This window comes from Cohnella sp. LGH (assembly GCF_017671885.1).
Taxonomy (GTDB): Bacteria; Bacillota; Bacilli; order Paenibacillales; family Paenibacillaceae; genus Cohnella; species Cohnella phaseoli.
On record NZ_CP072117.1, the window covers coordinates 3,972,519 to 4,030,039 of the forward strand.

The 57,521-nt window shown below is 56.3% G+C and carries 56 protein-coding genes and 1 pseudogene (1 of these 57 only partly in view); 15 read left to right on the plus strand and 42 right to left on the minus strand.

Annotation, left to right across the window (positions count from 1 at the left end; translation table 11 throughout):
• The 10 genes from priA to J4772_RS17110 all read right to left on the minus strand — a co-directional run.
• Positions 1-208: the start of a primosomal protein N' gene (priA, locus tag J4772_RS17065; protein WP_209076324.1), read on the minus strand. It extends 2,288 nt beyond the left edge of the window; 208 of the gene's 2,496 nt are visible here — the first part of the coding sequence; its start codon is at positions 206-208; the stop codon falls past the left edge of the window.
• Entirely contained in the window at positions 205-1,434 is a 1,230-nt protein-coding gene (gene coaBC / locus J4772_RS17070) for a bifunctional phosphopantothenoylcysteine decarboxylase/phosphopantothenate--cysteine ligase CoaBC (RefSeq protein ID WP_209076326.1), read from the minus strand. The genes priA and coaBC overlap by 4 nt, the downstream gene beginning before the upstream one ends.
• A 270-nt stretch (positions 1,435-1,704) precedes the next feature.
• Positions 1,705-1,929: a DNA-directed RNA polymerase subunit omega gene (rpoZ, locus tag J4772_RS17075; RefSeq protein WP_116059433.1), complete on the minus strand. Its 225-nt coding sequence runs from the start codon at positions 1,927-1,929 to the stop codon at positions 1,705-1,707.
• 17 nt (positions 1,930-1,946) lie between these two features.
• Positions 1,947-2,573 carry a guanylate kinase gene (gene gmk, locus J4772_RS17080; protein ID WP_116059711.1) on the minus strand — a complete coding sequence of 209 codons (627 nt, stop codon included), beginning with the start codon at positions 2,571-2,573 and terminating at the stop codon, positions 1,947-1,949.
• A gap of 13 nt (positions 2,574-2,586) precedes the next feature.
• Positions 2,587-2,847 carry an extracellular matrix/biofilm regulator RemA gene (gene remA / locus J4772_RS17085; RefSeq protein ID WP_027084220.1) on the minus strand — a complete coding sequence of 87 codons (261 nt, stop codon included), beginning with the start codon at positions 2,845-2,847 and terminating at the stop codon, positions 2,587-2,589.
• A gap of 182 nt (positions 2,848-3,029) precedes the next feature.
• Positions 3,030-4,904 (minus strand): bifunctional homocysteine S-methyltransferase/methylenetetrahydrofolate reductase, encoded by a 1,875-nt coding sequence (locus J4772_RS17090; RefSeq protein ID WP_209076328.1) that lies wholly within the window; start codon positions 4,902-4,904, stop codon positions 3,030-3,032.
• Positions 4,905-5,202: 298 nt separating this feature from the next.
• Positions 5,203-6,420 carry an MFS transporter gene (locus tag J4772_RS17095; RefSeq protein WP_209076330.1) on the minus strand — a complete coding sequence of 406 codons (1,218 nt, stop codon included), beginning with the start codon at positions 6,418-6,420 and terminating at the stop codon, positions 5,203-5,205.
• Positions 6,421-6,487: 67 nt separating this feature from the next.
• Positions 6,488-6,772 (minus strand): ArsR/SmtB family transcription factor, encoded by a 285-nt coding sequence (locus J4772_RS17100; protein WP_209076332.1) that lies wholly within the window; start codon positions 6,770-6,772, stop codon positions 6,488-6,490.
• A 207-nt stretch (positions 6,773-6,979) separates the two neighbouring features.
• Positions 6,980-7,816, minus strand: a complete 837-nt coding sequence (dapF, locus tag J4772_RS17105; protein WP_209076334.1) for a diaminopimelate epimerase — start codon at positions 7,814-7,816, stop codon at positions 6,980-6,982.
• A 217-nt stretch (positions 7,817-8,033) separates the two neighbouring features.
• Positions 8,034-10,850, minus strand: coding sequence for a calcium-translocating P-type ATPase, SERCA-type (locus tag J4772_RS17110; protein ID WP_209076336.1), 2,817 nt, complete (start codon positions 10,848-10,850; stop codon positions 8,034-8,036).
• Between the two features lie 197 nt (positions 10,851-11,047).
• On the opposite strand from J4772_RS17110, the gene J4772_RS17115 reads away from it, so the two are divergent.
• Positions 11,048-12,802, plus strand: coding sequence for an Rqc2 family fibronectin-binding protein (locus tag J4772_RS17115; RefSeq protein ID WP_209076338.1), 1,755 nt, complete (start codon positions 11,048-11,050; stop codon positions 12,800-12,802).
• Between the two features lie 100 nt (positions 12,803-12,902).
• Here J4772_RS17115 and J4772_RS17120 read toward each other — a convergent pair whose 3' ends face one another.
• The 11 genes from J4772_RS17120 to J4772_RS17170 all read right to left on the minus strand — a co-directional run bounded on the left by J4772_RS17120 (position 12,903) and on the right by J4772_RS17170 (position 24,103).
• A complete protein-coding gene (locus J4772_RS17120) occupies positions 12,903-13,742 on the minus strand; it encodes a PHP domain-containing protein (RefSeq protein WP_116059426.1) in 840 nt (279 codons plus the stop codon).
• On the minus strand, positions 13,735-14,637 hold the full coding sequence (locus J4772_RS17125) for a LysR family transcriptional regulator (protein ID WP_116059425.1): 903 nt from the start codon (positions 14,635-14,637) through the stop codon (positions 13,735-13,737). The genes J4772_RS17120 and J4772_RS17125 overlap by 8 nt, the downstream gene beginning before the upstream one ends.
• An 89-nt stretch (positions 14,638-14,726) precedes the next feature.
• Entirely contained in the window at positions 14,727-15,164 is a 438-nt protein-coding gene (locus J4772_RS17130) for a hypothetical protein (protein ID WP_116059424.1), read from the minus strand.
• 191 nt (positions 15,165-15,355) lie between these two features.
• Positions 15,356-16,150 carry an ABC transporter ATP-binding protein gene (locus J4772_RS17135; protein ID WP_116059423.1) on the minus strand — a complete coding sequence of 265 codons (795 nt, stop codon included), beginning with the start codon at positions 16,148-16,150 and terminating at the stop codon, positions 15,356-15,358.
• Complete coding sequence (locus J4772_RS17140; protein ID WP_116059422.1) at positions 16,150-17,076, minus strand: ABC transporter permease; 927 nt, start codon at positions 17,074-17,076, stop codon at positions 16,150-16,152. The genes J4772_RS17135 and J4772_RS17140 overlap by 1 nt, the downstream gene beginning before the upstream one ends.
• Positions 17,077-17,139: 63 nt before the next feature.
• On the minus strand, positions 17,140-18,153 hold the full coding sequence (locus J4772_RS17145) for an ABC transporter substrate-binding protein (RefSeq protein WP_116059421.1): 1,014 nt from the start codon (positions 18,151-18,153) through the stop codon (positions 17,140-17,142).
• Positions 18,154-18,378: 225 nt separating this feature from the next.
• Positions 18,379-18,642 (minus strand): YlbG family protein, encoded by a 264-nt coding sequence (locus J4772_RS17150; protein WP_116059420.1) that lies wholly within the window; start codon positions 18,640-18,642, stop codon positions 18,379-18,381.
• A 39-nt stretch (positions 18,643-18,681) separates the two neighbouring features.
• Entirely contained in the window at positions 18,682-19,167 is a 486-nt protein-coding gene (locus tag J4772_RS17155) for a YlbF/YmcA family competence regulator (RefSeq protein WP_246016420.1), read from the minus strand.
• 66 nt (positions 19,168-19,233) lie between these two features.
• Positions 19,234-21,177: a helicase-associated domain-containing protein gene (locus J4772_RS17160; protein ID WP_209076340.1), complete on the minus strand. Its 1,944-nt coding sequence runs from the start codon at positions 21,175-21,177 to the stop codon at positions 19,234-19,236.
• Positions 21,174-22,871: a DNA repair helicase XPB gene (locus tag J4772_RS17165; RefSeq protein ID WP_209076342.1), complete on the minus strand. Its 1,698-nt coding sequence runs from the start codon at positions 22,869-22,871 to the stop codon at positions 21,174-21,176. Before J4772_RS17165 ends, J4772_RS17160 begins: the two co-directional genes overlap by 4 nt.
• Before the next feature lie 59 nt (positions 22,872-22,930).
• Entirely contained in the window at positions 22,931-24,103 is a 1,173-nt protein-coding gene (locus J4772_RS17170) for a M20 metallopeptidase family protein (RefSeq protein WP_116059417.1), read from the minus strand.
• A gap of 241 nt (positions 24,104-24,344) precedes the next feature.
• Between J4772_RS17170 and J4772_RS17175 the strand changes: the two genes are divergently transcribed.
• The gene (locus J4772_RS17175; RefSeq protein ID WP_116059416.1) at positions 24,345-24,689 is read left to right on the plus strand and encodes a YugN family protein; all 345 of its coding nucleotides are present in this window, start codon (positions 24,345-24,347) and stop codon (positions 24,687-24,689) included.
• A gap of 20 nt (positions 24,690-24,709) precedes the next feature.
• The gene (gene ftsW / locus J4772_RS17180) at positions 24,710-25,921 is read left to right on the plus strand and encodes a putative lipid II flippase FtsW (RefSeq protein WP_209076344.1); all 1,212 of its coding nucleotides are present in this window, start codon (positions 24,710-24,712) and stop codon (positions 25,919-25,921) included.
• 57 nt (positions 25,922-25,978) lie between these two features.
• Here ftsW and J4772_RS17185 read toward each other — a convergent pair whose 3' ends face one another.
• Entirely contained in the window at positions 25,979-26,359 is a 381-nt protein-coding gene (locus J4772_RS17185; RefSeq protein WP_116059414.1) for an Asp23/Gls24 family envelope stress response protein, read from the minus strand.
• Between the two features lie 186 nt (positions 26,360-26,545).
• Between J4772_RS17185 and cax the strand changes: the two genes are divergently transcribed.
• The gene (cax, locus tag J4772_RS17190) at positions 26,546-27,607 is read left to right on the plus strand and encodes a calcium/proton exchanger (RefSeq protein WP_247741124.1); all 1,062 of its coding nucleotides are present in this window, start codon (positions 26,546-26,548) and stop codon (positions 27,605-27,607) included.
• Between the two features lie 34 nt (positions 27,608-27,641).
• On the opposite strand, the gene J4772_RS17195 is transcribed toward cax, so the two are convergent.
• The 5 genes from J4772_RS17195 to J4772_RS17215 all read right to left on the minus strand — a co-directional run bounded on the left by J4772_RS17195 (position 27,642) and on the right by J4772_RS17215 (position 32,532).
• Entirely contained in the window at positions 27,642-27,932 is a 291-nt protein-coding gene (locus tag J4772_RS17195; protein WP_116059412.1) for an Fpa/YlaN family protein, read from the minus strand.
• 240 nt (positions 27,933-28,172) lie between these two features.
• Positions 28,173-28,412 carry an HPr family phosphocarrier protein gene (locus J4772_RS17200; protein WP_116059411.1) on the minus strand — a complete coding sequence of 80 codons (240 nt, stop codon included), beginning with the start codon at positions 28,410-28,412 and terminating at the stop codon, positions 28,173-28,175.
• Between the two features lie 83 nt (positions 28,413-28,495).
• Positions 28,496-29,611, minus strand: a complete 1,116-nt coding sequence (locus J4772_RS17205) for an aminopeptidase (protein WP_209076348.1) — start codon at positions 29,609-29,611, stop codon at positions 28,496-28,498.
• Positions 29,612-29,658: 47 nt separating this feature from the next.
• Positions 29,659-30,393: a hypothetical protein gene (locus tag J4772_RS17210; protein ID WP_209076349.1), complete on the minus strand. Its 735-nt coding sequence runs from the start codon at positions 30,391-30,393 to the stop codon at positions 29,659-29,661.
• A 150-nt stretch (positions 30,394-30,543) separates the two neighbouring features.
• The gene (locus tag J4772_RS17215; RefSeq protein ID WP_116059408.1) at positions 30,544-32,532 is read right to left on the minus strand and encodes a sensor domain-containing diguanylate cyclase; all 1,989 of its coding nucleotides are present in this window, start codon (positions 32,530-32,532) and stop codon (positions 30,544-30,546) included.
• Between the two features lie 368 nt (positions 32,533-32,900).
• Between J4772_RS17215 and rpsD the strand changes: the two genes are divergently transcribed.
• Positions 32,901-33,500 carry a 30S ribosomal protein S4 gene (rpsD, locus tag J4772_RS17220; RefSeq protein ID WP_116059407.1) on the plus strand — a complete coding sequence of 200 codons (600 nt, stop codon included), beginning with the start codon at positions 32,901-32,903 and terminating at the stop codon, positions 33,498-33,500.
• Between the two features lie 192 nt (positions 33,501-33,692).
• Here the strand turns inward: rpsD and J4772_RS37045 are convergent.
• A pseudogene (locus J4772_RS37045) lies at positions 33,693-33,955 on the minus strand (hypothetical protein); the annotation flags it as partial.
• A 207-nt stretch (positions 33,956-34,162) separates the two neighbouring features.
• On the opposite strand from J4772_RS37045, the gene J4772_RS37570 reads away from it, so the two are divergent.
• The 4 genes from J4772_RS37570 to J4772_RS17240 all read left to right on the plus strand — a co-directional run bounded on the left by J4772_RS37570 (position 34,163) and on the right by J4772_RS17240 (position 39,852).
• The gene (locus J4772_RS37570) at positions 34,163-34,687 is read left to right on the plus strand and encodes an Ltp family lipoprotein (protein ID WP_209076351.1); all 525 of its coding nucleotides are present in this window, start codon (positions 34,163-34,165) and stop codon (positions 34,685-34,687) included.
• A 996-nt stretch (positions 34,688-35,683) separates the two neighbouring features.
• The gene (locus J4772_RS17230) at positions 35,684-35,911 is read left to right on the plus strand and encodes a DUF1450 domain-containing protein (protein WP_116059402.1); all 228 of its coding nucleotides are present in this window, start codon (positions 35,684-35,686) and stop codon (positions 35,909-35,911) included.
• Between the two features lie 66 nt (positions 35,912-35,977).
• Complete coding sequence (locus J4772_RS17235; protein ID WP_116059708.1) at positions 35,978-36,481, plus strand: ferritin; 504 nt, start codon at positions 35,978-35,980, stop codon at positions 36,479-36,481.
• A gap of 230 nt (positions 36,482-36,711) precedes the next feature.
• Positions 36,712-39,852, plus strand: coding sequence for a transglycosylase domain-containing protein (locus J4772_RS17240; protein WP_209076352.1), 3,141 nt, complete (start codon positions 36,712-36,714; stop codon positions 39,850-39,852).
• Positions 39,853-39,987: 135 nt separating this feature from the next.
• Here J4772_RS17240 and acsA read toward each other — a convergent pair whose 3' ends face one another.
• Positions 39,988-41,712: an acetate--CoA ligase gene (gene acsA / locus J4772_RS17245; RefSeq protein ID WP_116059400.1), complete on the minus strand. Its 1,725-nt coding sequence runs from the start codon at positions 41,710-41,712 to the stop codon at positions 39,988-39,990.
• A 243-nt stretch (positions 41,713-41,955) separates the two neighbouring features.
• Between acsA and J4772_RS17250 the strand changes: the two genes are divergently transcribed.
• Together J4772_RS17250 and J4772_RS17255 are read left to right on the plus strand one after the other, a co-directional pair.
• Positions 41,956-42,588, plus strand: coding sequence for a GNAT family N-acetyltransferase (locus J4772_RS17250; protein ID WP_116059399.1), 633 nt, complete (start codon positions 41,956-41,958; stop codon positions 42,586-42,588).
• A gap of 39 nt (positions 42,589-42,627) precedes the next feature.
• Positions 42,628-43,800 (plus strand): acetoin utilization protein AcuC, encoded by a 1,173-nt coding sequence (locus tag J4772_RS17255; protein ID WP_371822904.1) that lies wholly within the window; start codon positions 42,628-42,630, stop codon positions 43,798-43,800.
• A 5-nt stretch (positions 43,801-43,805) separates the two neighbouring features.
• Here the strand turns inward: J4772_RS17255 and J4772_RS17260 are convergent, their stop codons facing one another.
• The 5 genes from J4772_RS17260 to J4772_RS17280 form a co-directional block, all read right to left on the minus strand.
• Positions 43,806-44,507, minus strand: a complete 702-nt coding sequence (locus J4772_RS17260) for a 5'-methylthioadenosine/adenosylhomocysteine nucleosidase (RefSeq protein ID WP_209076354.1) — start codon at positions 44,505-44,507, stop codon at positions 43,806-43,808.
• 86 nt (positions 44,508-44,593) lie between these two features.
• Positions 44,594-45,607 carry a catabolite control protein A gene (ccpA, locus tag J4772_RS17265; RefSeq protein WP_116059396.1) on the minus strand — a complete coding sequence of 338 codons (1,014 nt, stop codon included), beginning with the start codon at positions 45,605-45,607 and terminating at the stop codon, positions 44,594-44,596.
• A 133-nt stretch (positions 45,608-45,740) separates the two neighbouring features.
• Positions 45,741-45,917, minus strand: coding sequence for a hypothetical protein (locus J4772_RS17270; protein ID WP_209076356.1), 177 nt, complete (start codon positions 45,915-45,917; stop codon positions 45,741-45,743).
• Between the two features lie 132 nt (positions 45,918-46,049).
• Complete coding sequence (locus tag J4772_RS17275; RefSeq protein WP_181917490.1) at positions 46,050-46,460, minus strand: hypothetical protein; 411 nt, start codon at positions 46,458-46,460, stop codon at positions 46,050-46,052.
• 70 nt (positions 46,461-46,530) lie between these two features.
• Complete coding sequence (locus J4772_RS17280; RefSeq protein WP_247741125.1) at positions 46,531-46,944, minus strand: VanZ family protein; 414 nt, start codon at positions 46,942-46,944, stop codon at positions 46,531-46,533.
• A 97-nt stretch (positions 46,945-47,041) separates the two neighbouring features.
• On the opposite strand from J4772_RS17280, the gene J4772_RS17285 reads away from it, so the two are divergent.
• Positions 47,042-47,563: a type 1 glutamine amidotransferase domain-containing protein gene (locus J4772_RS17285; protein WP_209076360.1), complete on the plus strand. Its 522-nt coding sequence runs from the start codon at positions 47,042-47,044 to the stop codon at positions 47,561-47,563.
• Between the two features lie 30 nt (positions 47,564-47,593).
• Here the strand turns inward: J4772_RS17285 and ptsP are convergent, their stop codons facing one another.
• The 6 genes from ptsP to J4772_RS17315 all read right to left on the minus strand — a co-directional run bounded on the left by ptsP (position 47,594) and on the right by J4772_RS17315 (position 53,978).
• Positions 47,594-49,345, minus strand: coding sequence for a phosphoenolpyruvate--protein phosphotransferase (gene ptsP, locus J4772_RS17290; protein WP_209076362.1), 1,752 nt, complete (start codon positions 49,343-49,345; stop codon positions 47,594-47,596).
• The gene (locus J4772_RS17295; protein WP_116059391.1) at positions 49,342-51,228 is read right to left on the minus strand and encodes a glucose PTS transporter subunit IIA; all 1,887 of its coding nucleotides are present in this window, start codon (positions 51,226-51,228) and stop codon (positions 49,342-49,344) included. Before J4772_RS17295 ends, ptsP begins: the two co-directional genes overlap by 4 nt.
• An 82-nt stretch (positions 51,229-51,310) precedes the next feature.
• Complete coding sequence (locus J4772_RS17300; RefSeq protein ID WP_209076364.1) at positions 51,311-51,739, minus strand: CoA-binding protein; 429 nt, start codon at positions 51,737-51,739, stop codon at positions 51,311-51,313.
• A 136-nt stretch (positions 51,740-51,875) separates the two neighbouring features.
• Positions 51,876-53,168: a 3-phosphoshikimate 1-carboxyvinyltransferase gene (gene aroA, locus J4772_RS17305; RefSeq protein WP_209076366.1), complete on the minus strand. Its 1,293-nt coding sequence runs from the start codon at positions 53,166-53,168 to the stop codon at positions 51,876-51,878.
• Positions 53,169-53,193: 25 nt separating this feature from the next.
• Entirely contained in the window at positions 53,194-53,583 is a 390-nt protein-coding gene (locus J4772_RS17310) for a fluoride efflux transporter FluC (protein ID WP_209076367.1), read from the minus strand.
• A complete protein-coding gene (locus tag J4772_RS17315) occupies positions 53,580-53,978 on the minus strand; it encodes a fluoride efflux transporter FluC (RefSeq protein WP_116059387.1) in 399 nt (132 codons plus the stop codon). Before J4772_RS17315 ends, J4772_RS17310 begins: the two co-directional genes overlap by 4 nt.
• A gap of 67 nt (positions 53,979-54,045) precedes the next feature.
• Here J4772_RS17315 and J4772_RS17320 point away from each other — a divergent pair, with 67 nt between their 5' ends.
• Positions 54,046-54,384 (plus strand): rhodanese-like domain-containing protein, encoded by a 339-nt coding sequence (locus J4772_RS17320; protein ID WP_371822869.1) that lies wholly within the window; start codon positions 54,046-54,048, stop codon positions 54,382-54,384.
• Here J4772_RS17320 and J4772_RS17325 read toward each other — a convergent pair.
• A complete protein-coding gene (locus J4772_RS17325; RefSeq protein ID WP_247741126.1) occupies positions 54,381-54,914 on the minus strand; it encodes a shikimate kinase in 534 nt (177 codons plus the stop codon). The genes J4772_RS17320 and J4772_RS17325 overlap by 4 nt on opposite strands.
• A 170-nt stretch (positions 54,915-55,084) precedes the next feature.
• On the opposite strand from J4772_RS17325, the gene J4772_RS17330 reads away from it, so the two are divergent.
• Positions 55,085-55,378, plus strand: coding sequence for a hypothetical protein (locus tag J4772_RS17330; protein WP_116059386.1), 294 nt, complete (start codon positions 55,085-55,087; stop codon positions 55,376-55,378).
• On the opposite strand, the gene gndA is transcribed toward J4772_RS17330, so the two are convergent.
• Positions 55,375-56,790 carry an NADP-dependent phosphogluconate dehydrogenase gene (gene gndA, locus J4772_RS17335; protein WP_209076369.1) on the minus strand — a complete coding sequence of 472 codons (1,416 nt, stop codon included), beginning with the start codon at positions 56,788-56,790 and terminating at the stop codon, positions 55,375-55,377. The two genes, J4772_RS17330 and gndA, sit on opposite strands and share 4 nt — an antisense overlap.
• A gap of 183 nt (positions 56,791-56,973) precedes the next feature.
• Between gndA and J4772_RS17340 the strand changes: the two genes are divergently transcribed.
• Positions 56,974-57,504, plus strand: a complete 531-nt coding sequence (locus tag J4772_RS17340) for a YceI family protein (RefSeq protein WP_116059384.1) — start codon at positions 56,974-56,976, stop codon at positions 57,502-57,504.
• Positions 57,505-57,521: the final 17 nt, after the last annotated feature.

Below are 57,521 nucleotides of genomic sequence, written 5' to 3' on the forward strand. Positions count from 1 at the left end.
CCTCCTCGAGCGGCTTTAGCCTCCCACGGTCAACCTCGGCGTCGTCGGCCAGGGCGGTTACTATCCCTTGGAGCTTGCGCGGTCCGAACGGCACCGCCACCCGACTGCCTACCTCGACCCATTCGCGCAGTCGCTCCGGAATCGCGTAGTCGAACGTCCGATCGGTGTCCCGGCTGGGAACGTCCACAATCACTCTGGCCACCGTCATCGATTCGCCGATCCTTTCCTCGCGTCCTTAACGATGTCGAGCAGCCGCTCCGCGACGGCCCTCTTGGTCATTTGCGGCAAATGCTCAAAAAAGTCGCCGCGCCCGTACACGCTGACGATATTCGTCTCCGTGCCGAAGCCTGCCCCTGCCTCGGACACGTTGTTGGCGACAATGAGATCGCACTTTTTGCGGGCCAGCTTGTCCAAAGCATGCTTCTCCACGTCCGCAGTCTCCGCAGCAAAACCGACGATGAACGGTCCGCTGCCGCGAGCTTCCCTCCACTCCCCGACCTCCTGCAAAATATCGGGATTGCGCACGAGCTCCAGCGTCAACGAATCCGAAGATTTCTTGATTTTCTGATCTGCGCGGCTGGCGGGCCGGTAGTCGGCTACCGCCGCGGCCTTGATCACGATGTCCGTTCCGTCCAAACGTCTCATGACCTCGTCCCGCATCCGCAGCGCCGAGTCCGTATGAACGACATTCACCCCGTTAGGAGGGGCCGCCTCCGTTCTCCCGCATACGAGCGTAACCTCCGCGCCGCGGTCGCGAGCGGCCTCGGCAATGGCGAACCCCATTTTTCCGGAGGAGTCGTTCGTAATATAGCGCACGGGATCGATCCGTTCTACCGTCCCCCCGGCCGTAACGAGCACCCGCTGTCCGGACAGCGGCTTAGGGCCGATCAGCTTCGCCACGATGGCGTCCACGATCTCGTCCGGCTCGGCCAGCCTGCCTTTGCCGACATAGCCGCACGCCAATTGACCGGTTCCCGGTTCTACAAACACAACGCCTCGTGAAGCTAGCTTATTCACGTTGTCGATCACCGCCGGATGCTCCCACATATGTACGTTCATCGCCGGTGCAATCAGCAGCGGGGCCGTCGTCGCCAGCAGCGTCGTGCTCAACAAGTCGTCCGCCAGGCCGTTCGCAAGCTTGGACAGCATGTTGGCCGTCGCCGGAGCGACCACCGCAAGATCGGCGGAATCCGCCCAATCGATATGCTGCACGATCGCCGCATCCCGCTCGTCGAACACGTCCGTCGCCACCGGATGGCGAGTCAGCGTCTGCAGCGTCAGCGGCGTAATGAATTTGGTCGCTCCTTCGGTCATCATGACGCGAACGGATGCGCCCAGGCCGACCAATCGACTGCACAGTGTCGCCGCCTTGTACGCGGCAATGCCCCCTGTGACGCCTACCAGTATCGTTTTGCCCGCTAGCGGCTTATTCATCCTAACTCCCCCTACATTTCCGCCTAGAAAAGGAAGTTCAAAAAATCCGATTTTGGTCACGAAGCATCCCATGAAGCAAACTTGACATCGAATCTTGAATTCAGCCGGTTCTTCCGGTGCTCACGTAGCTTTCACTGCGCTCCGCTCCTCAGTCCCTGAGCTTCATCCAATCTTCTCGACTGAAAACCGAATTTTTTGAACTTACATTAGAAAAAAAACAACCGCGCGGGTTGTCCTTCCTCTCGATTCCTATACGATTTTGTGTCGCTCTTATTCCGCTTCTCCGCCCGCAACCGCCGGATGGATGTGCTCAACTTTGATCGCTTCGTGATAGATCTCCTCAAGCGCCACGCCAACTTGCTTGTGGGACTTCGGTGCGCCGAGATTGCACATTACGCCTTCGCGCAGGTTGCGCGCCCGCTTGGACGCGGCTACAACTAGCGTATATTTGCTGTCGACTTTCTTAACGAGTTCATCGATCGATGGATATAGCATGCTATTCACCTCTTCATTTAAACGTTATCCGCGGTTTTGAGCGTCTCGAGCTGCTCGAAAAGCTCGCCCAGAAAACGCTCCCGCTTGCAATGCTCCGCTGTAATGATCGAGCCGATCCGGCTGCAGGCCAAATCGATCTCATCGTTGACGACGGCATAATCGTAATGGTGCAGCAGGTTCATCTCTTCGACGGCCACCGCCAGCCGATGATCGATCGTCGCCTGCGACTCTGTGCCCCGGCCGACGATTCTCTGCTTCAACTCGTTAAGCGAAGGAGGCATGAGAAAAATAAAGACGCCCTCGGAAAACTTCTCCCTGACCTTGATGGCCCCCTGCACTTCAATCTCCAAAATGATGTCCTTACCCTCGGCCAACGTCTTCTCCACAAAGTCTCGCGGAGTGCCGTAGTAATTGCCTACGTATTCCGCATACTCGAGAAGCGCGTCCGACTCGATCATCCGCTTGAATTGCTCATGCGTCTTGAAGAAGTAGTTGACCCCGTCCCGCTCGCCTTCGCGGGGAGAACGAGTCGTTGCCGACACGGAGTACACGAGCTCGGACAGCTTGCCGCGCAGAGCGGAGCAAACGGTCCCTTTGCCGACGCCCGAAGGGCCGGACAGTACAAACAAAATTCCTCTGTTCATCGTGTTCCCCAATTCATTCATCGTGTTCGTCGTCTTTGGTAGACAACCGGTGCGCAACCGTCTCCGGCTGAACGGCCGACAAAATCACGTGATCGCTGTCCGTAATAATGACCGCGCGCGTGCGGCGGCCGTAGGTCGCGTCGATCAGCATGTGTCTGTCCCGCGCCTCCTGGATAATCCTCTTGATCGGAGCCGACTCAGGGCTCACGATAGAAATAATCCGATTCGCGGACACGATATTGCCGAATCCGATATTGATCAGCTTGATCGCCATGGTATGCACTTTCCCCCCGGTCATTCCTACCACACAGCTGCGGCCGGTGCCCGACTGTCGCTTCCAGTGTTGCCCGAAGCGGCCCGCCGCATACTGAAGGCTGATATGCCCTTTTTTGTACATCTATCGATTATTGCCTATTGTACTTCAAAACCACGGGGGGGACAAGAGGAACTAAAGCCTTAATTCGCTTGTTTCCGGTTCAAGCTCCCGCTCCTCGCGCGAACGTATTCCGTTAAGGAAACGGTCATCTCGTAAGCCATGAACGGAGTCATCAGGTAGATGCCGTTAAAATGCTCCATCGCCACGTCCAGCAGCTCTTCGGCGATTTTGACGCCGGCGGCGCGCCCTTCGGCTCCTTCCAGCCCGCTCATCCGCTGACGGACCGCATCCGAGAGCTGGATCCCCGGTACCTCGTTGTGCAAATATTCGGCGTTGCGCCCGCTGGCCAGCGGGAAAATGCCAAGGAATATCGGGACGCTCAAATGCTTGGTCGATTCCGCGATCCGCACGATTAGCTCCGGGTCGTATACCGGCTGGGTCATAATGTAATCCGCTCCCGCCGATATTTTGCGCTCCAGCCGCTGCACCGCTTTATCCAAATGCTTAACGTTCGGGTTAAACGCCGCTCCGACGACGAACTTCGCTTTCTGCTTCAGCGGCTTGCCCGAGAAGGCGATTCCTTCGTTAAGCTGTTTGATCATACGAATAATTTCGAATGAGGTCAGATCGTAAACCGAGCTTGAACCGGGCAAATCCCCGAACTTGGCCGGGTCGCCGGTCACCGCCAGCACATGGTCGATGTCGAGCGCGTCGAAGCCCATCATATGCGATTGCGTGCCGATCAGGTTGCGGTCGCGGCAGGCGATATGCGCAAGCGGCCGAATGCCGACGCGCTCCTTCAACAGCGCAGCCAGAGCCAGGTTGCTCATCCGGGTAACGGCCAGAGAATTGTCCGCCATCGTCAGAGCGTCGGCCTTCGCGTCTTTTAGCGCCTGGGCGCCCGCCATGAATTTCGTGATGTCGAGATCGCGCGGCGGGTCCAGCTCGACGATGATCGTGTGGCGTTCGCGCACGAGATCGACGATGCTCGGCTCCGCGTCCTGCGGCGGCTCGACCGGCGCCGGAGCCGCTTCGACGACGATCGCCGGACTCTCGACGAATGCAGGAGCGGTCGCCTGCGCGACCGGAGAATATCCTTGCAGCGCTTTCGCGATCTCCGCGATATGCTCCGGGGTCGTTCCGCAGCAGCCCCCGATCAGCTTCGCTCCCGCGTCCGCGAATCGGCGAGCCGACAATCCGAAGTATTCCGGAGTCGCCGAGTAGACGACTTTGCCGTCCACGTAGTCCGGGATGCCGGCATTCGGAAACACGCTTAGCGGCAGCCCCAAATCAGCCGGAATCGTCTCCACCGCGCGCAAAATGCCGGTCGGCCCGCTGCGGCAGTTAAAGCCGATGACGTCCGCGCCCTCGCCCTTCAGCCGACGGAACGCATCGGCAAGCGGAATGCCGTCGTGCGTTCTCTCAGGGTCCTCGACCGCGAATTGGCAGATGACGCTAATGTCGCTTTTTTTACGGATGATCCCTAGCGCCAGCGACAGTTCCTCAAGATCAAAGAACGTTTCCAGCAGCAACCCGTCAACGCCGGAAGCCAGCAGAACGCCGATCTGTTCTTCAAAATCGCGCTTGACGACCGCCGTTCGAATATTTTTGCCTGCTCCCCCCCGTACCGCGCCGATCGATCCGACAACGTACACGCCGTCTCCGACCGCTTTGCGGGCGAGCGCGACGCCGGCGGCGTTGATCTCCTCGACCTTCTTCTCCAAGCCGTAGCGGGCAAGCTTGTTCTGCTGCGCCGAATACGTATTCGTCTCGATAATCTCGGCTCCGGCCGCCGCATACTGTCGATGCACGTCCGCGATAACGTCGGGCTTAAGCAGATTGAACTCCTCGAACGACACGCCGACCGGCAGGCCGAGCTGATATAGGTAAGTCGCCATCGCGCCGTCGCCGACTAGCGGCTTGCGGGCGAGGGCCGTGCGCAAATCCGGTTTCATGAAGCTTCCCATCCATTCCTTATAAGAAGTTGTTCAAAAAAGTCCGCTTTTGATCACGAAGTATTCCAAGAAGTAGACTCGACATCGAATCTTGAATTCAGCCGGTTCTTCCGGTGCTCACGTAGCTTCCACTACGCTCCGCTCCTCATCTCCGGTCTTCATTCAACCTTCTCGGTGCTGAAAACCGAACTTTTTGAACTTGCACTATAATAAAGTAACCTTAATGTAGCATAATTTTCATCCTGGGAAAATGGCAAAACCCGACCAATTTCGATCGGGTTGAGCGGATTTTTTATTTTTAGCGAGAGGCGACGTCGGATTGCGGGGCCGCCAGGGCGGCGGCATGCGTCTCTCCCGCCTTCCACCGGGCTTCGCGACCGATGCGGAAGGAAGCGGCCGCCAGCACCGCCGCCGCAGCGACGGCAAGCGCCCCCAGCCAGCTGACCGACCACAACGACACACCGCTGACGATCGCGCCGCCGATGCCGGCTCCTCCGGCCATCGCCAGCTGCAGCATGGAGGAGTTCAGGCTCAGCATGATTCCCGAAGCGCCCGGCGCAAGCGTCAGCAGATAATATTGCTGCGTCGGTCCTGAAGACCATGCGGCGAACGCCCAAAGCATGAGCAGCGGGAACATCATTGCCGCGGAATGGGAGAAGGCCGAGAGCAGCAGTAAGACGGCGGCGTGCAGCAGCATTCCTCCGAGGAGCGTGCGGCGGATGCCCCATTTGTCCGAGCTGAAGCCGCCAAGCTTGGAGCCGATCAGGCTCGCGATCCCGAACGCGAACAAGCCGACGCTGACCGCCCGTTCGCTCATTCCCGTAATCGACAGCAGAAACGGGGAAATATACGTATACATGATCGAATAGCCGAAAATCCAGAAAAACGTTACCGACAAAGCGAGTGAGATTCGCGGACTCCGAAGCAGCGCCAGCTGCGACCGGAACGGAACCGGCGCTTCTCCTTCCGTCTCTGGAATCGCCCTGGCGATGGCGGCCACCCCCAGCAGACTGAGCAGCCCGATCCCCGCGAAGATCAGTTTCCAGTCGTAGGAGGCGGCGATAACCCGGCCGATCGGCACTCCCACAATCAGCGACGTGCTGAAACCCATCACCAGCGTGGCGATGGCGCTCCCCTGCTTACCCGCGGGCGCCAGCTTGGAGGCGACCGTCAGCGAGGCGACGACGAACACGCCGGTTCCAAGTGCCAATATCATGCGCGAAACCATCAATACGTTGTAGTTGGAAGACAAAACCGCGATCGCGTTGCCGACGATGAACAACCCGAGCGCGCCGAGCATCAGTTTTTTGCGTCCGACTTTGGCTGTGACCGCCATGACGATAGGCGTCCCGAACGCGAAGGCGAGCGAGAAAACGGTAATCAGCTGCCCGGCCGCGGCGATCGACACCCCCACGTCTCCGGCAACCTTGTCTAAAATACCCGCGATAATGTTTTCCGAAGTCCCAACCAGAAAACTGACGACGGCCAGTAAATAAATTTTCCATGAATTTTGCATGCTTCTGCAGCCCCTTTCTCCCCTTATTTCTATACTTCTAAAAATATAGAAATATTCTCAAAAAAAATTACGTCAGCAAATAGGGCGCGTACTTCTGCGCCATATCGCGGTTAACGCTATAGAAAATATAGGTGCCGTCCTTGCGCAGGTCCAGCAGGCCGCAGTCGGTGAGCTGCTTCAGATGGTGCGACAGCGTTGAGCCGGCCACGGATTCCAGCTTGCCGCTAATGTCGGAGCAGCACAGATTTTTCTCTCCGTCCGCCAGCAGCAGCGCAATCTTCAGCCTCGTCGGCTCCCCGAGCGCTTTGTACACTTTCACCGCTTGCCCGACATCCTTGTTGTCCCCGTCCATCCCTTCTCACCTCGACGTTATACTTCTATATTTATCGAAATTAGATTAGCACAACCTTCGTCTTCTGTAAACAGGCAAAGAGGGGATAAGCGTTCGATCGCTTATCCCCTCTCCGAACTCAAGTCGGATTCGCCGGTTAGCGGCCTCCAGAACGTTCCGTCCGAACAGCTTGACTGGGTTACGCCCGACCGGCTTCGTCTCTCGAGCTTACCCGTCCACAGACCCGGTATAGACGGCGGCTGCCGGGCCGGTCATGTAGATGCGGTCGCTAACCTCGTCCCACCGAATGCGCAGATCGCCGCCGGCAAGCGAGATGGTCGCCTCTCTATCGGTCAGCCCGTTCAGCACCGAGGAGACAAGCGTCGCGCAGGCCCCCGTTCCGCAAGCCAGCGTCGGGCCCGCTCCGCGTTCCCACACCCGCATATCCACCTGGTCGCGAGAATTGACGGTCGCGAACTCCACGTTGATTTTGCGCGGGAACAGCGGATGCTTCTCCAGCTTCGGCCCCCAAGTCGACAGATCGAAGCCGGATGCATCGTCTACGTAGATGACGCAGTGCGGGTTGCCCATCGATACCGCCGTGAACTTGAACTCCCGTCCGTCCACCTCAACCGGATAAGCGATAACCGGATTGGCGTCGATCGTAGTCGGCACATCCCGTCCGTTCAAAATCGGCTTGCCCATATCTACGGTCACCTGCACGACTTGGCCGTCTTCGATCGTCAGCTTGACCGGCTGTACGCCCGCGCCCAACGTTTCGATCGTCAGCTCCGACGCCGAGGCCAACCCATTGTCGTATACGTATTTGGCGACGCAGCGGATCGCATTGCCGCATTGCTCCGCCTCCGAGCCGTCCGAGTTAATGATTCTCATGCGAAAATCCGCCCGCTCCGAAGGCAAAATGTACACCAAGCCGTCCGCCCCGATACCGAAAAAACGATCGCACAGCCGAACGGCCAATTCCGCCGCATGATCCGGCAAAGCCTGCTCGCCTGCCACTACGATAAAGTCGTTGCCAAGCCCATGCATTTTCGTAAATTCCATCCTACTAACCTCCCGCCATGATCCATCAGTCGAGTATTTGCACTCACTGGATTCATCATAGCGGGACGACATCGGAATGAGCATACAGCAACACTGCTTTTATTTGCACTTTTTGACTACTGTCATCAGAAAATTTATCCTACCGGAGCTGAAGCGCCCCGCCAGTCCGCCCCTCTTGCTAAACACAAGCTGAACAAACCCGCGAACCGCATTCCGCCTACCTCATCGGTCTCGTCGAGGCGGAACTGCCTCCGTAATTGATTTTTGTTCTTTTTTTCTTCTGCTTCGAGGAGCTCCAGACGCTGCCCGCGCCAAGCGCGAACGTCGGGATGCCGGCGGCGACGAGAACGAGCGCCCAATCGCGCAGGTCGAGCGGAACGGTTTTGAACACCGGCTGCAGCGGTTCAATGTACAGCACAGCAAGCATCAGCACCAATGAGGACAGCACCGCAAAAACGAGAAATTTGTTTTCCAGCAGCTTGCGGTGGAAAATCGAGCGCGAGCTGCGGCAATCGAATACGTGAATGAGCTGTGCCATGACGAGTGTGGCGAAAGCGACGGTCTGAGCGTGAACGAGCTGGTTTGGCTGCCCCTCTCCCGCATTCAGTGCCAGCACGAACGCACCCAGCGTACAGAGGCCGATTAGCACGCCTCGACTGACGATTTTCCACCCGAGACGCCTGGCGAAAATGTTCTCCTTGGCTGCACGCGGCTTCTGCTGCATCAGATCGCTTTCGGGCTGATCGACGCCCAGTGCCATCGCCGGCAGCCCATCCGTCACGAGGTTGACCCACAAAATCTGGATCGGAACGAGCGGAAGCGGCAGCCCGGCCATCATCGCCAGGAACATCGTCATTATTTCTCCGACGTTGGATGCCAGCAAGTAGCGGATAAATTTGCGAATATTCTCGTAGATGCCGCGCCCTTCCTCCACAGCGGCGACAATGCTGGAGAAGTTGTCGTCCGACAGCACGAGCGCGGAGGCTTCCTTCGTCACGTCCGTTCCCGTTATGCCCATCGCGATGCCGATATCGGCCGCCTTGACTGCCGGAGCGTCGTTGACCCCGTCGCCCGTCATCGCAACGACATGCCCCCGGCGCTGCAAAGCCTGCACGATTCTCAGCTTATGCTCGGGGGAGACGCGGGCGTAGACGTTCACGTCGTCGGCAACCTTCTCCAGTTCCTCGTCGGTCATCGCCGACAGCTCGGTTCCGGTGATGACGCGCCCCTCCCGGCCGATAATGCCAAGCGTTCTTGCGATCGCTTCCGCCGTCGTGCCGTGGTCCCCAGTAATCATGACCGTCTTGATCCCCGCCTGGCGGCACTTGTAGATCGCTTCCTTGACTTCCTTGCGCGGCGGGTCCATCATCCCCGTCAGTCCGGCGAAGACCAGCCCGCTCTCCGCTTGCTCTCCGCTCTCGCAGGTCTCATGCCCTTTGACATCCCGATACGCCATTCCTAGGACGCGAAGCGATTCCCTGGCCATCGCTTCGTTGGCGGCAAGCACCTTCGTCTTCAGCGACGCCGTGAACGGGACGACCTGATCGTCCCACAGCACGTAGGCGCACTGACTGACAAGCAGGTCGGGCGCCCCTTTCGCGCAGACCAGCTTGCCGCCCTGGTGGGATACGAGCACTGACATGCGCTTGCGTTCAGCGTCGAACGGGAATTCCTTAACTCGCGTATATAAGCTTTGCAGCGCGGATTTGACCAGGCCGGTCTTCGCTGCCAGCACAAGCAACGCGGCTTCGGTCGGGTCTCCTTTGATCGTCCATTCCATCGTTTCGGAAACCGGTGGTTCGCCTTTGGCCGACTTGCGTTTCTTCGCGTCGGCGGCCGCCTCCTGCTGCGACAGCTCCGAATTGTTGCATAGCGCAGCGATCTGCGTCAGCCTTCGAAGAGCGGAGTCGCCCTTGGCGTCGACGCTTTTGCCGTTTTCCTTCAACAGGCCGGACGGCTCGTAGCCCTCCCCCGTAACCTCGATTGTTCTCCCGCCGAGCCACAGCTTGGTCACCGTCATTTTATTTTGCGTCAGCGTTCCGGTTTTGTCGGAGCAGATGACGGAGGCGCAGCCAAGCGTCTCTACGGATGGCAGCTTGCGCACGATGGCCCTTCGCTTGATCATACGCTGCACGCCTAGCGCCAGCGCGATCGTTACAATCGCCGGAAGACCTTCAGGAATCGCGGCGACTGCCAGACTCACGCCGGCAAGGAACATATCGTACGCAGGCTGTCCATGCATAATACCGGCCAGCACGACGACTACCGTCAGTGCGAGCGCAACGACGATCAATATTTTACCGAGCTGCTCCAGTCGATGCTGAAGCGGCGTTTCCGCCTCCTCCGTCTGCTGGATCAGGTCGGCGATTTTGCCCATCTCGGTTTGCATGCCCGTGACCGTCACAATACCCTTCGCCGTACCTCGAGTCACCATCGTCCCGAGATAGCCGCAATTTCTCCGGTCTCCGAGCGCCAGATCCGCGGCATCCAGCTTTCCGACCGTCTTGACGACCGGCACCGATTCCCCCGTCAGGGCAGACTCGTCCACCGAGCAGTCGTTGCACTCCACGAAACGAAGATCGGCAGGCACCCTGTCTCCGCTTTCCAGCAACACAACGTCCCCGGGAGCCAGTTCTCTTGCCGGAATATGCTGTAGTTCACCGTCCCGAATGACTTTGGCGAACGGCGCGGACAGCTCTTTCAGCGCCCGGAGCGAGCGCTCTGCCCGGAATTCCTGGTAGAAGCCAAGCACGCCGTTAATAAGGATGATCGCGATAATCGTAAGCGCGTCCAGCATCTCTCCAAGCAAGCCGGAGATGATCGTCGCCCCCACCAGCACGAGCACCATAAAATCCTTGAACTGATTCAGTAGTAGCTTCAGCGGAGAATCCCCGCGCTTCTCGGCAAGCTCGTTCGGACCAAGCGTTCCGAGTCGCTCCGTCGCCTGCTCCTGAGACAACCCTTTTGCTCTGTCGGTGTCCAGCGATTTCGCCAACTGCTCCTCGCTTAGCTGATGCCATGCCTGACCTTCCAAGATCGTCAACCCCTTCCGTCATATCCGCTTACGGTTCTTGACCTATATGTATTCAGACAAGCCGGGAAATATCCCCGGACAGGGGCAAGCTTTCCCTTTGCGCAGAGTTATGGCATCATAAGAAGGCATAAAATATTAAATCGTGCTATGTACGTTGAATCTATGCAGCGTATATACATAACTCAGGAGCATCAACTATGTCATTGGACGGAATTGTCGTTAGAGCGCTCGTGCGAGAGCTGCAGACCTGCGTCAAAGCGCGCATTCTTAAAATTTATCAGCCTACGGACAACGAATTGATCTTGCATATACGGGGACAGGGCGCAAGCGGCAAGCTGCTGCTTTCGGCCCATCCTTCCATGCCGCGCCTTCATTGGACGGAGCAGCCTTGGGCCAACCCGGCCGAACCGCCGATGTTCTGCATGCTGCTGCGCAAATATTGCGAAGGCGGCGTCATTGAAGCGATTCGCCAAGTCGGTCTGGAAAGAATCGTCGAGCTTGACGTCCGGCATCGGGACGAGCTCGGGGATGCCTCCCTGAAGCGAATCGTCATCGAAATTATGGGCCGGCACAGCAATATCATTCTGATGGACCCGAGCACAGGCGTCGTGCATGACGGCATCCGGCACGTTACGCCCGCGATCAGCAGCCACCGGGTCGTCCTTCCCGGCAGCGCCTACGTCGCTCCCCCGGAGCAGGATAAGACCGACCCGCTATCTGTCGGCGAATCCGAGTTCGCCGAGCTGATCGCCCGCGGCGGCGGCATCCCGGATGCAAACGGCGGCTCGTACATCGAAGCCGCCTCCAAAGCTTTGCTTGGCGCATTTACCGGCCTGAGCCCGCTCGTCTCCCGCGAGATTGCCTTCCGCGCCTCTGGGCATCCACAAGGGCTGCGCGCGGCGTTCCGCGAAACGTTAGATCACGTCGCCCGCGATTCGTACGAGCCGAATATCGTCGTTCAGGAGACCGGCAAAGCCTTTTTCTCCGCCCTCGCCCTGACCCACCTGGACGGAGAGAAGCAGATTTTTCCTACGATGCACGAATGTCTGGAAAGCTTCTATCGCGATAAAGCTTCCCGCGATCTCGTCCGGCAGCGCACAACGGATTTGAATCGTTTTCTGCTGAACGAAATCGCCAAAAACGAGAAAAAGCTCGTCAAGCTGCAGGAGACCCTCGACGAAGCGGCCGAAGCGGACAAGCTCCGCCGGATCGGCGAGCTGTTGACCGCCCATCTATACGCTTTTCAGCGAGGGGATACTTCCGTCGACGTCGTCGATTATTATGAGGACGAGCAGCCGACGAGGACGATCGCGCTCGATCCGCTGCTTACGCCGAATGAAAACGCCCAACGGTATTTTCGCAAGTACGCCAAGCTGAAGAACAGCCGGGATGTGGTAACGGAGCAAATTGAAGCGACGAAAGCGGAGCTCGGCTATTTGGCTTCGGTGCTGCAAGGTCTCGACTCGGCTACTCCGGACGATATCGGAGAAATCCGGGACGAACTGGTCGAGCAAGGCTATATTCGCGAACGCGGCCTCAAGCGCGGAGCCAAGAAACGGAAGAAGGACCGTCCGGCCGTGCTTTGCTACACGTCGAGCGAGGGGATTCAAATCTATGTCGGCAAAAACAACACGCAAAACGACTACATTACAAACCGTCTTGCGTCGGCATCGGATACCTGGCTGCACACGAAGGACATCCCCGGTTCTCACGTACTCATTCGCGGCGGCGGCGAGTTCGGCGAAGCCACCCTGCACGAGGCGGCGATGCTCGCGGCGTACTATAGCAAAGCCAAATCGTCGAGCAGCGTCCCCGTCGACTATACGCTGATCCGCTACGTCCGCAAGCCAAACGGAGCCAAGCCCGGCTTCGTCATCTACGACAACCAGAAAACGCTGTTCGTCACCCCGGACGAGGCCCGGATTCAGCAGATGCCTTCTACGGTGAAGTAACTACGGCTGATCTATTACCGCACGATATGCAAATAAAAAGACGGCAATCTCCGGAGCCTGCTAAGCTCGGGCGATTGTCGTCTTTTTACTGTGTTACTTGTCAAACCTCCGATTGAAGCAGCTCCAGAACGTCTGCGTCCACGCTGCGATTGCCGATTGGACCGTGGTAGACTTTCCCATCCTTAACGCCGTGGAAGTCCGAGCCGCCGGTCGCCAGCTTGCCGCGCGTCGCCGCCCATTCCGCATAGCGCCGCTCCTGCTCCGGAGCGTGATCCGAATGGTAGGCTTCCAGACCGTCGGCTCCCCGCTCCAGCAGCGACAGCACCAGATCGTCGTCTCCATAGATCCCCGGATGGGCAATGACGGCTTTTCCTCCCGCTTCGTGAATCCAGCCGATCGCCTCCTGCGAGGATGCGCGTTCCTGACGCTCGTAGGCCGGCCTGCCTTCCGCGAGCCACAGGTCGAATGCCTCCCTCAGGTCGGATACGTAATTTTTATCGACCATCGCCTGCGCGATATGCGGTCTTCCAACCGACTTGTCCTTACGAGTGGACTTCCCGGCAGCGGCGGCAAGCTCCTCCGGAGTGATCGGCATGCCATGCCTGCTCAGATTGGCCAATATGCGTTCGTTCCGGCGGTTTCTGCCTTCCCTCAGCTCCTCCAGCCTGGTCAGCCATTTCGTGTCGTTCAAGGAGAAGCCGTAGCCCAGCACGTGAATGTCTCTGTCGTTCGCCACCGTGCTCAGCTCGACTCCGGGCACGACAACGATGCCCAGCTCCCGTCCGGCCCGCAGCGCTTCGGCAACCCCCGCGACCGTATCGTGATCGGTAATTGCCACTGCGTATAGGCCCGCTTCCTTCGCCATCCGAACGTTATCCGCCGGAGCGTACAGGCCGTCCGAAGCCGTCGTGTGAGTATGCAAATCCGCGCGCCTAATCATGGGACAGCTCCTTTAACTCGCCTAGCAGGGCGACAGCCGGGATTGGCAGCAGCGACGAACGCAGCCGCACCGAATAAAACTGTCGCCGGAAGCTGACGCCCGATATTCTTACCGGCTTCAGCAAGCCGAGCGCAAGCTCGTGCTTAATCGTCCAGACGGATAGCAGCGACAAGCCAAGCCCGGCCTCCACCGCCGATTTGACCGCTCCAGTGCTGCCGAATTCGCTGACGACTCGCAGCTGTTTCTCGGTGATGCCATGCCGCTGCAGCTCTTCCTCCATAATCTGCCTCGTTCCGGAGCCTTTCTCTCGCAGCACTAGCGGCTCGCCGATTGCCTCCTCCAACGATACCTGTTCCCTAGAGGCGAACGGATGGTCTGCTGGGGCGATCAGCAGCAGTTCGTCGTTCATGACCGCCTGAGCGTCAAAGCCGGGAACGTCGCAGGGCGCTTCAATAATGCCGAAATCCAGTCCCTGATGCGCCACCGCTTCGATAATCTCGGTCGTATTCATGACCTTCATATCGACGGAGATTTCCGGGAACCGGCGCAGAAAACTGCCGAGCAGACGCGGCAGCACATATTCGCCGATCGTCAAGCTGGCCGCGAACTGCAGCCGTCCCTTCAGCTCTTCGATATATTGCGTCATCATTTCGTCGGTATCCCGCATCAGCTCCACCGCTTTGCGGGCTTGCGGCAGCAGACGATGGCCCGCCTCCGTCAAATCCAGACGCTTCGTCGTTCGGTTAAGCAGCTTAGTTCCAAAACGTTCTTCAAGCGCCTGCACCTGCATCGTTACGGCAGGCTGCGTCATATGCAGCGTTTGCGCGGCCGCGGAGAAGCTGCCCCTGTCCGCAACGGTGTAAAAAATATGAAGTTGGTGCACGTTCAACGCCATTTGTTTCCGCCTTCCCGTCCGTAGGTTTCTATCGCATTATACCACAGAATACGAACGGCCGGGCGGAGGTGCTCCTCCAGCCCGGCCGTTTAGCGGCGTTTGCGATTATTTTTGATTAAAGTCATGCGCCTGGAATGGCGCAACCACGAATAATACGTTTTCAGATCCCGAAGCTCCATCGTCTCCGACATTCTTCCGAGGAACGTGACGACGATCATCTTGTGAAGGGGATTTCCAAGCAGATCCGTATCCGTCTCGCTCACGGAAAATTCGGCGACAAAAACAAGATCGTCGTCGATCGTATAGACGTCCTGCTCATTCCGGTAGTAGGACACGACACGCCCGTCCTTCAAGCATTGCCACATAAATTCGGCAATGTCGGAATAACCCGTCTTCTCCTGCTCCACACGGTCCGACCAGCGGGTGCGAGCGTGATTGGTAATAATGATGTCGCACACTTTCTTGTCCCCAAGAACGATATGGAAAGGCTCGTATGTGCTCCAACGCTCCGTATGCTTATCCTTCACCGGGCTATCCCCCTTCCCGATTATAGGTCTTCTGAATCATTACCGCCCTATATTCCTAGGAACTTAAGTACATTCTACAGCATCTGTTCCCTAAGGTTCAACAATTAAATAGGTTCATATAGGAAATTTTCCCATATATAAAAAATAACAGGCCTCCCGAGTCATCCGCAGACGACTCGGGACTGCCTCATTCAGCCTAATACGATACGGTCGTCGGAAAGCTGATGACCGCTGATTCTCTCGAATTCCCCCAGCAGTTGGGAGACCGTCAAGTTTATTTTGCGCTCTGCGGGAACATCTAGAATAATGCGCCCCTTGTCCATCATGATCAGACGGTTGCCGAGGCGAATCGCCTGTTCCATGTTGTGGGTGACCATCAGCGTCGTCAGCTTCATGTCGCGCACGATTTCCTCCGTCAGCCGCGTGATCAACTCGGCTCTGGCCGGATCAAGAGCAGCCGTATGCTCGTCGAGCAGCAAAATCTGCGGCTTCGTAAACGTTGCCATCAGCAAGCTAAGCGCTTGACGCTCGCCGCCGGACAGCAAGCCGACTCTGGCGCTCATGCGGTTTTCCAGTCCGATCCCAAGTCGGGAGAGCTGCTCGCGGAACAGCTTTCTTTTCGCAGCCGTCGCTCCCCAGCCCAATCCGCGCGATTGACCGCGTTTATAGGCCATCGTCAGATTCTCTTCAATGGTCATCCGAGGTGCGGTGCCGGCCATCGGATCCTGAAACACTCTTCCGATCCAACGGCTTCTCTTGTACTCGGCCAGTCCCTGCACCTCGGTGCCGTCGATTCTGATTTGGCCGATGTCCGGCTTCATGACGCCCGAGATCAGATTCATCAGCGTCGACTTGCCCGCTCCGTTACTGCCGATTACAGTGATAAAGTCTCCGGCCTCGATTTGGAGATTGGCGTTCATAAGCGCTATTTTCTCATCGGGAGTCCCCGGATTAAACAGCTTGGACACGTTCGTTACGTCGAGCATCAGGCTTTGCCTCCTTTGCCTGGAGCGATCGCCGCCAGCAGCTCCTCGGAGCGTTTCTTGGCGACGCTGCGCTGCTTCATTACCCGGCGCACGTACGGAACGACGAGCGCGAAGATAACGATCAGCGCCGTTACCAGTTTAAGATCGGACGCCTCGAACAGTTCGACGCGCAGCGCTATGGCGATGACGATCCGGTAAATGATCGCGCCGATTACGACGGCCAATGTCGCCATGAACACCGATCTCGCGCCGAAGATTGCTTCGCCGATGATAACCGAAGCAAGTCCGATCACGATCATCCCCACGCCCATCGTAACATCGGCAAAGCCGCCTTGCTGGGCGATAAGCGCGCCGGACAATGCGACAAGGCCGTTCGAGAGGCTGACGCCCAATATTTTCGTGCCGTCCGTATTCGCCCCGAAGCTGCGAATCATCCGCTCGTTGTCTCCCGTCGCTCTGAGCGCAAGCCCCAAATCCGTATGCAGGAAAGCGTCGAGCAGCAGCTTAATGAGCAGCACCGCGATCCCCATGATAAGAATAAACAGACCGACAGGCTTCACGATCGAAGAAATCAGCGTATCCGTATTGACGATGGACACATTCGGGCGTCCCATAATCCGAATGTTGATGGAGTGGAGCGCAATCATCATCAGAATGCCGGCTAGCAGCCCGTTTACTTTGCCTTTCGTGTGAAGCAGTCCGGTGCAGACTCCCGCAAGAAGCCCGCCTCCGAATGCGGCCAATGTGGCAAGCGCAGGGTGATAGCCCATCGAGATCATGATCGCGGCGATCCCTCCTCCCGTCGCAAAGCTGCCGTCGACGGTCAGGTCGGGGAAATCCAAGATGCGGAACGTGATGTAGACCCCAAGCGCCATCAAAGCGTACAGGAGGCCCAGCGCTACGGCTCCGTAGATCGATTCAATCATCGTTAAGCCTCCTCACAGACCAATGGGGCGAACGACGGGAGCCGTCCACCCCATTGAAGCTGTTTACTGGATAATATTGTTTTCCTTGTCCTTGACTTTATCCTTCATTGCGTCCGTAACGGTAATACCCTGCGCCTCGGCCGCCTTCAGGTTCAAGATCAGGTCCAGCTTGTCCGGCACGGATACCGGCATGTCGGCAGGCTTCTTGCCGTTCTTCAAAATTTCGACCGCCATCTGGCCGACCTGGTAGCCGTGATCGAAGTATTTGAAGCCGACCGTCGCGAACGCGCCCTTCTCGACCGTATCGCGGTCGCTGGAGAAGAACGGAAGCTTATTGTCGTTAGCTACCTGAATGATGGAGTCCGCTGCGGTAACTACCGTATTGTCAAGCGTGATATAAATCGCATCCGCGCGTCCGACAAGAGACTCGGCGGCTTGCTTAACTTCGGAGGAAGTCGTCGCTGCCGCTCTCACCAGCTTGATGCCGTGCCCGGAGAGCGCTTCTTCGGCTTTGTTCGCCATGATGACGGCGTTGGATTCGCCTTCGTTGATGACGATGCCGACATTCTTGACATTAGGGAATTCGGAGGCGATGAAATCCATGAGTTGGACGATCGCTTCCGGATTCGTGTCGGACGCGCCGGTAACGTTAGCGCCCGGCTTCTCCAAGCTGCTGACGACTTTATCGGCAAGAGGGTCCGTTACCGCCGCGAACAGAACCGGGAAGTCCTTAACGTTCTGAGCGAGCGACAGCGCGGACGGCGTTGCGATGCCAAGCGCCAGATCGTACTTGTCGGAGGCGATCTTCTGGGCGATCGACAGATTGTTCGTCGAATCTCCCTGCGCGATATTCAGGTCGACCTTGAGATTGTCGCCTTCCTTGATGCCGGCATCCTCAAGCGCCTTAAGGAAACCTTCTTTGGTCGCGTCAAGCGATGGATGCTCGACGATTTGCGAGATGGCGATTTTGTAGCTCGCGGAGCCTGAACCGGATTCCTTGTCGCCGCAGCCTGCAAGCGCTAACAGTGCAGCCGTGGAGAGCATGACAGTCGTTAACAATTTCTTCTTCAACTTCATTACCCCTTTTTTTGTTTATTTTTTCCCAGCTGCCGGAAAGCATTGATGCTGTTCCTAATTACAGCGATAAAAAGAATTGATACTAGTTTAATAGACCCATTCGCAATGCGTCAATTGCAATCTTGCACAAATTCCAATATCGGGACAAAATGAAAGAGGGACTGCCTCGCTGTCGAGGACCGTCCCTCTTATACGCAACGCCGTTCGATTGAGTCGGTTCCCGACTTACAGACCGTAAAAGCGCGTTTTGTCCGGCACGTTTTTCTCGTACTCGGTTTTGATCTCGTTGCGGTAGGATCGCTCCACCTTGCGGACGAAGGGCAGACGCTGCAGGTTGCGAACCGTCTCCTCCGCCACTTCAGAGTTCATATACATGACGGCGTAGTGCATTTTGCGGGACAAGTAGTGGAGCGTGCCGTACTTGTCCAAGCCTCTGGCCGCCTTCGAATCGCTAAACCATACGATGTATCCTGTCCGTTCGGCAAACATGTCCAACCTCCGTCTGAACTGGTCTGAACTGCAAATCCGTCACCCGCAGCCACCGCTTCCGCAGGAGCAGCTGCCCCCGTTGCCGCAGCCCGAAGCTTTCGGATTCGGGTTATTGTCCGGAACCTTGATGCTCTGCGACACCGCAAAAGCCAGCGTTCTGGATATATCGGTCAGCAGTTCGTCCAAGGAGCTCTCCGCGGCTTTGTATTTGCGCACGGATTCCACCTCATCCAGCCGCTGCTGTACTTCGTACACTTGCTCCAACGCGGCGTTATAATCCGGATGGAACTTTCCGAACCGCTCGCACTCGACGAACTTCTCCTTCGCCTTAAGGAACTGTTTCCGTAAGCTCTGCGCCTCGGCGTCCTGCGAAACCTCCGCTTTCCAATAAGCGTATTCCGCGGCGGAGGCGGAGCGGATCAGCGACTCTCCCAGCTCGTAGGCGCGGGTCATAAGCAGCGCCAGATCGGCGGGCCCCGTCGCGCCGTAATCGGCCGCGGGGAGGGTATGCGTCATGCCGGCCATCGGCCTCACCTCACCATTCGGCTTTGTACTACCTTCACTATCATAACACAACATCAGCTTGATCGGTCAATCGGTTTCAAGCTCTTCCAGATCAGGAAGAACGATCATCAGCTCGGCGATTTCCTCCGCCCGGACGGAAGCCGGCTCCGTTCTCCGGCCGCTCGGTACGCTTCCGTCCGCCGGACGCCATCTTCCCTCAGCCACCCATAACGCCCCGCTCTCCCGCATGGTGCGGGGCGCAAAAATCCGCGTCCCTCCATCGCGCTCCAGACGAACCGTCGTCTGCCAATCGATCGCCCGCCGAATGAGCTCTTTGCTTGTTGAAGGATGATACTTCCTTGGCCTGGTTATCCATGCGGCCGGAATATCCGCCAATCCGGGAAACAGCTCGTCGGCCCCAGGCAGTCCTTTATCGGCCTCGAAGGCGGACAATGCCGTTCCGCCGCTCAGCCAGCCCTTGTTCCCTCCTGCCGCTTGCTCGCCTCCATGCCGCGCCTCGCCTGGCGCTCCTCGCTCCGTCCTGACGACATCCACGGCCGGATAACCTGCCGCGCGCAGCTTGGCGCGAATCTGCTTCCCTTCCCCTGCGTCGACCAGAAAATGCCGTTCTCCGATCCTCTCCACGATCAGCCCGGCCAGCCCCTCGTCGGCGGCAATCGCGTCGGCGACCGCCTTGCTGTCCGCGCGCAGCACCAGCGCTTCGACCAGCTCGGTCCTGCCGAGCGAAGCGAACCAATCGCGCAGCGCATCGCGAACGGGCTGGGGAACCGATGCGCCGGAGCCCTCCTCCAGAGCCACCAGCGCTTGGGCGAGCGAATAGCCCAAACGGCACGCATCCTCGCAGGAGCGCTGCGTCAGCCGGTATACATACAACTCGTCCGCTTTCTCCAATTCGGCAATGTCGGATAACTTCCAGCGGGCTCGCATCCCGACGTCCGGAGGCACGAGAACTTCCCCATCCGGCTGTAAGATAAAATACCCTTCCGCGGCCCCGGGCAAACTTCCCGGCTCCGCGCGTCGCCTGATTGCCGTCTGTCCCCGCCATGTTCCGCGCTCAATGCAGCCAAGCGCTTCCAGCAACGCCAGCCTCTCCTCGGCCTCGGCCTCGCCCTGCCCTTCGCCGACGCGGTCCACAGTACTCCATATGCCGGCTTCCAGCGCCAACGTCGCGGAGAAAGTCAGATGCAGAGTCGGTCGCGAGGCGCAGTATCGGGTCATGACCAGTGTCTGTAACCTTCGCTCGGCCTCGTGCAGCGGCAGAAGAAGCCATTCGTCCAGCCCTTCTTCGCAAATGCGGATCGCTCCGTTAGTTTCCGTTAGTACCCCGCAGACGAGCCCGACATCAAACGCGAACGCCGCTTGCGAAGGGAGCTGAGCGACATGAGGATAAGCTGCAAGCAGTTGCTCCATCGCTGCCTGTTCCAGCTGCAACGCTGCCGCAACCCGGGCGGTCGCCGCCTGCTGAGGCGCACCTTTAGCCGTACGGAGTACCGGCTGCTTCGCAACTCGGTGCCAGGCGGACAGCAAGGCTAAAGACAGAGGCGGCCGGTAACCCCCTCCGTTCTGCGCGACCTCCCAAGCTTCCTCCGAGGTAAGCGCCCGATTATTCGCGGGCAGAAGAAGCGGCTGCCACAGCGCAACGGCGTCTACAGGTATATAATAAAGCCTATCTCCCCAGCTTTTGCGAACCGCGAACATTACACCGCTTCTGCGCAGCTTGGCCACCGCGACGCGCGCCTCGGCGCCGGTCAAACCGAACTCCTCCTCCGCGTCGGTCGCGATCCGCTCTATCTCGAACGGATTAGCTCCGTATTTGTACAGTACGTACCTCAATACGGACAGCTGGGCAACATCGAGGCAGCCATCCAGCCAAGCCGTCGCCCATTCCGGGTCGGACAGCGCCTCCGCCAGATCTTTGCCCCGCTCCAGCAGCGCTTGGACCGCAGGGTCGGAAGCGATGAGGCGCTTCATCGCGTCCGGGAGCCTCGCTACGGATTGCTCGACGTTCATAAACACGCCTCCCGATCCGCATCCCCTGTCCGACAGCCGTCCTCCCAGTAGTCGATCTTGTAAGGATAACCCTGCTCAAGCAAAAAACGGCCGCGATTGCGCGAAAACGCCACTTCGTCCGTTCCGTCGCTGACAAGAGAATAAAATTGCGCCTTGGCCCCGCTTCGTTTCGGCCGCAAAATGCGTCCAAGCCGCTGCGCTTCTTCCTGGCGGGAGCCGAAGCTCCCGGACACCTGGATTGCAACGGTCGCATCCGGTAGATCGACGGCGAAGTTGGCCACCTTCGAGACGAGCAGTACGCCGAACTCGCCCCGCTTAAACCGTTCGAACAACTCCTGACGCCCGCGCAGCGGCATCTCGCCAGTAATGAGCGGCAGCGACAATTCCCTGGCGAGCTCGTGCAGTTGATCGAGATATTGGCCGATGACGATGGTCGGTACGCCGAAGTGCCGCGTCAGCAGCTCCTTGACGACCTCGGCCTTGCGCGGATTTTCCCCGGCGATCCGGTTGCGCGCGCTTTTGGACGCGGCCGCATAGTTGACCGCCGCCGCAGTCTCCATCGGCACGCGCACCTCCGTGCATTCCGCCTCCGCGATCCAACCGCGCGATTCGAGCGTTTTCCACGGCAGCTCATACCTCCTCGGACCGATCAACGCAAACGCATCCTCTTCCCGGCCATCTTCGCGCACGAGCGTCGCCGTAAGGCCCAATCTCCGAGTGGCCTGAATGTCCGCCGTCATCCGAAACACCGGAGCCGGCAGCAGATGAACCTCGTCATAAATAATCAGCCCCCAATCCCGATTGACGAACAATTCCAGATGAGGGTACTCCTCGCTCGTGGAGGAACGATAAGTCAGCACTTGATAAGTCGCTACCGTGACGGGTCTTACGTTTTTCGCTTGTCCGGTATACTCGCCGACCTCGCTTTCGGTCAAAGTCGTATTCCGCAGCAGCTCCGCGATCCACTGCGTCACCGACACCCCGTTCGGCGTCAAGATCAGCGTCTCGCATTGAAGCCTTGCAAGCGCGGCCATTCCTACCCAGGTTTTGCCCGCTCCGCACGGAAGCACGACTACGCCGCTGCCGGCCGAATCTCTCAGCAGGGCATCGACGGCCTCCCGCTGATAGTCTCTCAGCTCTAAAGGCCTTCCATCCTCCGTTTGCGAGCGCAGCGATACGGGAAGCGGCTGACCCTCGTGAAAGCCCGCCTCGTCCTTAACCGGATAACCCATGCCTGCCAGCTCCCGCTTGATCCAGCCCCGGGCTTCGGGGCGGACCGCCGCTCGCAGACCCTCGGGGCCGCCGTCAAAACAGGCGGAGATCGATTCCAACCGGTAGATCCGCTCCATCAAATCCGAAGTAGCCGTCGACAAAACCAGTCTCCCGTTATCGTTCTCGAGCCTGATTTGTCCGTATCGGTCCATCTGAGTGCGGATAAGCTGCTCTACCGCGAAGGGAAGCGGGCAGCGAGACAACGCAACAAGCCGCTCGGACACCCGAGCGGCGGTCCAGCCCGCAGCCGCCGCGTTCCATAGCGACACTTGCGTAAGCTTATATGTATGCCAGAAGCCCGGACGTTTCTGCAAAATGGCGATCTCCCTTAGAAAATCCCGCGCCTCCGCGTACTCCGTATGCCGCTCGTCAAGCAGCAGCGCCCCGTCGGACTGAACCCACAGCGATCGTGTATTTTCCAACCGGCATTCCTCCTTGTTGTTAACAAGGTTCTCCTCCTCTTCGCCGGTTCATGCATAGATCAGCAATCAAGCGCGGAATCGTCCGCCACCGCAATCAGCAACCGGGCGGCATGCAGCATCGCTTCCTCCTCAATGTCGAACAGCGGATGGTGATGCGGCGCCGACTCCCCCTCCCGCTTGCCGGCCCCGACGAAAAAGAAGCAGCCGGGCTTGCGCTGGAGATAATAAGCGAAGTCTTCTCCGGCCATCACTCGTTCGCACGGACCGGAAGCGCCGTCCGGCAATTGCTCGGCGATGATCCGCAGCACACGCTCGGCTTCTCGTTCGTCATTTACGACGGGAGGATAGCCCTCGACAAACCGAAAACGATAGTCGCAGCCATGCATTCCGCATGTATGCTTGACGATCTCCTCCAGTCTGCTCCGTACGAGGTCTCTCATTTCCTTATTAAAGGAACGCACCGTCCCGGCTAGCTTACAGCTGTCGGCGATTACGTTGTTGGCCGTGCCGGAGGCAAATCTGCCTACGGTCAGCACAGCGGCGTCCAGCGGATTGGCACTGCGGGAGACGATCGTCTGCAGCGCAACGACGAGGGAGGCGCCCGCTACCAGGGCGTCCTTGCTCTCGTGCGGCAATCCGCCGTGCCCTCCGCTGCCGATAATCTCGATCTCGAACTCGTCCGGCGTCGCCATAAACGGGCCCGGGCGGGTCGCCGCGGTGCCGAGCGGCATCGGGGACCAGAGGTGGACGCCGTAAACGGCGTCCGCCTCGTCCAGCCCGCCGTCCTCGATCATCCGAATCGCTCCGCCCGGCAGCAGTTCCTCTCCGGGCTGGAACAGGAAAACGCGAGTTCCCGCCGTCTCCTCTCGATGCAGGCTGTAATACTTGGCCACGGCCAGCAATTGTGCCGTATGCCCGTCGTGGCCGCACGCATGCATAACTCCCGGAACGCTCGAACGGTAGTCGCATTGTTTGGCGTCTTGGATCGGCAGCGCGTCGATATCGGCCCGCAGCGCAATCGTCCTTCCCGGCAGACCGCCGACACAGCGCGCTGCGACTCCCGTTCCCGCCGATGCCCGGCGAACTTCGAGCCCCCACTCCGCGAGCAGCGCCGCAATTTTGTCGGACGTTGCGTATTCCTCGAAGCTCAGCTCGGGATGCTGATGAAAATGCCGGCGCCATTTCACCATATCCCCGTAAAGAGACTGCAGCGTTTGCTCGTTGACCGTCATGGCGACGACTCCTTCCGAAAACCGCGTATTTGTATCATTGTATCAGAAACGGCAAGCCTCCGTAACCTGCCCTGCAGATTGCCCGCGGAATTGTCAATGAACGTTCGAACTTACAACCGGCTGCAGGGTTGCAGAAGGCCTACAAACCGACTATCATGGAAGTGGACGGCGCTTGCCAGAAGATGGCGATATTACGCGCTCAGCCTGCACGTTGGATTGGACCTACATAAGGAGGATGACCATGTTACTCGAAAATACAGGGCTAAACGGAATTCGCAGTGATCTCGGCCATTTGGATGAATCCGGAGACAAGCTCGGCTTTGTTCGCTGGCAATGGGAGTATCGCCGCGCTACTTACGACTTGAAGCTTCACGACCGCACGAGCGGACAAGATTACTATCTGCGCATCGCCACCAGAGCGATCGAAGGCAAGCTGGAAAATCCGGAAGCCATCCTGGAAGTGGAAGGCGTCTATATCGGCCGCTCGACGTTCCCGCATGGACTGGATTACGAATCTGCGATTCCGGAGCCGATCTTGAACGCCGCTAAACAGCGCGCGCAGGATCTGAAGAAGCTGCTGTCCTAAGCGGCTTGGGGGAACTCGGGATGAAATCTCCGGAGAGCGGTCAGCGCGGCGCGCCAGATTTCCTGCTGCTGATCCTGACGCTTCTGCTCGTAGGATTCGGACTTGTCATGGTTTTCAGCGCCAGCTCCAGCATGGCGGTCACGAAGCCCGCCTACAACAATGACGCTTTCTACTTCTTGAAGCGTCAATTGATGTGGGTCGGGCTTGGCACGTTTATCATGCTTGTTCTGATGAATATCCACTTTCAGAAATATAAGAAGCTGTTTATGCTGTTCTTCATCGGCACGCTGGTTCTGCTCGCGCTTGTTCCGATTATCGGAGAGACGAGGAATGGCGCGAAAAGCTGGTTCGGCGTCGGTTCCTTCGGCATACAGCCGACCGAATTCGCAAAGCTGGCGATCATTCTGTACTTAGCCGCGATTATCGCGAAAAAGGACGAGAAGTTCCGGGATTTCAAAAAAGGGCTGCTTCCCGTCATGATCGTCGTCGGTTTTTTCGCCTTCCTCATCATGCTTCAACCCGACTTCGGCTCGTGCGCCATTCTCGTTATGTGCGCCTCGGCCATCGTCGTCGCCGGCGGATCGAATCTCAAGCATATTATGCTTTCCTCCGCCGTTCTGATCGGCTTGGCCGCGCTCGGGACAAGCGTCTATCTGCTGCTTAACCCGGATGCGGGATTCGGCTTCCGCGGCGACCGCTTCACCGCCTTTCTGGACCCGCTGGCAGATCCGCAGGGAAGCGGATATCACCTGAACCGTTCGCTGCAGGCATTCGGACACGGCGGACTAACGGGGGCGGGACTCGGCAACAGCGTTCAGAAGCTGTTCTACCTGCCGTACGCTTACAACGACTTTATTTTTGCGGTTATCGGCGAGGAGCTCGGCTTCATCGGAACGACAGTTTTTATTTTATTCTATGTGCTGTTCCTGTGGAGGGCGCTGATCGTCGCGCTGCGCTGCCCGGACATCTACGGCACGCTTGTCGGAATCGGCATCGTCTCCTTGATCGCGATCCAAGCGCTGATCAATATGGGAGGCGTCAGCGGTGCGATTCCGATTACCGGGGTAACGCTGCCGTTCATTAGCTACGGGGGCTCGTCGATGCTTATGCTTCTGGCGGGCATGGGGATCCTGCTCAGCGTGTCCAGGGAGTACAATCGCTTAGAGAAAACGACTCAGCCCGCTTCTGCAGCCCCGACAACGACCTATACCCGCACTAAAGTCCATCGTTAATATGCTTAAAAGAGGGCTGTCCGCTTGGACAGCCCTCTTCTCATGTTCTAGGATACATTATTTCACCCGGTTAGGCTCATCGACGGCTTCTTCGTCCTTGAAGGCTACGCCCTCCACCTTGACGTTGACCTCGACGACGTTCAAGCCTGTCATGTTCTCGACGGCTTCCCGAACGTTCTCTTGCAATCTCCGCCCGACTTCCTGAATCGGAATGCCGTACTGGACAACAATTCGCAAATCGATTGCCGCTTCGACCTGGCCAACCTCGACGGAGACGCCCTTCTGAGCGTTGCGTCCGCTTAGTCTCTTGGCCAATCCTTCCGATATGCCGCCCGACATCGCGGCGACTCCCGGCGTCTCCAGCGCCGCCAATCCGGCAATCGTGGCAACGACGTCATCGGAAATCCGTATCATACCTTGCTGCAGTTCATCTGTCATAGCGGCCCACTCTCCCCGACCTAATATGTTTCCATTGTAATGGAAGACCAGACCATAATCAACCGCACTCGACCGCCTGCCGCGTTTTGTTCAAAAATCTCCGTTTACTGCAATACAAAAATTGGGTATAGTAAGAAATACCAATCCGAGACTTTCTATATTCTGCCTCCAAGAAGGTGTATCCGCTTGTTAAAAAAATCGTTCTATCCCTTGTTGATCTTGACGTTTCTTCTGAGCGCCCTTTCCCACTATTTGCATTGGGGGATGGAGCTTCAGTTCGCCTTTGCCGGAATCGCGATTTTATTCGCCGCGGGCCTGCTCGGCAAGGCGACGGAATCGGTTGCGCACTATGCGGGACAACGGCTCGGCGGATTTCTGAACGCGACGTTCGGCAATGCGGCCGAGCTGATTATCGCCATCTTCCTGATCAAGGAAGGACTGTTCGAAATCGTCAAAGCCAGCTTAACCGGCGCGATCATCGGCAATCTGCTGCTCGTGCTCGGCGCAAGCGCTTTGACAGGCGGGCTCAAGTTCAAGGAGCAAAAGTTCAACGTCCATCTGGCCGGGCAAAATGCATCGCTGATGCTGCTCGCCATTATTGCCCTGTTCATTCCCGCTATCTTCGTGCAAACCGAGCATATCTCCGTGCAGGATACGCTCAGAATGAGCGAGATCGTAGCCGCTTTTCTGATCATTGCCTATATCGGCTGGCTCATCTATTCGATGGTCACCCATAAGGATCTGCTCGCAGACAACGAGGAAACGAAGGCCGATCACGGCGAAAGCCCCGGTTGGTCCAAATCGCTGTCCGTCGTTCTGCTGGTCGTCGCTACCGTTATGGTCGCATTCATCAGCGAATGGCTCGTCCATACGCTGGATGCGTTCTCCGCGCGATTCGGCCTGTCGGAATTGTTCATCGGCGCCTTTGTCGTAGCCATCGTCGGCAATGCGGCGGAACACAGCGCGGCTATCATGCTCGCCTTGAAGAACAAGATGGGGGCCGCGGTCGAGATCGCCGTCGGCAGCAGCTTGCAGATCGCCCTGTTCGTCGCTCCCGTGCTCGTCTTCGTCAGCTTGCTGTTCGGCGGGGGGATGAATCTTATCTTCACGACGATCGAGCTGGCCGCCATCGCCGTAGCCGTATTCATCGCGATCTCCATCTCGCGGGACGGATCGACGACCTGGTTCGAGGGCATGCTGCTGCTGTTCGTCTATGCTATTCTCGGAGTCGCGTTTTTCTTCGTCTAAAAAAGAAGAGCAGCAACCCTGCCCTGTCAGGGTGCTACTCTTCTTTCTTTTCCAACGCTTCGTATAGCATCGCCAGATTGCGTTCCAATTGACTGATCAACAGCTTGCCAGCGCTCTCGTCGACCAATCCTGTACGCACCGCGAAATCAACCGCCCGTGAGAAGCCGTACATCTGGGTGTCCAGAACTTCTTCGTACAACGGGCATTTACGAGTCGTTAGGTTTTCCATCTGGATAGCGATCAACTTCTCGATCTTATCGGCGTCTTCCCGAAGCAGCCTTAGCGCTTTCTCGTGAAGATCGACTAGGGTATCCGACGCTGCCATTCCCACTCCCCCTGTGCCCTTGCGTGCAATTGTAAGCAAATCTCCGTCGGAACGACGAAGGCTCTAAGCCATTTGTCTAGCTATCACTTTTATATTAGACCATAATGCCCGGAAGCACAAGGACAGGTAACCGTATTCTCCGAAACTTTCCGCTCCAAACAGACGAAAGAGCCGTCTCGGGGGCGCAATGCCCTAACGAGAACAGCTCCTTAAACCTCAACTCCAGAACATTAAAGCGGATTATTCCACAACTTTGACGTTAAGGCCGTGCTTGGAGAAAATTTCTCCGAGCTCCTTCTTTGCTTCCTCGGCATCCGGACCGTGAACATGAAGCTCATAAGAAAGGTTGCCTACGAGCGTCGTGAACAATCCCAGAATGCTCTTCACGTCAATGTACTTGTTCTCCGCTTGAAGAACGATGGAAGAACGAAACTTATTTGCGGTTTGGGATAACTCTACAATTGCAGCATTGTTCGACACGGAATTCCCTCCTAAATTTTAGGCGTAGCAATCTCTCCAACATCATAACTTGTTCCCCTCTTTTCACGCAAGGGAAAAAATCATTATTTCAACAAATCCGGGTTCAGCCCTTCCAGTTCGGGGATAACGAAGAGGCCGTCCTTGCGGATCAGCACATCGTCGAAGTACACTTCCCCGCCGCCGTATTCGGGACGCTGAATGAGAACGAGATCCCAGTGGATGGACGAACGATTGCCGTTGTCGGTCACCTCGTACGCCTGCCCGGGAGTGAAATGCAGGCTTCCCGCGATTTTCTCGTCGAACAGCGTATCCTTCATCGGATGAAGAATAAAAGGATTAAAGCCCAGGCTGAACTCGCCGATATGCCTTGCGCCCTCGTCGCTGTCCAGCAGCGCGTTGATCCGCTCGGTATCGTTGGCCGAAGCTTCCACGATTTTGCCGTTTTCAAACGTGAACTTGATGTTCTCGAACGTAAATCCGTTATAGACGCTAGGCGTATTGTAAGAAATCGTGCCGTTGACCGAGTCGCGTACCGGACAGGAGTATACCTCGCCGTCGGGTATGTTGCGCTCGCCGGAGCATTTTTGGGCGCCGATGCCTTTGATCGAGAACGACAGATCGGTGCCGGGGCCGACGATGCGCACTTTGTCTGTACGAGCCATCAGCTTCTGCAGCGGGTCCATCGCACGGTCCATTTTAGCGTAATCGAGATTGCAGACGTTGAAGTAAAAATCCTCGAACGCCTCCGTGCTCATATTCGCAGATTGGGCCATCGCGCTGTTCGGATAACGCAGCACGACCCACCTCGTCTTCTTCACCCGCTGCTCCATATGTACCGGATGACGATGGATGCGGTCGTACGCCTTCATGCGGTCTGCAGGCACGTCGGCCAGTTCGTTGGCATTGTCGCCGGCCCGAATGCCGATATAAGCGTCCATCCGCTGCATCCGCTCCAAGTCATACGCCGCCCAGGTTTGCAATTGCTCGTCGGTCGCGTTGAGAAGCAAGGTGCGCAGCACCGAACGGTCTTCTATTTCAACGAACGGATTTCCTCCAAGCTTGGCCACTTCCTCGATCAAGCTTTTGAGCAGTTCCCGCTCGGAGCCGATCATTTCGATAAGCACATTTTCTCCCGGCTTCACCTTCACCGAGTACCCTGCCAAGTTGGCGGCCAATTGCCGGATTCGCGGATCTCTCATACTGACACTCCTTCTCGCTGATTTCCTTTTTCAGAGATCAATCGACTTTATTGTACCACCTTAGCCGCTGCAAGGAAATTCGTTTCCGAGGTTCGCTTCTCGCTGTACGTTTTTCCTTCCCACTCGTAAAGCAGCTCCGTCTCCTCCACCATCCGTTCCGGAAACCAGCTTTTGGAATTGGCCGTCCAGAGCACGACCGTATCGACCTTTAACGTGGCGAGAGCGGCCTCAAGCCTGCGTTCGGAAGCTTTCAGCGTCTTGCGCGCCTGCTCCGGATGCCGGACATAAAGCCGTTCATCCGCGCCGACTTCCGCGAGCTCCTTGCGAAGCGCATCCGCAATCCGCTGCTTGGCGGTCTCCTCGCGCAATTGGATGCGGATACGCACTGGCTCGCCCGGCGCAGGAGCGGTGGCGTAAGCGATCGAAGCATTACGGCCGTTCAGCGCTTCGAGCAGGCTTAGCGGCTTGTACCCGGGGGCAATCCTTTCTTTCTCGTCCAGCACGCCTGAAGCCTTGTCCGGCTCCGTCCAATTAAGCTTCAGATTGCCGTGAAGGCTGACCTCTCCTTTGAACGACGCGCTTTTCTCTACTTTCCCCCCAGGACTATACACGGCGAGTTTCCCCGCAAAACCGTAGCTCTCGCTGCCGGACAGCGCGGAAGCCGATAAAGCGAATGCCTCGTTCGCCGACACTCCTCCCGCCGCCCCCATGCATCCGGTCAAAAGCGGAAGAAACAATCCCGTTCCGCAAATTAGTAGGCAATGCCTAACCTTTTTATGCATTTCGTTGTCATCTCCCCCTCGCTTCGTATCGTTTCCCCATTTGCCGGGTCTATACACCAAGGGGATCTTCATCTCGAAACGCGCGCAGGCGGCGCCGGGTTTTCCTCCCCGGCGCCGCCTGCGCTTTGATGCCTATACGTTACTCGTGCATTAACCGACAACAATACAATTGCGCCCATGATGCTTCGCTTCGTACAGCGCCATATCGGCCTTGTAGAACAGCATTTCGACGCTGACCCGCTCATCCTGGAGCCGCCATTCCGAAATGCCGCACGATACGGTTACTTTCGGATTGGTCTCCGACTCGACCCGCTGCCGAATTCTTTCCGCAACCCGCTCCGTCTGCTCCAAGCTGAGCAGCGGCAAGTAGATCGCCAGTTCCTCCCCGCCCCAGCGGGCGGCGATATCGCTGTCCCGAATCGAGGTGCGAATAATCTGACTCACCTGAATCAAAATATCGTCCCCGACCTGATGCCCGTAGGTATCGTTAATTTTCTTGAAGTGGTCGATGTCGACGACGATCAAAGAGCCGGAGCTGTCTTTCAACTGCTTGCGGCCGATTCGCTCGTTCAAATAATGCCGCGCATACAGACCGGTCAAGTTGTCGGTAATGACCATCCGTCGCACTTCGGCATGCAGGGTAGCGTTCGAAATCGCCAGACCCAAATGGGCCGACAGCACCTGCAATAACTTGTAGTTATCATAGGAGAAAAAGTTCGATTCGCGCTTCGCGATCATCACCGCCCCGATGACTTCTCCGTTGAGCAGCAGCGGCGAAGCGAGCAAGGAGCGCGAGTCCGTCACGTCCATAAGCTTCGACTGGACAGGCGTCGCCGAGCAGTAGTCCGACAGAATGATCGGTTCCTGGGTCGACCACATGACGCCGCAGAAGCCGTAATCTTTCGAGTACGTCTCCCCGATCATCTCCGCTACGTTCGAGGACATGACCATGAATTGTTGAAGTCCGGTATCGAATTGAAGGATGCAGCAAAAATCCGACTTAAAAATCGCAAGCAGCTCGGCAGAAGCGAACTGCATCGTCTCCGACAGCTTCAAACTGCTGTTGAGCCTCTGCGTAAGCTCGTTGATGAGGCGCAGCTCTCCTACGAGAACGTTGGCCTGCTCATGAAGCTTCGCCTTCTCGAAAGCGGCTCCCGCCGCACCCGCGAGCATCGTCAGGAAGCTGATGTCCGCTTCATCCAGCTGCTTCTCCGGCATATCTAGCCTAAGCACGCCGTACACACCCTGCTTGCCAGACAGCGGTAGCGCGGCGCGATGACGCCCAACCGAGAACTCCTCGCGGATTTTCCCGTCGAGGAAAGCCGCCTTGCAAAGCTCCATCTCGTTGAGATGGAAAGCGAGCGGGCGAACCTTCTCGTTCGGGCTCGAATAATCCTGGGAGAGAAATAAGTCCGCCTTGCAAACCGGGTACAGCTGTTCGAGACTGTCCAGCACTTCGGACAGCACGCTCTCGACGTCGATATGGTCGTTCAGCCGCCTCATGACGCCGAACAGCGTATTCCGGCGAACCTCTTCTTTATTGGACAGCTTGCGTTCCCTCAGCAAGCCTCCGACGAATAAATTCTCGAAGCTCCGGTAGATGCAGCTTCGTATATGAAGCGCTGCGGCCTGAAGAAGCTTCAGGTCGCCCGCCTGCGCAGTGCCTGCCGGAAGCAGACATGCGACAACTGCATATGGAAAGCCGGTCGTTCTCGCAAAGATCGGCACGGCAATCGAATCGTATTCTTTGAGCTTGGCGATACGATGCTCTTCCGCACGCATCAGCGTCGGGCGGCAAGTATCCAGCGCTCTGCTGGCGGCCGTAGGGCCGATGCCCGTTTCGCCCCAGAATGGAAGCTCGGCTTCCGACTCTTCCGAGGGCTGACTCGTGTTGACATTCGTTCCGTCCGGGTGAAGCAGCGCGATCGGCCCACCCAGCCAAGGGAAGCCTTCCGCTTCTTCCAGCCACTTTGCGAAGCCGCTTGCCAGCAAATCATGGATATACGGCAAGTCCGCTTCGGTTAGCTCCTGCTTCTGTAACCACTGAGGCAGTTGCTGACGGGTAAGGGACGGATTCTCCGTAACGTTTGGCGTTTCGTGATGTTGCTGAACATTCCTCTTGTAGACCGTACCCGACACCCCCTAATCCCCCGTGTAACTCTCTTTACTATACAATGAAACCGTGATTTTTGCACTAACCTCTATAGAAGTCTATAGCCTTTTGACTTATTTTCTCAGCCCTTGTTTCTCACAGTTTTAGCGCCTCGGAGTCGCTCATCGTCGGCGTAAAACAATTCAAATAAAACAACGCCTCTTGACAAATTCCCTCAGCTTCTTATAATATATCTTGTTGAATACTGGGCTTAGATCTTGTGGCACCCTCTCGGACGATCCACCGGCAGGCAGCGGCTGAACTCCCTGTCGGAACCAATATCGGTTATTGGACAATCCGCGCAACGAGACCCATTTTCAAAACTATTTATTTTGAAAAAGGAGTTTTCTCACACATGGCAAGATATACAGGTCCTAAGTTCAAGTTAAGTCGCCGCCTGGGCATTTCTCTGGGCGGATCGGGCAAGGAATTGAAGCGGGCATTCCCTCCGGGACAACACGGCGCCAACCAACGCCGCAAAATCAGCGGATACGGCATGCAGCTGCAAGAAAAACAAAAGCTTCGTCACATGTACGGATTGAACGAGAAGCAATTCCGCAACTTGTTCGACCGCGCTTCGAAGCTGCAAGGCATCGCCGGCGACAACTTCATGATCTTGTTGGAAAGCCGTCTCGACAACCTTGTCTACCGTCTCGGCATGGCTAACTCTCGTTACGGTTCCCGTCAACTGGTCTCCCACGGCCACGTTACGGTCAACGGCAAGAAAGTCGACATCGCTTCCTACATCGTGCAAACAGGCGACGTAATCGGTCTTCGCGAGCGTAGCCGCTCCATGAAGTCGATCAAGGAAGCTCTGGAAGGACGTCACCACATTCCTGGCTACCTGGACTACAACGCCAACACGATGGAAGGCAAGTACACTCGTCTTCCGGATCGCGGCGAGCTGTCCCAAGAAATCGACGTTAAACAAATCGTCGAATTCTACAGCCGTTAATTTCGGCTGAACGCAAACCTAGTTTATAAAAACCCCGGGATCCCCAATAACAGTGGGATTCCGGGGTTTTTGCCGGTATCGATAAATTGCAGGATAATGCAATAAAATGCGTCGAAATGGAGCTAATTGGGGCTAAATTTTACGTGGTAGGCGCTATCTCCTTTCACTATTGCGCTGTGAAATTCAAAACGTTTAAGAGTATGAAGAGCGAAAGGAAGCCCCGGTCATTGATCCCCGGGGCTTCTCATAATATCCAGAAAACGGAACCTTAACCGTCTCACCGTTTCGATAGACATGCACAAACGTAGTCCTGGTATCCATTTCCGTTATTGTACCTCTCACCGCCTCTTCACTCCCCCATACGTCAATACGACTTCGATCTCTTCTCTTTTCGCTTCGGTCAATTGATCCGCTAATTCCTCAAGCTCAAACTCGTCTCTTGTTGGTCTCTTCGCCTTGTATGTATAAGCAGCCTACAAGGGCGGGGAGTCCAAATGCGGACGAGAAGTTACTCGACTGTGCTTGACCGTCATGATTGGCCATTTCGGGAGTGGAGGTTACTGGGCGCAGATAGCCGCAATAAAAATCAGGACTCGTCAAAATTCGCCACATATTGTAATATTGGCGAATATAATTTATTCCTACAATGGGGGAGATTTGGAATGAAAAAGGTTTTAATCACTGGCGCAATGGCCGCTCTACTTCTTTCTGGTTGCACATCAGAAAATGACGCTCTTAAGCCTGCAAGTGTTTCAGCACCGACAAGCTCGACTCCAGTGACGAAGGCACCAGAGTCAACGACTGCGCCGGAAGTAGCTAAAGAGTCGGCAACGCCGGAAGTGGCTAAAGAGACAGAGGCTCCGAAAGCTACTGAGAAGAGTGTTCCTAGAGAACATAGGGCGGCATTAAAAATGGCGGAATCGTACGCAGAGTCTATGCATATGTCAAAGGCGGGTATTTACGATCAACTAACCTCTGAATATGGAGAAAAATTTCCTAAAGAAGCCGCTCAATATGCCATAGATAATATCACTTTTGATTGGAAAGAAAATGCACTAAAAATGGCTAAATCGTACGCAGAATCTATGAATATGTCAGATGCGGACATTTACGATCAATTGATTTCAGAATATGGTGAGAAATTTACCAAAGAAGAAGCTCAATACGCAATAGATCATTTAGAGTAAAAGTATGAAGACAAATAAAAGCCCCTCGACCAGTTAAGGTTGTCGGGCTTTTGCTGAAAACAATGATTGTAAAGTTACTACACAGAACTGGTTCAAATATGTATAGTAGAACGACAATCAGCCCGAGACCCTAAGACTCCAGACTGATCGTTTATGATGCGATATCTGCGCGTCTATCACAATCTGCACATTGGCGCGCTTGATTTAATGAAAACTTCAAATATTTCAATAATATCCAATAGATGAAGTGATGTTGAACGAATTGAATGCGAACATTAGGTTTCTTAGTGCAACAATATTTTTCACTATGGGAGTGCTTTTCAGGAAATCCAAAAGAATTATACATATAAAAAATTGGAGAAAAAATGAGAAAACTCGTGCTTTACGTTCCGTTCTTTCTTGTTCTGTTTTTCTTCCTATTTATCGGTGAGGATAGCGGGTTTCATTGGAAAAATGCGTTGGAAAAGCTACTAGTTCTAGGAATCATAATCCTACTAATCTATTTGATTCGTAGATTCTACGGTGCGATTGATAAGATGAAATAAGTGGTAATGAAGTCTCTGTATTCACTTAGTCGGCTGATCCATTCGATAACTTCTCGAACCACACACTTCTCTGAATTTTTTCGACTGGCCAGGCGCGACATGTGCAGCATTAGTCATAATGTGAACGTAACTGCGAATTCGCTTTTACGTTGCGTCCTCACCAAATCGTTCCTGCACAGGCCGGTGATTCCACGAACTCGGACATCGAATCCTGCACTATATCCTTTCCATCGATTAAAGTATTGGTGCGTCGCCCTTTCGGGGGCGGCGTTTTTTTAACCCCTCACAATCCCTCTCCTACCGGTTCGAATTCGCCGCGAACAAATCGCTTACGCCCCTGCTCTCTTAACCGAACCAACGTTAAATTTATTTTTGTTGACAATGATAATGAGAATTAATATCATTTGTATGACAGTTTGATACCTTGAGCGGAAAGTCGGTGTTCTTCTTAATGAAGAAAATCAAATTTTGCTGCCGAAACTTCGACAAGCATGGCTCCAAATCCGTCTATAAGACGCTAAAAATCGAATATCCGGAATTAAAGAAGAAGAAAAAGGATTGTTTAGGCGTGTGCAAACATTGTACAAAGCAGTGCATGGCGCTGATCGGCAAAACCGAAATCGTCGTCGCCCCGTCACCCGAGGCGCTTTACGAGAAATTAAAGCAGCGGATAGGCTGAGTCGACGCTTTATGGTACAATTCGGGTAGAACCTACAGATTTCCAAAAGGAGTGAGTCGCGAGATGATCAACGAAACTTTAAGCAAAGCTTTGAACGACCAACTCAACTACGAGCTGTTTTCCGCTCACGTGTATTTGGCGATCGCGGCTTATTGCTCCGGCGAGAGCCTGGACGGCTTCGCCAACTTCTTCACCGTGCAAGCGGAAGAGGAAAAGTTCCATGCGATGAAAATCTACAAATATCTGAACGACCGCGGCATTCGCGTCACGCTTGCGGGCATGGATACGCCAAACAACGAATATTCGTCGGTGCTCGACGCTTACGAGCATGCTTATGAGCATGAGAAGGAAGTAACCCGCCGCATTTACCACCTGTCGGATTTGGCGATGAACGACCGGGAGCATGCGACGATTCAATTCCTCAAATGGTTCATCGATGAACAGGTTGAGGAAGAGTCGATGTTCGACACGATCATTAACAAGCTGAAGCGGATCGACAAGGACAGCAACGCCTTCTTCATGATGGATTCGGAATTCGCCGCAAGGACGTTCACTCCTCCAGCTCTGTAAAGCCGAACAAAATTAAAGGGATGCCGCGTCATCAAAGGATGGCGAAGCACCCCTTTTTTTGTCTGTCGAAAGCACAACCTCTGCCCTCTTGTTGCGTATAACCGTTACGGTGCGGATATCGCCCAGGTCTCATGCGCTCGCCGTTCCGGCGGACCGGCTTTCCAATGGAGCCAAACTATGGTTAGTTGTGCTATAATAGTTCTGTTTGTTGAAGGAGGCTTTCTAAAATAATGACGACTACAAAACAACCCCCTTCGGAGCCAGAACGCAAGGGAGAAGGCTTCAAAACAGCAGGAAAAATCGCGGGTTTTACCGTTCTATGGCTGATCTTGTTCGGAATTTTGGCCGGACTTGTCGGAGCCGGGGCGGTAGCGGGATTCGTCGCTTCCCTCGTCCATGAAGAACCGATTCGCGATCGCGCCTTCATAGAAGAAAGGATCAACGAAAACGCGATAACCGGCTTCGTCTATTTCAACGACGGAACTCCCATCGGACAGCTTCGTTCGGAGGAAGACCGCAGACCCGTCACCTATGATCAAATACCGCAAATCATTGTGGACGCGGTAATCGCCATCGAGGACAAAAACTTTTTTACGCACCCCGGCATCGACACGAACGGCTTGTTCCGCGCCGTGAAGCAGCAGCTTCTGAACGAGAGCGTTCAGACCGGAGGAAGCACGATTACGCAACAACTGGCCCGGCGGGTATTCCTGAACCTCGATCAGACTTCGAGCCGCAAGGCCAAGGAAATTTTCCTGTCCCTGCGTCTGGAAAGGTACTTAAGCAAAGAAGAAATTTTGACCGCCTACTTAAACAAGGTGCCTTACGGCAACGGCTCCAACGGGTATCAAGTATTCGGCATCAAAGCGGCTTCCAAAGGCATCTTCGGCATCGATAAGCTGGAGAAGCTGAACATCGCCCAAGCGGCTTATCTCGCAGGAGTCCCGCAGCTTCCCTCCCTCTACTCCGCCTTTAACGGCAAGGGAGAATTCAACGAGAAGAACTTCAATCGCGCAGTCACGCGCCAGAAGCTCGTTCTTAGCCGCATGCTTGAAGAGAATAAACTCACGAAGGCGCAATACGAAGAAGCGCTCGCTTTCGATCTCCGCAGCTCTCTGGCGAAGCCGACGGAGAAAGCGTACAATACTTATCCTTACTTGATGCTGGAAGCCGAGCGTCAAGCGGCCGAATTGCTCGTCATGAAGCAAAATCCGAATTTGACTCGCGAGGATTTGAAGAAGAAGGAAAATTCGGCGCTGATCGAGGATGCCCGCGCGCAACTGCTGCGCGGCGGCTATAAAGTAACAACCACCATCGATAAGAAGATTTACAACCTGATGCACGAAATTGCGGAAAATCCGGAAAACTTCGCGAAGGATCATCCTGTAAAAGGCGTGGAACAGATCGCCGCCGTTCTGATGGATCACAAGACGGGAGCCATTCTCGGCATGATCGAAGGACGCGACTTTCACATCGAGCAGATGAACTTTGCGACCCAGATGGTTCGCCAGCCCGGCTCCGCGATGAAACCGATCGCCGCATATTTGCCTGCGATCGACAAAGGGGTTATTCAGCCGGCCAGCATCTTGGACGATTCTCCGGTTATTCTGAAGAACGGCGGCGGCGGTTATCATATTCCGAAAAACTCCAATAATCGGTATTCGGGACTTGTCACCGCGCGTCAAGCGTTGAACAGCTCTTATAACATCCCTGCTCTGAAAATTTTCCTTGAGAAGGTCGGCATTAAAGAATCCTGGGCGTTCGTTCGTTCGCTCGGCATCACGACGCTGGTTAAGGAGGACGACGAAGCGCAGACGGGAGTTATCGGAGGTCTAAAGTACGGTACTTCCGTTGAGGAATTGACAAACGCCTACGCGGCGATTGCAAACAAAGGCGTATTCAACGACGCTTACTTGATCGAAAGCATTCGCGACGCCAACAATCAGATCGTTTACAAGCACGAATTAGATCCGAAGCGAATCGTCTCGGAGCAATCCGCCTACTTGATGACGGATATGCTGCGTACGGTCGTTACGAACGGTACGGCGACGTCCCTGACGTCGCAATTCAAAAACTACAAGAACATTCCAATCGTCGGCAAAACCGGCACGACGCAAAATTACAGCGATGTCTGGTTCGAAGGCTTCACGCCGGACGTTACGCTCGGAGTCTGGGCCGGGTACGAGAAGGTCATTCATACGCTCTCGTCGGATAGCCACGGCCGCGCTAGAGCGATCTGGGCCAAGATCATGAACGAAGTGACCGAGGCGAAGCCCGAGCTGTTCCCGACTACCAAGTTCGAGAAGCCGGACAATATCGTCTCGATGACCGTGTCCAGCGTTAGCGGCAAGCTGCCTACCGATTTGACCAGACAGGCCGGTCGAATGGTTACCGACATCTTTAACCGCAAGTTTATTCCGACGGAATCCGACGACGGGCTGGTCAAGGTCAAGTACATCTCCTATAACGGAGTCAACTACTTGCCGCAGAGCGGCACGCCTGAGGATTTGCTTCGAGAATCGGTCATGGTCGTCCGTCAATCGCCGCTCGACGCGCTGATTGAGGATTTGCAAGCGAAGCTTGGCAAAGTTGCGGCCCAAAGCCGCAAGCCGCTCTCCTATTATCTGCCGAAGGATGCGCAAGACAGCGCGCCTTCGAAAGTCGATCCGAGAGTCGAGGACGGAGCCGTCCCGAATCCTCCGCGCAACGTCGCGGTAGAGACGCTGGACAATATCGCAAGAATTACGTTCTCCGCGTCTCCGCAAGCCGACGTGGCCGGCTATCGGCTGTACCGCTCCATTAACGGCAGCCCGTTCCAGAAGGTCGAAGCTTCGCTGCCGGTCGGCGAAGATTTGAAGTTCGTCAATTACATCAGCTCGCGCCAAACGTACAGCTATTACGTGACGGCAGTCGACGTCGCCGGCAACGAGTCGGCTCCAAGCGAGATCCATTCGACGGACGGCGGCATCATTATCGATCCTACGCTGCCGAATCAGCCGGATCCGAACGCAGGCCCTGGAGATGGCACTAGCGGCGGTGAGCATGGGGGCAACACAGGCGAGGTCGGTCCGGAGATTCCGAGCGGCGGAAGCAACAGCGCTCCGTCCGCCCCGAGCGGATTCAGCGCTCAAGGCACGGATATCGGCGTTATTCTGTCGTGGAACGCCAACCCGTCAGAGGATGGCGTGTCCCAATACCAAGTCTGGTTCGCCAGCTCGGAAAACGACAAGTACAAGCTTCTGGGCACAACCGAATCTACATCTTTCGAGTATATTTCTCCAGCCGCCGCAGGGTGGTACAGAATTACGGCGGTCGGCTCATCCGGCGAATCGTCGCCAACCTCCGCGGTCGAAGTGAAATCCGGCGGATAACGCCGATCATAGCAAAAAGGGGATGTCCCTAGTCATTAAGATGACTAGGGACATCCCCTTTCCTTATGTTTACGAAGTTCTTATGTCGGCAAAGGCAAGTACTCCGTTCCTTACAGGAGATACGTGCCCCCTCTATTAATCTTCGATCGTGGACAGATCGCCTGTTGGCAGGTTGAGCTCCCAAGCCTTCAGTACGCGACGCATAATTTTACCGCTGCGAGTTTTCGGCAGTTTGTCCTTGAACTCGATCTCCCGCGGAGATGCGTGAGCGGATAAGCCTTCCTTAACGAACTTGGAGATATCGGCCTTCAACTCGTCGGATGGCTCGAAGCCTTCGCGCAGCGAAATGAACGCTTTGATGATCTCTCCGCGCAGCGGATCGGGCTTGCCGATAACACCGGCTTCCGCAACGGCCGGATGCTCGACCAGCTTGCTCTCGACTTCGAACGGGCCGACCCGTTCGCCCGATGTGTTAATGACATCGTCGATCCGGCCTTGGAACCAAAAGTAGCCTTCGTCGTCCATATAGGCCGAGTCTCCTGAGACGTACCATCCGGGAATATGGAAATATTCCTGGTACTTCGTCGGATTGTTCCAAACGGCGCGCATCATCGACGGCCACGGCGTCTTGATCGCTAGATTGCCCATACGGAACGGAGGCAGCACGTTGCCCTGATCGTCGATAATCGCCGCCTGTACGCCTGGAACCGGACGGCCCATCGAGCCGGGCTTGATCTCCATGCTCGGATAGTTACAGATCAGCTGCCCGCCGGTTTCCGTCATCCACCACGTATCGTGTATGCGTTGGCCGTATACGCGGTTGCCCCAGCGCACAACCTCCGGATTAAGCGGCTCTCCTACGCTCAGCACATGGCGAAGGCTCGACAGGTCAAACGACTTGACGGCATCGTCGCCGGCTCCCATGAGCATGCGGAAAGCGGTCGGCGCGCTGTACCAGACGGTGACTTTATACTTCTCGATCGTAGAGTACCAATCCTGCGGACTGAAACGTCCGCCGCGCACGACGTTCGTCACGCCGTTCAGCCACGGCGCGAAAATGCCGTAAGAAGTTCCCGTTACCCAGCCCGGATCTGCCGTACACCAGTACACGTCGCCTTGGCGCAAGTCGAGCACTACACGGCCCGTATGATAATGCTGCAGCATCGCGTTATGAACGTGCAACACGCCTTTAGGTCTGCCCGTAGAGCCCGAAGTGTAATGAAGAATAAGGCCGTCCTCGCGATCGAGGAAAGTTAGCTCCGCTTCGTCGGACGCGTTTGCCAGCGCTTTGCCGAAGTCGACAATGCCGTCCTCTTCCGCGACGGAATCTCCGTATATGAAAATATGCTTCAGATCCGGCAATTCTTCCCGAGGTACGCGAGAGAGCAGCGCAGGCGTAGTTACTAGCGCAACTGCTCCGCTGTCCTGCAACCGATCTCTGACTGCAGTTTCCATAAACGCTTCGAACAAGGGGCCGACGATAGCGCCAACCTTGATTGTACCGAGCAAACTGAAATATAGCTCGGGCGTCCGCGGCATGAAAATAAATACGCGATCCCCTTTGCCTACTCCCAGCCCGCGAAGCACGTTGGCAAATCGGTTGGATTGCTTGGACAGATCGGCAAAAGTATAGCTCTCTTCGCGCTGATTGTCGCTGTAGTGCAGCGCAATATTGTCGCCCCGGCCCTCAGCAACGTGGCGGTCGATCGCCTCGTATGCCATATTTACCTTGCCGGTCGTCGACCATGTAAACTGCTTCTCGATGTCCGCCCAGTTAAAGCTCTCGACCGCCTCTTCGTAAGATGCCATATTGGACACCTTCGCCGTTACGGCCAATTTTTCGTTCGATTGCAATGTCACTTTGATCACCTTCCCATTAAAATGCGGCCACCCGTTATACGAATGCGCTTTCAGTAACTTGAGGTTAACCCTCCGCCACAGCCATTATACCACAGCACATTCGGAGTCTGCATAGTAGGCAAGGACAATTTCTGTCACTGCAGGGGCAATATTCTTTTGATTGGGGCGCCATAGACACTTTGCTAGGCTTAAATATGCTATAATATACGAAGCTCAAACACGGTTTTATGAGGGGGGAACGGCATGGAGCATATCAAAAAATACGTCCGCCATACGATTGAACGGCACGGCCGAACCCTGATCGTGGAAGGCCCGATCGCACCTGAAGAGCTGCGGCGGCTGACCATGCATCCGAAGCTGGACGCTTTTCGCAGACCTGCGGAGCAGCATGTCGCGCTGGTCGAAATCGCGGAGCTGCCGGAAGGCCGAATTATTGCGGCGCGAGACGGAGACGTCCTCGTCGGATACGTGACTTTCCATTATCCCGACGAGATGGAACGTTGGTCGGAAGGCGGTATGGAAGATCTAGTCGAGTTAGGGGCAATCGAAGTTGCCGACGACTATCGGAATTACGGACTGGGCAAGGCCATGATCTCCGCTGCGTTCGAAGACGGGCAGCTTGACAATATGATTGTCTATACGACCGAATATTACTGGCACTGGGATCTCGAAACCAGCGGTCTGAACGTCTGGGAGTACCGGGAAATGATGGAACGGCTGATGAAATCGGTCGGCATGGTCTGGTTCGCCACGGACGATCCGGAAATTTGCGCGCATCCGGCAAACTGTCTCATGGTGCGGATCGGCAAAGACGTTCCTCTGTCCTCCGCCGAGCAATTCGACCGCGTGCGCTTCAGACAACGTTTTATGTACTAGAAAGGCAGGCGACCAGATCTGGCTTCCTCTACGATATGGATTGACAACCAAGCCTCCGGGCGTTATCGTTTTTCCGACGATCATCCTTTCCATCCGATCCGACTGAAACTGACGGAAAATCTTCTGAGGAAGATCGGAGCGCTGGACGACAAGCAAGCCCTCCCTCCCTTTCCCGCTGCGGAGGCGGAGAGAAGAATCCGGAGCATACATAGACCCGATTATCTTGAAATCGTACAAGCGCTGAGTGCCCCCAAGCCCGATATGAAAGCGCTTAGTGATGCGGAGAGATACGGACTGGAGGAGGACGGAGATACCCCTTACTTTCTGGATATGCACCAGACTGCGGTTGAACTGGCGGCCGGGTCGATGGCAGCCGCGGATGCGGTCATGTCTGGCAAAGCCAAGCGGGCGCTACATCTTTCCGGCGGCCTGCATCACGCCTTTCCCGATCGCGCCTCCGGCTTCTGCGTCTACAACGACGCGGCGGCCGCAATCGGTCATGTGCGGGAAAAGTATTCGGCGCGCGTGCTCTATATCGATACGGACGTCCATCACGGCGATGGAGTTCAATGGTTTTTTTACACGGAGCCCGATGTGTTCACGCTGTCGATTCACGAGACGGGCAAGTTTTTGTTTCCGGGAAGCGGTTTTCCGCATGAACGGGGAGACTCTCATGGCTACGGCGCTTGCTTAAACGTCTCTATGGAGCCCTATACGGAGGACGATTCATGGTTGGACTGCTTCGGTCGAGCGCTCGAGAGCGCGGCCCGCGCCTTCCGTCCGGATCTTATCATCAGTCAGCACGGGTGCGATGCGCACGCTTTCGATCCGTTGGCGCACATTCATTGCAGCATGCGCATTTACCGCGAGATGCCGAAAATGATCCACAGCCTTGCAGATCGATATACCGACGGAAGATGGGTTGCTCTCGGAGGCGGAGGATACGACCACTGGAGGGTCGTGCCGCGGGCCTGGAGCCTGCTATGGCTGGAGATGAACAACCATCCGCTGCTGGCTTCCATCGACGCTCAGAAAGACGGAGGCTTGCTGCCTGAAGGCTGGTCAGACGTGCCTGCCCCTAACAAGCCCGATTACGAGCTGCCTACGACTTGGCTGGACGATGTGAAGAACTGGACGCCAATGCCGCGGCGGACGGAAATTACGGAAAAGAACATCAAAAATTTAGAGATCGCTCTACAGCATATCGGTTAAGCGCCTTAGAGCGACTTCACGATCCCTTCAACAATCGCGTAGGAACGGTTTGACGCTTCCACCGTAAACTCGGCGAAGTTCGCATGCGCCGAGCCGTCGGCTTTGTCGGACATCGAACGGATAATGACGTGAGGGATGTCGTTCATAAAGCACACCTGCGCGACGGAAGCTCCTTCCATTTCCGTACATGCCCCTCCGAACTGCTCGTACAGCGCCTTAACGGTTGCCCGGTCGGCAATGAACTGATCTCCGGACAGAACTTTGCCGACTTTGCAGCAACCTGAATGTACGGCTTTCCCGGCCTCTACGGCAAGGGCAATCAGCCTCTCGTCGGCCTTATACTCCGATACGTCCTGGTACGGGATCGTACCGCGGGGAAAACCGAGAGCCGTAACGTCGACGTCGTGCTGCAGGCTGCTGGAAGAAATGACGATATCACCGATATTCAGCCCCGGATCGACCGCCCCTGCAACTCCGGTAAACAAAATCGCATCGGCCCCGAACTTGTCGATCAGAATTTGCGTGCATACCGCCGCATTCACTTTGCCGACGCCCGAACGCGTCAGAACTACCTTTTTCCCGCGAAATGCGCCGCTGTAATAGGCGATCCCCGCATGAGCTTCCTTTTGCTTGTTCTCCATTTGCGCAAGCAGCAGCTCAATCTCCTCCTGCATCGCCCCGATAATGCCGATCGTTCCAAATGTCATCCGTATCTATCCTTTCTCTCGTCGAGTTTGTCCATAAAGAAGCCCTGCTTCGGCGAAACGCCGGCAGGGCTCTGTCATTGCGAATGTTAGCTGCCTTTCGGTCCGGCAACGGAACGGCGAGCGATCAAGTCATGAGGCAGCGTGACCGTCGCGTTGTCCACGTTTTCTTTCTTCATCAGCTTCGTCAGCAATCTCATTGAGACCGCGCCGATGTCGTACATCGGCTGGGCAACCGTCGTCAGCAGCGGACGCACCATCGACGAGATCCGGCTGTTGTCTACGCTAATGACGGACACGTCGTCCGGAACCGAGAGTCCGGCGTCCTGGATGCAGTGAATCGCTCCGATCGCCATCTCGTCCGTAGCGGAGAATACCGCTGTCGGACGCTCCGGCAGGTTGAGGAAATATTGCATCTCCTCGATGCCCGATTCGTACTTGTAGTTGCCCACGCGTACGTAATCTTCGCGGAAAGCCAAACCGGCTTGCTCAAGCGCGCGCTTGTAGCCTTGGTAACGGGCGTAGCCGTTCGCCGGATCCTGCAGCGTGCCGCTGATCATCGCGATCGAACGGTGCCCTTCCTGGATCAGCTTGGTCACGGCATCGAAGGCAGCCGCTTCATGGTCGATGTCGACGGAAGGGATAACCCCCCTCTCATCCTTCGTACCGCAAAGCACGATCGGCACGTTCGACGTCTTGAACGCTTGAATATGCTCGTCCGTGACTGCGCCGCCCATGAACAACAGTCCATCGACCTGCTTCTCCAACAGCGTGTTGATGACGCGAATTTCCTTGTCCTTGCGCTTATCCGCGTTACACAAAATGATATTGTAGTGATACATGTTGGCGATGTCTTCGATGCCTCTGGCCACTTCCGCGAAATTCGCATTCGCGATATCCGGGATGACAACGCCTACCGTAGTCGTCTTCTTGCTTGCAAGTCCCCGCGCTACGGCATTCGGCCGATAGCCGAGTCTCTCTATCGCTTCGTAAACTTTCTTCCGCGTCTGAGGCTTGACGTTAGGGTTATTATTGACGACGCGGGATACCGTCGCCATCGACACGCCTGCTTCCCGTGCCACGTCGTAAATGGTTACCGTCACTATGATTCGCTCCAATGTACATGACCGCAAACCGGAGGTTTGTCCAATCATGGATGATTAAGGTAATAATACGACAAAACCGTATGTTTAGCAATCAAACCAGCAAAGGTCGTTCAAAAATTGTAAATTTTCATCAAGAACCGCTTAACGTTGCTGCGAGCTTTTCCGACAGAAAATCGTAAGTAATATGCCAGCGGAAGGCGCTCCCCCCGCTTCGCCGTCCTTCACCAAGCTCATCCGCGGAGAGGGTGATTGACACCGCTTCGCGATCTCGTAGCTCAAGAGAGGTAAGCTGCTGCAGGTTGGCCATAAGTTGTCGCCTCCTTGAAAATCGTTACGAATATCGTAGCAGAAAATAAAGCTGCACGCAAAGCAACCGCTGAAAATATAAAGAGGGGCGTCCCTATCTTACCAAATATTAAAGATCAGATCTTCATTAGAGCTACGATACGTATTGGGCGCTTAATTGGCTCAGACGCATATGTATTTCACTCTTCCATGCCTCGTCCTCCAGCGATGAGGCGATGAGCAGCAAATCCAGCAGTCGATCGATTCTTTCCTCGGTCGCTTTAGCGATCGCTGTCGCTTGCAGAGAATCCGAATCGTTCAACGCTTGCGACAGAACCCCCGCCCATTCGTGCACCTGATCGAACGGGATACTGCCAGGTGTAGGTTTGGCGCCGAGTTGACCAACCAGCTTGCCGACATCCTCTTTAATACCCGGAAATACGTCGTTTCTTCCGCAACCCGGACAGTTGTATACGGGAACGTTATTGATATTGACCTTTCTTGCAAAAATGACGGTACGGAGACCGAGACTCATCTCTTCTCCGCATAGACAGTGTTTAAGCAACGGCATTCTCTCCTTACAGTAACCAAGAGCTATCCGTAACTAATTCGTTGATCTGCGCTTTTTCTCCTGCTCAGGAGGCCGTGTAATTTCTGGAACGACGCCAGTCCGACAGCCGCCAGATCAGCAGTACGAGCAAGCTCGCCGCCGCGGCCCCCATGCCGTCGTGGAGCAGATCCAGCGGGTCCGGACTGCGCATCGGCACGAACGATTGATGCCATTCGTCCGTCAACCCGTACAGGACGCAGACGAGGACGTTGAGCAGACAGCCTTTCCACGTAGCCGACAGTCTGCCCATTCCGTAGGCGATCGTCAGAGCAAGGACAAAATATGCCACGTAGTGCATCGGATTAAAATCGGATAAAAAAGGCAGCCATCGCTGAACCCAGGGCAGCACGCTATCGAGCTGGTCCCCGCTCCGCGACGAGGATATGAATATCGCGATCATGCAGAGCAGCGCCGGCGCATATCTCCATTTTCCTTTCAAAACGTTCACTCCTCTCTCGCAAGGTGAAGGACGGGCCAACTTTTGGTACAATGGATGTCTGATTGCTATCGTACTATCGAAATGGAGGTGGCCTGCCATGGCCTCGACCAAAAGGGTCGTTTGTTTGCTTGACGATGAATTCGAAGATTTGGAGCTTTGGTATCCGGTCTACCGAACGCGCGAAGAAGGCGCGGAGGTGCTGTATGCAGGACCAGAGCAAGGGCGCAAACACATTGGCAAGTACGGAGTCCCCGCGGTGGCGGACATTTCCTACGATGAGCTGAACGCCGACAAATTCGACGGCTTGCTCGTTCCCGGCGGTTGGGCGCCGGATAAAATCCGCAGAGACCCTCGCGTGCTGGAGTTTGTACGACGCATGGACGCCGCCGGCAAACCGATCGGGCAAATTTGCCACGCCGGATGGGTGCTCGTCTCGGCGAAAATTCTCGACGGCAGAACGGTGACCTCTACGCCGGGCATCCGCGACGATATGGAAAACGCGGGAGCGACGTGGGTGGACGATGCGGTCGTCGTTGACCGCAATCTTGTATCCGCCCGCAGACCGCCCGATCTGCCGCCGTATGCTAAAGCCTTCTGCGATTTGCTGTTCGGCCGCTGATCCGAAGCCTGCTCCCGGCCTCAATCCGCGCTAGATCAGCGGGTTAGCACCGGGAGCAAGCGCCGCGCCTGCATAAAATTGGCGTGCGAGCTCGCGCGCCTCCTTCGACGTCCGGCAGCGGAACAAGTCGTCCAGCAGCTTGCGGCTGTCCGATGCTTTGGAGCGCAGCAGACGCTCTTTGACCGGCAGGATCGCCTGCGCGGAGAGACTCAATTCGTCGATGCCCAGCGCCAGCCAGATCGGCAGGGCGTTCACGTCGCCGGCGATTTCCCCGCAGATGTTGACGGGAATTCCTTGCGCCTTGGCCGCGTGCGCAACCGTTCGGATCATTCGCAAAATCGCCGGATGGAACGGCTCGTACATATGGCTGATCTGCTCGTTCATCCGATCGACGGCCAGCGTGAACTGGATCAAGTCGTTCGTGCCAATGCTAAAGAAGGACGCCTCTTCGGCCAAAATATCGGCGATCGCCACAGCGGCCGGAACTTCCACCATAATGCCGGGCTTGATGTCCGCGCGAAACGGAACGCTCTCCTCCTGAAGCTCGCGCTTCGCCTCAGCTAGCACCTCGTTCGCCGCCCGCAGCTCCTCAACCGAAGTGATCAACGGATACATAATTCGGACATCCCCGAAATTCGATGCCCGCAAAATGGCGCGAAGCTGAATTTTGAACAGATCTTTGCGTTCCAGACAGAAGCGAATCGCTCGAAAGCCGAGAAACGGATTTTCCTCTTCCGGCATTTCGTAATAGTCCAACTGCTTGTCGCCGCCGATGTCGAGCGTACGGATGACCAGCGTCTCGCCCTTCAGCTTCTGGACGGCGCTGCGATACACTTCGAATTGCTCTTCCTCGGAAGGAAAATACATTCTGTCCATGTACAGAAACTCGGTCCGGAACAAGCCGACGCCCTGCGCCCCGTTGCCTAGCGCCGCCTCCAGCTCCTTCAGGGAGCTGATGTTCGCCGCCAGCGTAAGCGTCACTCCGTCCTGCGTCACGGAGGGCAATTCAGCCAGCTTAAGCAGCTGCTCCTTCTCCGCGAGCTGCCTCCGGCGCATTTCCGTGTACCTGGCGACCATATCCGGAGTCGGATCGACCTGCAGCATGCCGGTCTCGCCGTCGAGAATAAGCAGGTCTCCCGTGCCGATCGGCTGTTCCAGCTTGCCCTCCGCGCCCATCACCATCGGAATGCCGAACGCCCGCGCCATAATGGCCGAATGCGACGTCGGGCTGCCGACCATCGTAACGATGCCGAGCACCAGCTCCGGCTTCAGATGAACGAGCTGGGAAGGAGACAGCTCCCGCACGACAAGCACGAAGGGCTGCGTATCCTCCGGCAGCGAAATTTCCGGAGCGCCAAGCAGATGCTTCAGCAGGCGGTTGCCCACGTCCTTGATATCCAGCGCCCGCTCCTTCATATATTCGTCGTCCAGCAGATCGAACATCGTCACGAAATGATCGATCGCTTCCTTCACGGCGACTTCGGCGACTTTGTACTGACGCTGAATGATGCCTTGAATTTCATTCATGAACACCGGATCTTCCAGGATGGCCAGATGCGCGTCGAATATGCTCGCCTCCGCTGAGCCGACCGCTTCGTCCAGCTCCGTCTTCATCTGGCTGATCTCCGTCTTCGACCGGCGCACCCCCTCGTACAACCGATCGAACTCCTTGGCCAAATCGGCCACGTCGATCTTCTGATCCGGCAGCTCCCACTCCCAATGCGGCAGCACGAAGGCTTTGCCTATCGCAATCCCCTGCGACGCCCCCAATGCCTGTATCATTTCTCCGCCCCCTTGTTCTCTCTCTCGTGTACGACAACCGACATGACCGCGGCCTGACCCTTTTTGACCACTTTATACGGAGCGAATCTCCAGGACTTGACCTTGTCGCTGTTCGTGATCACCATGGGCGTCTCCAGCGATTTGGCATACTGCTTAAGCGTAGGAATGTGAAATTTCAACAGCGGTTGGCCGGGCGATACCTCGTCTCCCATCTGAACGAGCGCCGTGAAGCCTTTGCCCTCCAGTTGCGATGTGTTGATACCGACATGCAGCAGCACTTCCAGACCGTCCTTGGTAACGAGGCCGATCGCGTGCAGCGAAGGATGAATATGAATGATTTTGCCCTGTACCGGCGCCACCAGCTCCCCCTTGTCCGGAATGAAGGCGACGCCGCGGCCGACAAGCCGCTCCGCAAAAATCGGATCGTCGACCTCCTCAAGCGGAATCATTCGTCCCTGCACCGGGGAATGGAATTGAATCCGCTGCACGTCGGTCTGCATGAGCTTATGAATTTCTTCCCGGATCAGCTCCGAGAACGTGCCGAAAACGACCTGCACATGACCGCCGCCAAGACGAATGACGCCCGCCGCCCCGAGATGTCGCAGCGACTGCACGTCGACCTTGCTTTCGTCCTCCAGCGTCAGACGCAGGCGGGTGATGCACGCTTCGAGGCGAACCATGTTCTCCTTGCCTCCGAGGGCCTGCAAAATCAGCGGAGCCCGATACGGAATGTCTCCGGCCCAATCGTCCAGTCGGCTGGCGTCCTCCCGTCCGGGTGTGGCAAGCTGGAAGCGACGGATACTCCAGCGGAACAGCACGTAATAGAGAAGTCCCGTCAAGGCCCCGATCGGCAACAGCAGCCAGCCTCTCTGAGCAAGCGGCAGATTGACCAGATATTCCAGCACGCCGGCCGAGAATGCAAAGCCGTGATGAATATCGAGCTCGTACACAAGCCACATCACGCCTCCCGAGAGCAGCGCATGGACGAGGAACAGATAAGGCGCGACGAATAAGAAAGCGAACTCGACCGGCTCCGTAATGCCGGTCAGGAACGAGCCCAGAGCGGCGGCGCGAAACTGCTTGCTCGTCTTCGGCTTCAGATCCTCGCGCGCCTCGTGAATAATCGCGAAAGCGACGGCCGGCAAGGCGAACATCATCGTCGGGTACAAGCCGGCCATGAAGATGCCCGCCGATTCGTCTCCGGCAAAAAAGCGCGGCAGATCGCCGAAGTAGACCGCTCCGTCTGCCCCTTGGTACTCGCCGACCTGGAACCAGAACAGATGATTCAAAATATGGTGAAGTCCGAACGCAACCAGAATGCGGTGAAGAAAGCCGTACAGGAACACGCCGAAGCCGCCCGCCGAATGGACGAGCGTGCCTGCGGATACCGCCCAGCTCTTCATCCCTTCGCCCAGACCGATCATGAGCCAAGCGAATGCGAGCGACAGGACGCTCATAAACAGCGGTACAAATCTGGAACCGCCGAGAAACTGCAAATATTCGGGCAGCCGGAACGATTTGAACCGCTCGTGCGCCCAAGCGGACGCGATGCCGATGACGGCGCCCGCGAACATCGACGGCTGGACGCCCTCCGGATCGTACGTATGCGTAACGACATGAAAAATAAACATCGCGACGAGCGCACCCATTCCCGCCATAGCGGACTGGTTGGACATCCCGAGTGCGATACCGATCGCGAACACATAGGGAACGTATTGAAAAATCGTCATGCCTGCGGCGTGCAGCATTTCCGGCACTTGCGTCCAGCCCAGCGAATCCCATGGCAATCGCGCCAGCATCAGAAAGATGGCCGCAGCAGGCAGCACCGTCATCGGCAGCATCATTGCCCGGCCCAGCCTCTGCAAATAACCGATTCCGTACATGGCTTTCCTCCTTCCCGGAACGATCTCGCGGCGCCTCCGTCAGCGATGACGACGGCGCCGCGGATGGGAACGGGCCAATTAATCAGGCTTTTCCGTTCGGCAGCAGAATGGAATCCTCCACTTTAATACAGCGATCCATAATGACGTTAAGACCGCCTTCGGCAGCGATCGCTCCCGCTTCCTCGTTCAGAATGCCAAGCTGCAGCCATAGCGTTTTGGCGCCGATCTCGACGGCCTCCCGCGCGATCGGAGGCGTATGCTCCGGGCGGCGGAACACGTTGACGATGTCGACCGGCTCCGGGATGTCCTTCAAGGAAGCGTAAGCTTTCTCTCCCAGAATCGTCGTTGCCTTCGGATTAACCGGAATAATGCGATAGCCTTTGCGCTGCATCGCTTCCGACACCATATGCGAAGTCTTGGACGCATCGTCGGACAGACCGACGACGGCGATTACGGTCGATTGCTCCAAAATTTGCTTGATCTCTTCACGGGACGGATGAACGTAAGCCATTTAGCATGCCTCCCTTATTTTAACGATTCAGAATAGATAAGTTTCACGTACCTCTCTTTGTCTGAATCGTCTTCGCAAAGCTGCTCCGGCGCGTTTAGACGCCGAAGGCGTTTTTGCTTGGCGAGCGGATTTTCGGTTAGTCTGTCCATTCGACCTGAGCGCCAAGCGACTTCAGATGGTCGAAGTAGATCGGATACGATTTGGCGACGTGGTGCGCGTCCTTGATGCGAATCGGACGAGCGGAACGAAGGCCGACAATCGTCAACGCCATAATGACGCGGTGATCGTAGTGCGCGTCGATCTCCACGCCCCCTTCTACGCCTTCCGGACGTCCATGAACGATGATCTCGTCCCGCTTCTCGTCGACCCGCGCTCCCGCCTTGCGCAGTTCCGTCAAGTAATCGGTAATGCGGTCGCATTCCTTGTAGCGCAGGTTTTCCACGTTATAGAAGCGAGAGATTCCATCCGCGAACACGGCAGCGGCGACCATTGCCAGCACGCCGTCGGTGAACTCGTCCCCGTCGAACTCGCCAGCCGTAAGTTTGCCGTTGCCGCGGATATGCACGATACCGTTCTCGTGCGTAAGCGGTACGTTCATCGCCTTCAACACATCGACGACCGCACGCTCCCCTTGCTTGCTGTCTTCCTTCAGCCGGTGAACGACGACGTCCGACTCGGTGACGGCCGCGGCGGCAAGAATGGCTGCAGATCCCGGGTAGTCGCCTTGGACCGTGTAGGTCTGAGCTTTGTATTTCTGCCTGCCGGGAACCCGAAAATGCATTAAATCCTCAGACGCCTCAATAACGATGCCCGCCTGCTCCAGCACCTCCAGCGTCTGGCCGACAACAACTTTTGATTTCAGATCGTGCAGCACTTCGATCTCGCTGTCCTCATCGAGCAACGGCGTCAAAAACAGCAGCGAGCTGAGGAACTGCGAGCTGACGCTGCCCGAAACTTGAATTTTGCCGCCGCGAGGCTGACCGCCGCGAATCGTCATCGGCAGCCGACCGTTCTGATGCTCGATGCGCACGCCCATGCTTTCCAGCGCAGTAATCAGATCGTCATGAGGTCTCTTGCCAAGTGACGCCGGATAAGAGTTGACGAAGTGAACCTCCGGCAACAGCGCCGCCACCGACATAATGAATCTCAAAACCGCGCCCGCGTTGCCGACGTCCAGTTCCTTCGTCGGGCGCGGATGGCGTCCGAAGCCAGTAATGACGATTTTCTCGTCGTCCTCCTCGACGATCGCGCCGAGATCGCGAATGCAGCGGCGCATCGCTTCGCCATCCTCGCTGTGCGCAGGATACAAAATCGTGCTTGTTCCTTCCGCCAGCGCGGAAACGAGCAAATAACGCGTCGTATAATTTTTGGAGGATAGCGCTTGAATTTCGCCGTTCAGTCTGCCAGTCGGGGTTACGATCATATCCATGTTCGATAAACACGCTCCTTAGAAGCTATAAATGATAAATCAGGCTGCCCGCGCCGACGCCGGCCGCAGTCAGCGCGAATCCGCCGACATACGTCGCGGCAAGGTACAGATAAAGCGTTCGCCTGGCGGCCCCGCCGCCGCGATACAGCGTCGCCTTCTGCACGTTAAGGGTAGAGTAAGTCGTCAGCCCGCCCAAAAAACCGATCCCGGTTAATGCATATACCGCAGCGTTGCGCTGCTCAAGCCCGATTCCGATCAGCACGCCCATCGCCAGCGAACCGACAAGGTTGACGACCAGCGTACCGTAGAAACCCGGCTTGCCTTCAGCTGCGATCCAGCGGCCGACTCCGTAGCGGAGCAGCGCTCCCGCCGAGCCGCCCAAGCCGACCAGACATGCAAGACCAAAGCCGCTCATACTCGCCTCGCCCCTCTCTTACCTTTAGCGGTTCCAAGGGAGAGTCCTAGCGCAGCCAGCGCCCAGCCTGCCGCTGCGCTGATGAATACGTATGCCGCCGCGATGGCGTAGGCATGCTGCTCCAGCATAAGCCAGAGCTGCCCGTTAAACGCGCTGAACGTCGTATAAGCGCCGAGAAAGCCGGTTCCCAATAAATCCCCGGCCCAAGCCAAGGCGGGTTTGTCCGTTAACCAGCCGGTTAGCAGGCCCAGCAGCAGCGAGCCGGACAAGTTGATCAATGTCGTCGCCCACGGAAAGGCATCCGAGGCTGCCGAGACGGGAAATAAAAATCCGATTCCATACCGCGCGAGCGCTCCCAGGCAACCTGCAAGCGCGACGCCAAGCGCGATTCTCATATCTCATACCGCCTATCGTTTGACAGCGCCGTGCGCAGTTTCTTATGATGAGGCTATATACTTCCTGATGGAAAGGCTGATTCTGATGAGTCACTATAGCACAATATCCGCCGAGGACTTGAAAGCCCGGCTGGATGCCGGGGAAACTCCCCATATGATCGACGTTCGCGAAGATTACGAGGTCGCGCAGGGCATGATTCCCGGAGCGCTGCACCTTCCGCTGGGCCAAGTGCCGCAACAGATCGATTCGATCACAAAGCATGAAGAAATCATTTTGATTTGCCGAAGCGGCGCCCGCAGCGACAGAGCCTGCCAATTTCTCGCTTCGCTCGGATACGAAGGCTCCGTCAACCTGATCGGCGGAATGCTCGCCTGGAACGAGCTCGAGCTGGGGGAAGAAGATTAAAGCCAGCCGTCCGGAAGTCCCCGCAGCAGCGCCTCGGCGACTTCTTCGGGCGACTTGTCCGACGTGTCCACCTTCGCATTCGCAAAATCGTAGGCATGCCGTCTTGATTCCAGCAGCTGCGTAACCCGCGCTTCGGCATCGCCGGCAAGCAGCGGTCTCGTTCCCGTCTCGGCGCTCGTCACGCGGCGGACGAGGCTCGCTTTGTCCGCCGTCAGCGCAACGACCCAACCGCGCTCCAGCATCTGCTGCCGATTGCTTTCGCGCAGCACGGCGCCCCCGCCGGTGGCGACGATTCGTCGCTCTCCGCTCAGCGCCTGTCGCACAGCCTGGCTCTCCCAATCCCGGAAAGCGGTCTCTCCGTCGTCCGCGAAGATTTGCGGAATGGACTTGTCCGCCGCCTTCACGATCTCTTCGTCCGTATCCAGACTCTCCCAGCCCAGACGCTCGGCCAGCAGACGGCTGACCGTCGATTTGCCGGTTCCCATGAAGCCGACAAGAATAATGTTGCGGCTAAAGCCTGTCCCGCTCACCACGCGTTCCCCATTCCTTATAAAGGTTCATTCAAAAAGTCCGGTTTTGATCATTAAGTTATTTATTTTTACTTTTTATCCATCATAGCACAACGATTCCAAGGTATAAAACGACGAGTTTTTCCGTAAGTTTGATAGTGTACAATCCTGTGCCCAAAGGGGATGACGCAGTGAACAACTACCGACCCCAACCGCCGTCCGAGCAGCCTCTCCGCCGCCTTCTCGATCCTTCCCATCCTTTGCAACGGGAGGACGTTCTGTGGGCCCTCGGCTTTATTAAGAAAAAAGTGGCCGATGGAGCCCCCGAATGGTCGGGACTCGATCGGCCACAGCTGCTTGCCCATTTTGCCTGCTTTGCGGACATGGCCTTGCTGCTGCTTCATCGGCGCAGCCCGAGCAGCCGGGAAACCGACTGCTTCCGCGCGATGCTGAGCGAGCTGCTGCCGCGCGGGCAAGAGCGTTAGGAATTGATCCAGTTGTGGTGGAACGTGCCTTCCTTGTCCACCCGCTTAAACGTGTGCGCGCCGAAATAGTCTCGTTGCGCCTGCAGCAGGTTGGCCGGAAGACGCTCCGAACGGTAGCTGTCGTAGTACGCGAGCGCGCTCGCGAACGACGGAACCGGCACGCCGTATGCGACAGCCGTCGTGACAACTTCGCGCCATGCGTCCTGGTACGACTCGACGACGCCTTTGAAGTACTCGTCCAGCAGCAGGTTGCGCAGCTGAGGGTCGCGGTCGTAGGCGTCTTTGATGTTTTGCAGGAAACGCGCGCGGATGATGCAGCCGCCGCGGAAAATCATCGCAATATCCCCGTAACGCAGGTTCCAGCCGTACTCCTCGGAAGCGGCGCGCATTTGCGCGAAGCCTTGCGCGTAGGAGCAGATTTTGCTGGCGAACAACGCCTTGCGCACGCTCTCGATGAATGCCGTCTTGTCGCCTTGGAACGGCTTCGTTTGCGGCCCTTTAAGCACTTTGCTTGCAGCGACGCGCTCTTCCTTCATCGCGGAGAGGAAACGCGAGAATACCGATTCCGTAATGATCGACAGCGGTACGCCAAGGTCGAGCGCGCTCTGGCTCGTCCACTTGCCTGTGCCCTTCTGCCCAGCCGCGTCAAGAATGACGTCGACCATCGGCTTGCCGGTCTCGGAGTCCTTCTGCGCGAAAATATCGGTCGTAATCTCGATCAGGTAGCTGTCCAGCTCGCCTTTGTTCCACTCGCCGAAAATTTCGTGCAGCTCGTCCGTCGAAACGCCGAGTACGTCCTTCAGCAATTGGTAAGCTTCGCAAATGAGCTGCATGTCGCCGTACTCGATGCCGTTGTGCACCATTTTGACGTAGTGTCCGGCTCCGTCGGGTCCGATGTATGTACAGCACGGGTCTCCGTTCACCTTCGCGGAAATGCCGGTCAAAATCGGCTCGACAAGGCGATAAGCTTCCTCAGGTCCGCCCGGCATGATGGACGGGCCTTTCAGCGCGCCTTCTTCGCCGCCGGAGACGCCGGTTCCGATAAAGTGGAAGCCCTTCTCCGTCAGTTCCTTGCTGCGGCGCTGAGTATCCGGGAAGTAGGCGTTGCCGCCGTCGATAATGATATCGCCTTTATCCAGATGAGGCGTGAGAGAGTCGATCGTCGCATCGGTGCCCGCTCCGGCTTGAACCATGATCAAAATTTTGCGGGGCTTCTCCAGAGAGTTCACGAACTCTTCGACTGAGTAAGAGCCGACAAGCTTCTTGCCTTGACCTTCCGTATTCAGCAGGTCGTCGGTCTTCTCTCTCGAACGGTTATACACCGCAACGGTGAATCCGCGGCTCTCGATGTTAAGGGCCAGATTGCGGCCCATGACGGCCAAGCCGACAACGCCAATGTTAGCTTTCGACATGATTTTCTTCATCCTTTAGCGCAAAAATTTTCACAATAAGACTATTGTACTCCTTTTGCCCGGAGATGAAAACCATCATTTGCTTTCCCGCGGTCGGCATTAAAAAGGCTGCAAAAAAACTCTTGCTTTTCTTCGTTACTTATTATTTAATAGTTAATATAAATTATAAAGGATGTGTTCATAATGGCAGCAAGCACTTGGAACTTGGATAAATCCCACAGCGGTATTACCTTCAGCGTAAGACACATGATGATTACGAACGTACGGGGCAGCTTTAACGACTTCGACGCCGTCGTATCCGCGGACGCGTCCGATCTGACAGGTCTGGAAGCTTCGCTCACGATCGACGTCAACAGCATCGACACCAAGGACGAAGGACGCGATGGCCATCTGAAATCTCCGGATTTCTTCAACGCCGAGCAATTCCCGCAAATCGCCTTCAAGAAGACGGCGCTCGTCGCTAAAGGCGGAGAAGATTACGCGCTAACCGGCGACCTGACGATCGCAGGCGTGACCAAATCCGTAACGTTGAACACCGAAATTTCCGGCCCTGCCAAAGATCCTTGGGGCAACACGAAGTTCGGCGTTGTCGCAGACGGCTCGATCAGCCGCTCCGAGTTCGGGTTGAGCTGGAACGCCGCGCTTGAGACGGGCGGATTTCTCGTCGGCGACGCCATCAAAATCCATATCGAGCTCGAGTTCGCCCAAGCTTAATCCGACCTCGTACAACC

Bases quoted from the DNA above. Each gene is read 5' to 3' on its own strand.
- dapF (WP_209076334.1), bottom strand. From the start codon at position 7,816: ATGGAATTTACGAAAATGCATGGGCTTGGCAACGACTTTATCGTAGTG.
- J4772_RS17310 (WP_209076367.1), bottom strand. From the start codon at position 53,583: ATGAGCGGCTTTGGTCTTGCATGTCTGGTCGGCTTGGGCGGCTCGGCG.
- J4772_RS17160 (WP_209076340.1), bottom strand. From the start codon at position 21,177: ATGAACGTCGAGCAATCCGTAGCGAGGCTCCCGGACGCGATGAAGCGC.
- J4772_RS17145 (WP_116059421.1), bottom strand. From the start codon at position 18,153: ATGAAGTTGAAGAAGAAATTGTTAACGACTGTCATGCTCTCCACGGCT.
- J4772_RS17150 (WP_116059420.1), bottom strand. From the start codon at position 18,642: ATGTTTGCCGAACGGACAGGATACATCGTATGGTTTAGCGATTCGAAG.
- J4772_RS17120 (WP_116059426.1), bottom strand. From the start codon at position 13,742: ATGATTAGGCGCGCGGATTTGCATACTCACACGACGGCTTCGGACGGC.
- J4772_RS17230 (WP_116059402.1), top strand. From the start codon at position 35,684: ATGAAGAAAATCAAATTTTGCTGCCGAAACTTCGACAAGCATGGCTCC.
- J4772_RS17090 (WP_209076328.1), bottom strand. From the start codon at position 4,904: ATGAAACCGGATTTGCGCACGGCCCTCGCCCGCAAGCCGCTAGTCGGC.
- gndA (WP_209076369.1), bottom strand. From the start codon at position 56,790: ATGTCGAAAGCTAACATTGGCGTTGTCGGCTTGGCCGTCATGGGCCGC.
- J4772_RS17260 (WP_209076354.1), bottom strand. From the start codon at position 44,507: ATGACATTTGGAACGATCGGCATTATCGGGGCGATGCAGGAGGAGATT.
- J4772_RS17175 (WP_116059416.1), top strand. From the start codon at position 24,345: ATGTTACTCGAAAATACAGGGCTAAACGGAATTCGCAGTGATCTCGGC.
- ftsW (WP_209076344.1), top strand. From the start codon at position 24,710: ATGAAATCTCCGGAGAGCGGTCAGCGCGGCGCGCCAGATTTCCTGCTG.
- J4772_RS17340 (WP_116059384.1), top strand. From the start codon at position 56,974: ATGGCAGCAAGCACTTGGAACTTGGATAAATCCCACAGCGGTATTACC.
- J4772_RS17270 (WP_209076356.1), bottom strand. From the start codon at position 45,917: ATGGCCAACCTGCAGCAGCTTACCTCTCTTGAGCTACGAGATCGCGAA.
- rpsD (WP_116059407.1), top strand. From the start codon at position 32,901: ATGGCAAGATATACAGGTCCTAAGTTCAAGTTAAGTCGCCGCCTGGGC.
- J4772_RS17315 (WP_116059387.1), bottom strand. From the start codon at position 53,978: ATGAGAATCGCGCTTGGCGTCGCGCTTGCAGGTTGCCTGGGAGCGCTC.
- J4772_RS17185 (WP_116059414.1), bottom strand. From the start codon at position 26,359: ATGACAGATGAACTGCAGCAAGGTATGATACGGATTTCCGATGACGTC.
- J4772_RS17195 (WP_116059412.1), bottom strand. From the start codon at position 27,932: ATGGCAGCGTCGGATACCCTAGTCGATCTTCACGAGAAAGCGCTAAGG.
- coaBC (WP_209076326.1), bottom strand. From the start codon at position 1,434: ATGAATAAGCCGCTAGCGGGCAAAACGATACTGGTAGGCGTCACAGGG.
- ptsP (WP_209076362.1), bottom strand. From the start codon at position 49,345: ATGATACAGGCATTGGGGGCGTCGCAGGGGATTGCGATAGGCAAAGCC.
- rpoZ (WP_116059433.1), bottom strand. From the start codon at position 1,929: ATGCTATATCCATCGATCGATGAACTCGTTAAGAAAGTCGACAGCAAA.
- J4772_RS17320 (WP_371822869.1), top strand. From the start codon at position 54,046: ATGGAAAGGCTGATTCTGATGAGTCACTATAGCACAATATCCGCCGAG.
- J4772_RS17140 (WP_116059422.1), bottom strand. From the start codon at position 17,076: ATGATTGAATCGATCTACGGAGCCGTAGCGCTGGGCCTCCTGTACGCT.
- remA (WP_027084220.1), bottom strand. From the start codon at position 2,847: ATGGCGATCAAGCTGATCAATATCGGATTCGGCAATATCGTGTCCGCG.
- J4772_RS17240 (WP_209076352.1), top strand. From the start codon at position 36,712: ATGACGACTACAAAACAACCCCCTTCGGAGCCAGAACGCAAGGGAGAA.
- J4772_RS37570 (WP_209076351.1), top strand. From the start codon at position 34,163: ATGAAAAAGGTTTTAATCACTGGCGCAATGGCCGCTCTACTTCTTTCT.
- J4772_RS17155 (WP_246016420.1), bottom strand. From the start codon at position 19,167: ATGGCCGGCATGACGCATACCCTCCCCGCGGCCGATTACGGCGCGACG.
- J4772_RS17125 (WP_116059425.1), bottom strand. From the start codon at position 14,637: ATGGCGTTGAACGTGCACCAACTTCATATTTTTTACACCGTTGCGGAC.
- J4772_RS17295 (WP_116059391.1), bottom strand. From the start codon at position 51,228: ATGTACGGAATCGGTTATTTGCAGAGGCTGGGCCGGGCAATGATGCTG.
- J4772_RS17210 (WP_209076349.1), bottom strand. From the start codon at position 30,393: ATGCATAAAAAGGTTAGGCATTGCCTACTAATTTGCGGAACGGGATTG.
- gmk (WP_116059711.1), bottom strand. From the start codon at position 2,573: ATGAACAGAGGAATTTTGTTTGTACTGTCCGGCCCTTCGGGCGTCGGC.
- J4772_RS17095 (WP_209076330.1), bottom strand. From the start codon at position 6,420: ATGCAAAATTCATGGAAAATTTATTTACTGGCCGTCGTCAGTTTTCTG.
- J4772_RS17285 (WP_209076360.1), top strand. From the start codon at position 47,042: ATGGCCTCGACCAAAAGGGTCGTTTGTTTGCTTGACGATGAATTCGAA.
- J4772_RS17100 (WP_209076332.1), bottom strand. From the start codon at position 6,772: ATGGACGGGGACAACAAGGATGTCGGGCAAGCGGTGAAAGTGTACAAA.
- aroA (WP_209076366.1), bottom strand. From the start codon at position 53,168: ATGGATATGATCGTAACCCCGACTGGCAGACTGAACGGCGAAATTCAA.
- J4772_RS17115 (WP_209076338.1), top strand. From the start codon at position 11,048: ATGTCATTGGACGGAATTGTCGTTAGAGCGCTCGTGCGAGAGCTGCAG.
- J4772_RS17170 (WP_116059417.1), bottom strand. From the start codon at position 24,103: ATGACGGTCAACGAGCAAACGCTGCAGTCTCTTTACGGGGATATGGTG.
- J4772_RS17205 (WP_209076348.1), bottom strand. From the start codon at position 29,611: ATGAGAGATCCGCGAATCCGGCAATTGGCCGCCAACTTGGCAGGGTAC.
- J4772_RS17250 (WP_116059399.1), top strand. From the start codon at position 41,956: ATGGAGCATATCAAAAAATACGTCCGCCATACGATTGAACGGCACGGC.
- J4772_RS17135 (WP_116059423.1), bottom strand. From the start codon at position 16,150: ATGCTCGACGTAACGAACGTGTCCAAGCTGTTTAATCCGGGGACTCCC.
- J4772_RS17300 (WP_209076364.1), bottom strand. From the start codon at position 51,739: ATGGCTTACGTTCATCCGTCCCGTGAAGAGATCAAGCAAATTTTGGAG.